Here is a 57,671-nt window from a genome sequence, read left to right as displayed (position 1 = left end):
CCCCGCTCTTTTCACGTGTCCCTGCTTTTGAGAACGCGCTCGTCCAATCCATAGCCGGCGGCAACACGATGACAATGAATCGCGCTGCATTCGATATCTTGAAGCGTTCGCTTTCGCGGGCCGCTCCGGTAAGCCACGATTGGTGGGCCTACATCATGGTCAGCGGGAGTGGTGGCGTCGTCAAGTATGACCAGGAACCGTTGACCCTGTACCGGCAGCACGGCGGGAACCTGATAGGCGAGAACCGCTCCTACTTGGCACGTGCAGCACGGCTGCGCATGGTGGTGGATGGCACGTGGCGACGCTGGCAGGATAGGCACATCGAATTGCTCGATGACAATATCGAGCAGCTCACCTCCGAGGCGCGAGCCACATTGCAGTCTTTCAAGCATGCAAGGCTAAGGTCACCTTTAGGCCGCTTGAACTGGCTAAGGCAATCTGGTGTATGGAGGCAAACAAGGGCAGGCACAGTATCGCTGTATGTTGCGTCACTGATGGGGCGCCTCTAAATCACTTCCAAAGTCATCGAAAATTGATAGGTAGGCAGTCGTGAAGGGTATCATACTAGCAGGCGGGTCGGGCTCACGGCTTTTCCCCTGTACCATAGCTGTGTCGAAGCAACTGCTGCCCGTCTACGACAAACCGATGATCTATTATCCTCTGTCCGTTCTGATGCTTGCCGGCATCCGCGACATTCTGGTGATCACTACTCCACAAGATGCTTCGCAATTTACTGCGCTTTTGGGCGATGGATCGAATTTTGGCGTCAGTATTACCTATGCAACCCAGGCGGCGCCCAACGGGCTCGCGGAAGCCTTTATTATCGGCAAGGAATTCATTGGAAATGAAAGTGTCGCGCTGATCCTGGGCGACAACATTTTCCACGGCGCGGGCCTATCACAAATTTGCCAGCAGGCAATTGGGAACGAAGACGGCGCAACGGTATTTGCCTATCAGGTAATTGATCCGGAGCGCTATGGTGTCGTGGAGTTTGATCAAAATGACCGTGCCATTTCGGTTGAAGAAAAGCCGGCAAAGCCAAAGTCGAACTGGGCTGTGACAGGCCTCTATTTCTACGACAATGACGTTGTCAACATTGCATCGAGCATCCAACCTTCCGCGCGCGGGGAGCTGGAAATCACCGATGTGAACAGGATCTACCTCGAGCGCGGCCAGTTAAAGGTTGCCAAATTCGGTAGAGGCTATGCCTGGCTCGATACTGGCACACATGACAGCCTGCATGAGGCGAGCGCCTTCGTGCGTACAATTGAACACAGGCAAGGTATCAAGATCGCCTGCCCCGAAGAAATTGCATTCTCGCACGGATGGATCGACGCGGGCATGGTTGAACGTCGCGCCCAGACCCTTGGGAAGACACAATATGCGTCATATCTACGAAGCCTGATTTAGGCGGTCTAATTTATGATAACGGTCAATAAGACATCAATCGCCGGCGTCCTGGAAATCATACCAGATCGGTTTCCTGATCCCCGCGGACATTTTTCTGAGACTTATAGCGATCGTCGTCTTGCCGAGCATGGTGTCCATGAAATCTTCGTACAGGACAATCATTCGCATTCGCGATGCCGAGGCGTGCTGCGCGGGCTCCACTTTCAGAGGGAGCCTTATGGCCAAGCCAAGCTGATTTGGGTCGCGTCCGGGTCGATCTTCGATGTGTCGGTTGACATCAGAAAGGGATCACCAACCTACGGCAAGTGGGTCGGGCTTGAGATCTCAGCCGATAAGGGCAATCAGGTATTCGTACCCAAAGGTTTTGCGCACGGCTTTGTCACGCTGGAGCCTAACACTGACATTTATTACAAGGTGTCGAGCCACTATGCGCGGGAAGAGGAGCGGGCGATCCGCTTTGATGACCCCGCAATAGGGATCGACTGGCCCATGGACCTCGAAGCATTGGTTGTCTCGGAAAAGGACAGGAATGCGTTTCTCCTTGCCGATGTGGACAACAACTACGAATACACTGGGGGTAAATGAATTGCGCATACTGGTTACTGGAGGCGCCGGTTTCATCGGCTCCGCCGTGTGTCGGCATCTCGTGAAAGAAAATCACGAGGTCATCAATGTCGATAAACTTACCTATTCCGGAAACCTGACGTCGCTGAAGGAGGTCGAGGGGCGGGATAACTATGCCTTCGTGAACGCCGATATCCGCGATACGGATAAAATCTTCGAAGTGATGCAGGCCCATAACGTCGATGGTGTTATGCATCTGGCGGCAGAAAGCCACGTCGACCGATCCATTGATGGTCCGGGCGTATTCGTCGATACCAATGTGGTCGGCACTGTTTCAATGTTGTCCGCAGCGACCAGGCATCGGGACACGCTCAGTGGGGGGCGGCGCGACAGTTTCCGGTTCCACCACGTTTCCACGGACGAAGTTTATGGGGATTTGCCCTTTGATGGCGGTTTGTTTACCGAGACGACCCCCTATGCACCGTCTTCCCCATATTCCGCCTCCAAGGCCGCCTCGGACCATTTCGTACGGGCTTGGTATCATACGTATGGATTGCCGATCCTAATTACCAACTGCTCCAACAATTACGGTCCCTACCACTTCCCGGAAAAGCTCATTCCGCTCGTCACGCTAAGCGCGCTTGATGGCCGTGAACTGCCGATCTACGGCCGTGGCGAAAATGTCCGTGACTGGCTCTATGTCGATGATCACGCACGGGCGCTGGCGCTGGTCATCACGGCCGGAAAGATGGGGGAGACTTACAATATCGGTGGGAACAACGAGCGCACAAATTTGAGCGTCGTCGAGACCATTTGTGACATCCTGGACCAGCAGAAGCCGCGCGCTGACGGTAAGTCATACCGTGAGCAGATCGCGTTTGTAACCGACCGGCCTGGCCACGATCGGCGCTATGCGATCGATGCGACGAAGATCCGAACTGAGTTGGGCTGGCAGCCTGAAGAAACGTTCGAAACCGGTATCGCCAAGACCGTATCCTGGTTCATCGACAACCCTTGGTGGTGGTCGCCTCTGCTCGATGCCCAGCAGTCCCTCAAGCGGCGGGGCGGGGCGCGGTAAGCGCCCCGGCGGCAGATCGTGAAAATACTTGTCACTGGTACGGAAGGGCAGGTCGTCACCGCCCTTAGGCATCGTTGCGCCGAGTGTGGCGACCTCGACCTGGTCACGGTTGGCCGCCCGGAACTGGACCTGAGTAAGCCAGAAGACATAGCCGAGACAATCGTCTCCCATCGACCGGATATTGTCGTCTCCGCTGCTGCGTGGACCGCGGTCGATCTGGCCGAAGATGAACCCGACCTCGCCATGCGCATAAATGGGGAAGGCGCGGGGCAGGTTGCCCGCGGGGCAGCGTTGGTCGGCGCGCCGGTGATCCACCTTTCCACGGACTATGTCTATGACGGCTTAAAACCCGCTGCCTGGACCGAAGATGATGCGGTCAACCCATTGTCTGTCTATGGGCGCAGCAAACTGGCGGGCGAACGTCGTGTTATCGAAGAAAACCCGAGGCACGTGATCCTGCGAACTGCGTGGGTGTACTCGCCCTTCGGCAAGAACTTCGTCAGGACAATGTTGCAGCTCGCGCAAACGCGCGAGGAACTGACCATCGTCGATGATCAATATGGATGTCCGACATCCGCCTTTGATCTGGCTGACGGCGTCCTGGCTGTGGTTCAAAAGTTGTCGGCCCCCAGCGCTGCTGATGACAATGTGTGGGGCGTCTATCACCTCACAGGAACTGGAACTGCGACGTGGTGCGATCTGGCAAGAGAGGTTTATCGCCAAAGCAGGGGGCTGAACCTCCCATCGGCTCGCGTCAAGCCGGTCGGGACGGATGCCTTCCCCACAAAGGCCGTTCGGCCCAGAAACTCCCGGTTGGACTGCTCCAAGCTGGAAAGTGTTTTCGGATTTCGGTGCCCACCGTGGTCTGTGTCGCTGGAAGAGTGCCTGAAAGAGATCGCGCGGGAAAACGGCGGCCCATGAGATCGCGACCAAATGTGATCAGTAGTGCCTGGTGCTTGCCGGGGAGGTACGTTACTTGACCGGGAAATCTCCAGAAGTTGAGGCTGGCATTGCAGCTGAAGCCGAAGCTGCCGTTCCGCTCGAAGCGGACGCAGCAATCGATGTTGCAAAACCGTCCGTTCGGCAGAAGAAGCCTAAATACTTCCACTTCGCTCCAATCGATCGCTTGGAGCGCGAGCGCGTGCTCCATGATGAAAAATATACCGACGGGTCGCGGGACGAACTGACCTTCGTGCATATCGGCAAGTGTGGAGGATATTCGGTTGCTGATGCACTAGCCATCAGCCCGGCGATCCAGAGCAGATTTACGCGCATTAGCCGGGTTCATCTTCGCCCGCCGTATTACCAGAGTAATGCAAGCTACCTTTTTGTTCTCAGAAACCCCATTGATAGGCTCATCTCAGCCTTCGCCTGGCGATATCAGAAAGTCGTTCAGGAGAGAAAGCAGGAATTCCAGTATCCCGGCGAGTTTGAAGCGTTAGTCAAGTACGAGAGGTTGAATGATCTCGCAGAGGCTCTTGTTAAGGACGGTCATCTTTCAAACGAGGCTATGAGATCCATGCTTAGCATCACGCATTTCAGGCATGATATTGCATACTATTTGGAGGGGCTCCTTACCAATATCTCACCGGAACAGGTGTATTGTGTTTTTACGCAAGACCAGCTGGCCGAAGATATGGAAAGAGTCCTCGGGGTAGATGGCATTAGCCGCCAGAACAAGAGTGACGACACGTTGTTCGAGAAGAACATGGCGCTGAGCACAGTGGCGCGGGAAAACCTTAAACTGGTCTTTTCCCGGGATTACGACTGCATCAGGTCACTAAATGCGATTTACCCGCTTGGCGCTAAGAAGCTGGAGGCGCTTCTTCAGTAAGTTCAGTCACTGCAACCTTGCGCCGGCGCAGCCCGGCCTCTCAGTTGTAGAGGCTCAGTGCCCTGTTCCGCATTTCGGCAAGGGTCGGATTGTTCTGCATCGACTGGATGAGGCGGTTGAGGCGATCGGCGCCAAGCATGTCGCGGAGTTGGGCGCTGCCAGCGGTCATGAGGGCCTTGCGCCTCTCGTCATTCGAATAGCTCTTGGATTTCGCGTGAAAGACGAACGCGTCAATGGCGATGTTCAGTCGGAAGCCGTTTTCCGCAGCGCGGGTGCAGAAATCATTCTCCTCCCCATAGCCGGAGGGAAAGGCATCGTCGTCGAAACGACCGATCGTTTCGAAGACCTCGCGCTTAATGCACATGCAAAAGCCGTGCACCAAAGGCACGCCGGGTGACGGCAGACCCTGAGCATTCTGCGCGCACCACGCATCCATGTCATCGACCGAATGGCCGGACGGAAGCGCATTGACGGCGGTTTGCCCGGCCGCACTCAGGTGGTGCGGAATGGACTGGTAGCTTGCCGCATTGGAGAGGGGACCAACGATGCCACAACCTTCCAGACCGTCCATACAGGCCAGCATTTTCTGAATGGCCTGCGATCCGACGATGGCATCACTGTTCAGGAGGACGACGTGGTCAGCAGTGGAGAGCGAAATCGCCTTATTTGCTGCTTTGGTATAGCCAATGGCCTTGTCGTTGCGGTGAAGCATGGCGTTGGCATGCGAGGAGGCGAAGTTCTCCAGCCAATGCTGCGTTTCTTGGGCTGAGCCATCATCGACGATGATGATGTTTTGGACCGATTCCTGTCCATTCCGGACGACGTTATCCAGGCAGTCCTTCACATCATCCAGGGCGTTGTGAACACAGACCAGCACATCCGCTTTCACAGCTCTATTGGCAGGGGCGGCGATGGGGTTGATGTCGAATGCTGGTTTGACGATCGTTTCGGAACTGAACTCGCGACCCTCGTCACCATGGCTGGAAAAAAACGCGAAAGCCGGGTGGCTGCGAACGCAGATCGGGCGCTCGGCCAAAGGCAGGAACGCTGTCTTTGCGCTGTCCACGGCGTAGTTGAACGATAGTTGATCGCGATAAGAACAACGGTCGAGCTCGGCCCACCAACGGGTCAGGACGGCCTTCAGGTCCGGGTGCCTGAGATTGTAGACGACGAAATTGCTCTCAACCAACTGGTCCGTAACTAAGCCTTCCTCGCTGTAGCGTTCCATCTGCTTGAGGATCGTCTCTGCGTTGTCCTTGTTCTGCTCGATGCAGGCCTTGGCCTCGTCGTAGACATCGCTGCGGGTTGGATGCAGGAACGTGCCGATCGGCAGGCCGGAGGATAGAACGGCGTTGATCAGAGGCGTAATGTCGTCACGGATCATGACATTGCCATCATGCCAGACGGCCACATTGTGGTCGGGAAACAGCATGTGTGGATGCAGTTTCACGAAGCGCGCACGGCGCGTCGACGACGCATCGAAATAGGGGACAGGTAGATTGAGGCCGTGGACCGCTACCGGTTCGTCGGTGAATGTAAAATAGTCGGCGTCATTGAGGTAATGCTCATAGGGCAGCACCTCATCATAGCCACCCGTGACGGCGCGAAATATCGCGATGTTCCTGTGGTTGGCCCGGTTGTCCAGATAGGTCTGGTACAGCGTCTCGTAATCCCCGTTGGGCCTGAACTGAAACGGCGAGGTCTTGTCGTAGAGACTCGCACGAGCGGGATCGTCCGGAATTGGCTCGAACTCGGTGTGTTCGCCCAGGCGACGATACGTTTTTGCTACAAGGCCTTTCGGGCCGCTACGGCGAAGCTCGTTGACCGCCTGCTGCAGGGTCTTGCCCAGCCCACCCTGCATTCGGACTGCGCTCTCCACGTTGGATCCCAATCGGCGAACAAGGGCCCCCGACAGGGCGATCAGACGGCCCTCGCGCAACATTTGTCGAAACGCGTTCTTGCGGAGCTTTACCTGATCGGCGGCTCTTTTCAGTTCAGAAAACTTCTGCCGACTGATACCCAAATTGGGGGCGCTGCGATCGAGTGGCATGATATCTGGTCTTCCTCATCGCCGAAAACGGCAGGTGCATGAAGGCGAAAACGCATTTGGCCACCGGAATAGCATAGGACTTCTCGGAAGCCGTACACTTAACCGGTGGCCAACATGTCTGCCAGTTTGACTTAAACCTAAGCGGGGCGGGCGGCGCCCAGCGTTTTCGGGTTGAGTTCATCCACAATCCCGCAGGCCATGACGCGCAGCTGGATCGATATGATGTTGGAAGCAAGGAACAACTGCTTGATCTGACCAGGCGTCACCCAGAACTCATTGGGGGCCGCCACATAGCTATCGTCCACATTGCGAATCTCGAAGGTGCTTTCGTGATTGATGAAGCGGCCACCTTCTTCGGAGTGTTCGAACGTGCGGTAGAGCTTGCCCACGCGGTCAACGACGGACGTATCGCCGCCCGGATGCACAACGCGGCTTGGGCCGATAGTCGTCTGATTATCAATGCCGTATTCTTCGCGAACGCTAAGCAGGTATTGCGGGCCGGCCGCGGTTCCCTTGCGATACAGAACCGCCAGGCCCGGTGATTCAACACCAATCAGTGGCTGCACCCAGGTGGACACTTCGCGTGTGAGCGCCTTGCACTCAAACAAATTGAGGTTGCGCTTGTGCGGACCAGTTGCCTCAAGCCCTGACGGAACCACACGCCAGTTTTTCAGGTCGTGAATGGAGGTTAGCAGGTACTGCTCTTTCGCCTGGGACTTGCTCTTGAAATAGTATTCCAACAGGGCGGTCGGCGGCGCATCGCTGGAGCGTTCGCCTGTGACATAATAGTCCCAGTCAAACATGGCCGTGAGCGACCGCAGGTCCGTATTGAGGAAGAACGGCTCGAGCGACATTTCAGCCAGAACAGAAACCGGCACCCATGTCGTGTTGAGCGTGGTGGGCAGGAATGTGTCCGTCTCGATGTAATTGTGGGTCTTGCTCTTCTGGTAGTAGAGCTCACCGAGGTCGGTTTGCATGGTGAAGCTAATGAGACGCGAGCCAGACGGATAGGACTGGAAGTGGTTCAGGAAGTCGGTGTCGCGGCCACCGTGCAACTTCATATAGTTGGCTGCCGTTGATTGAATTGTGGGGCCATACTGCACGACGCCGGTGTTCCCAGGCTCAGCGCGCGCCTGAACGCAGGTGTAGACCACGCCTTCATGCTGGGTGATGAGCAGCCCGGTCAGGGCACTCTGCGGCTGATAGAGGACTATCGATTCAAAATCGGAATTGGCCTGGGTCAGCCCGAGGACATGGAAAAAGCCACCGCTCCGGTGTGAAACAGCTCCGTCCTTAACGAACCAGTCGTTGCTGGTGTCGAAGGGTATGACCTTTAGCGAGAAGTTGCTCTTCGCCAAATTGTCGTCGCGATGCTGCCGAAGCGCGTCAGCTGTTTCGCAAGTATGGTTCATATTCTACCACCAAATTCTTCTAAGAGACAGTGAGCCAAGGCTTTTCCGACATCCGTGGGTCGTCTCGTGTCTCCGCGGGTTTAGTGTGATTTGTGAGCACACATCAAGGCTACAGCTGGTCGTCGATCTCGCGCCGGAGGCGATACAAGCTAGGGTTTTGCCCGTCTGCGCCAAAAACCGTAATTGAGGAAATGCCCAGGAAACGGGAAAAGCGCTGATAGACCGGCGTAGAACGCATGGTGCTTGGCGTGACAACAAACATCTTGGATCCCGGCTTCATCCAGAACACGTTCGAAAGTTCGGCGCCCTTAATGCCAATGACAGCGTCGCTTGCATAGAACCTTTTGATCTGGCCAAATATGTTTTCCGAACCAGGTTCATACTTCTCGATATTGTGCCCTTTGGACTTAAAGTACTCGAACGATTCGTCTATCTCGACCAGCGAGCGCCTTGAGGCTCCATATTTCTTCGCCTCGGCTTGGCCATTTTCGCTATAGTATTCCGGCTCGGGGGACCGGCACAGCAATAGGCAATTGGGGCCGCGCGCACCGCCGTTGCGCCTCCTCTTTCTAGAGGCAGCGACCGGCGTCTTCTGGGAGGCTGCAACCTGTCTCTTCGGAGAGATGGCGATAGGCGTTTTTCCTACGACCATTCGAACGACGTTTATGCTTCTCTGAAGCACTTTTTGGCTCAGCTGAACGTGCCATGGGCCTTGGCGCTCAAGGAATTTGATGATGGCTTTTTTTACGCCATGTGTGGCAGGTGGACCGCTTAATTTCAGCTCCCCCACGCTCGGGATGATCAGGCTGGACGCGGCCGCCTCGGAATCGATAACACGCCCAAGGACCCAGCTACGAACCTCGCGCAGTTCGTTTTGGAAATTCTGCAGAAAGCCTGGCTGGTTCAATACGCTCTTCAGGAACTCATTCTCCCGATAATTCTTGGTGGAGCCGCGGAAACTATGCTCATCTTCAAACAGAACGCTGTCGAAGTTGATCATGATGTCCCAGCGCGGCACCTGTGCGCAATCTGCGCTAAATTCATCGGACTTCTTGAATTTTATGTCAGCGGTGATCAGGCTAAATAGATCCTGGGATACCTTGTTCATGACCGGGCCGCAGTCCTCGAGAGTAAGGCTATAGGTGCCCGGCTCACGCCGCGTGGTTGTAATGGCTACGTGCATGCCAGGGAGCACATAGCCCCAAAAAAAGTGGAAAAAATGTTCCTTTGAACCGTATTCGCCATACTCGTCGCTGTACTTGAGTTCCAGGACTTTATTGCCGTTCATGGAGTACCACTACAATTCAGAGTCTTACATTGCGACGTGTCGGGATTCGCCAAGCAGGCCGATAATTGCGCAGACCTTGCCGTCCCCTACTGCTCGCCCCTATTGCCACTTGGGAGCCATCTCTGCAAGTATGTATGCACGCCTAGCCTGATGTCGCGAGCGTGGCACCCAGTCCCGATCGGTGTGAACCGGGGGGATTACCAAGTCGGCTGAGTTCTGAATCATAAGTGCGAACGAGGCAGGTTCGCCATGCCGGTTTCGTTGCGAGGTGATTTTCTGGCTTCGCAGTTAAGGGCGTTTGCCCATGAGACAAAACACGCGCGCAGGCGCGGCGGCTTCTGGCGCTGGCTGCGATCTGTGACGCTGCATCGACCGGAAATACGCGAAATTCAACGTCTGCACCAAAACGTCGAGCGGATCGCCCTGCTGGCTCAGGGCTTCGAGATGGTCGTTCAGGCTGGAAAGCGAATGCGGGTCAATGATGGCGCTCTATGATCCGGCGACATCAGTGAATCATGACCACATCAAAGCGAGAGGGGTTTTGCGGGTCTCCAGCTTGGCCACGCACCGGGGGCAATCCGATTGCCACCCCGCGCTTGTACGATTAAACGACCTTGAAGCAGAGGCACCGAAGAACGAATCCATGGCGATCAACGCTCCTCTACGATCAGCTTACTTATCGGAAACGCGCCAACAGCTGGAGTCTTGGGAATTATCTCGCAGCGCATGCGAATTTCCAGGCGTAAATCGAGACGTGGTCTTGCACGTCAAGGCTACCCAATGACCTATCGGGCGGAAATCGATGGCCTGCGTGCGCTCGCAATACTTGCAGTTTTAGCCTACCACTTCTTCCCGGAAAGCCTGCCGAATGGTGGGCTTGGCGTAGATATATTCTTCGTCATTTCGGGCTTTGTGATCACCGCCTCCATAAATCGCAGGCCACACGGCTCTCTAAAGCAATTTCTCATAGATTTTTTCACAAGACGAATAAAGCGCATCATGCCGGCACTTGCGTGCATGATCGCAATTACCTCTGTCGTAATATCCCTGATTGATCCGTTTCCGGAACAAAGCATCAATACTGGAATCGCGGCAGTCATAGGTTTTGCAAATAACTTCTTATATATTTCCGAGCAGGATTATTTCGGCCTTAATTCGAAATTGAACCCTTTTACCCATACCTGGTCACTCGGTGTGGAGGAGCAGTTCTACTTCGTTTTTCCGCTAATATTTTGGCTCGGCTGGCGGCTTGGCGGCTGGAAGGGCGTCACCTTTTTGCTGGCGGGATTGCTACTGCTGTCCTTGGTAGCTTGGGGCGTCGTATTCAACAGCGATCCGTTGGCGGCCTTTTACATAGTCGTGTTTCGGTTCTGGCAAATTGCCGCGGGAGCGCTCGCCTTCTTGCTTCAAAATCGCTTCCCGCCAAAACCAGCCAAAGGCATTGTCGAACTCAAAACGATTGTTGTCGCTTCGATTGCCATATTGGTATTTTTTCCGATTGCTATCGACCGCCAGATTGCATCGGTGTTTTGCGCCGTCGCTACGTGCGCCGCACTGTATTGGATACATGAAGACGTTGATCCGGTTTGGGCGCTTAGAAGTCGGGTATCTATTTATTTTGGAAGAATCTCATATTCGCTTTACCTATGGCATTGGCCAATTGTCGTATTTTTATCGTGGACAATAGGTGTTCATACAGGCACGGCCTGGCTTGGAATCCTGGGCTCACTCCTGATCGCGCATCTCTCCTGGGCTTACCTTGAACAACCACTACGCCATGCAAAATGGTCAGCGACACCGAAGCGCGAGCTAGGTGTCGGACTTGTTGCTATTGCGGTAGCAGCGGGTGGGCTGCACCTTTACAATGTTGTGGGGAGGCAGGCGCTGCTCGGCGAGCAACTGGATATGGACGCTTCGCTAGGACGGTCTTCGCTTTTTCTGCCATATATTTCCGAGAACGGAACTGTTTGGGCCGGCCGCGACTGTGCGCTCGTTGACAACGCGGATATCGGCAAGGAAATTGACTTTGAGCGATGTACAGTTGGAGAGACCTTGGACAATGCCCGGTCTCGGGTTCTGATCATCGGCAATAGTTACGCACCGGCATTTGCCGCTGCGTTTGACGTCAGCGACATATACCATGGCATCAAAACGAGCTTCATTTTGAGTGCGAAGTTCGGCGGTTCACCCGTGCCCGATATTGAGTGGCGCTCTCATAGTCCGGAAGCAAATGTCGACTACTGGAAGCGGGTTATTCCTGGCGTGCTGCAGCGCTTGGAGCCGGGTGATCAAGTGTTGATTATCAGCGACCTCGAAAAGCTGGCGCCGAAAGACGAGTCCGATTGGGTTGTTGAGGCGCGGGAAGACCTTCGCAATGGTCTGATAGCTTTGAGCGATCAACTGGCAAAACGTGATATCGGCCTGTCAATTTTAGGGCCGCTGCCATTCCTTCGAGACGCGCAATGCACGCCTCAAATGGCGCTTCGTCAGTGGCGCTCGGCTGAACTTTCACTTTGTCGATACTACAGCCGCGTAGATACAATTGAGCGTTTTCGGCCGGTGACAGCGCTGCTCCAATCGCTGGTCGATGCGAGAAAGATACGCGTGCTAGACCTGTTCGAGGTGTTTTGCCCCGATGAAATTTGCGAATACACAGACCGTGATGGCGTCTTGCTATACCGTGACGTATATTCTCACGCCAGTTTGGAAGCCGCACGCCGGGCTAGACCATTGGTGGCAGATTGGCTCGAACAGGTTCACGACGGTCCGAACTGAATCTTGTCCATCAGTGCCTTGGCCAGTTTGGCCAGTTCGTGATCCGGGTGTCTGGCTATGAACAAGCGATAGGCCTCCACCGTTCCCTGTTGTGCTGCAATCTCAAATTCCTCACACACGGCAATTTCTGGATCGCGGGCGGTGTTCGCAATTGGAGAAGGTGTGCTCGGCGGTAACAAAGACGTCTCGCTCTCTTGCAAATGTGCGCACTCATTTGGCTTTGGCAGCATTCCGGCAAAACTTGCCGGAGTTGACGCGGTGCTCGCCAAACTACCAATCACCATCGCCAGACAGATTTTTTGCCATCGCCACATTGTAGAACTCCGCTCGACCGCCCGCAAAGTTAAGGACCGATCTGGTCCGCCATTGGGCGACATCCGTTTGATAGCTGATTATTGCTCCCTGAACGCAAGAGCGATTTGATCAGTCAGTGGCTTCATGAGGTACGATAGCACAGACCGTTCACCGGTTTGAAAAAAAGCCTCCACTGGCATGCCGGGCACAAGTTGCCGATCACCGAGCTTTTCGACCTCGTCGACGTCCAGCGTTAGGCGGGCGACGTAATAGGTAACCCCGGTGCGGGGATCTTCTACCAGATCGGGCGAAAGTGTGGTCAGCCGTGCCATCAGCTCCGGTGTGCTTCTTTGCTCGAAAGCGGGGAATCGAATTGCTGCCTGCTGGTTTGGAAACAATTGGTCCACATCGATCGAATGAACGCGGGTTTCAAGCACCAGTGCGTCGTCGTTTGGCACGATCAGCATCATCACCTCGCCTGGAGCGACAACACCCCCAATAGTGTGCACAGCAAGTTCCAGCACAACACCCGCCCGCGGGGAGCGGACCTCCATGCGATGAAGTTTGTCCTGTGCGGCCACTTTCTGTTCGACTAAGCGGGTAATTTCAGCGCGGACTGTCTGAAGACGTTGCAACACCTCTTCCCGAAACTCATCCCCCAGTTGCAGGACCAGCAAGTGACGTTCACTGATGGCCTCGCGCACCTGCGCCATCCGCGATACAAGCTCCCCCAGTTCGCCAGTCAATGCCGCGCGCTCTCGTTCATATTCAAGTATTTCTCGACGTGTGCTCAAATTTTTCTCAAAGAGGGCCCTAAGGGTTGCAAGTTGCTCGTCAATCAGCTCGATTGTCGTGGCCCGTGCATCACGTTGGACTGAAATTCCGACGACTTGCTGTTCCAATTGTTTGATCTGCTCGAGGACCTGAGCTTTTCGTCCCGCATTGCTGGTTTCTCGCGCCTCCATAAGGTTGGACTGCCCCGTAATCAGGGCATTCACGCGTGGATCGCTCGCTGCGCGCAGAACCAAATCCTCCGGAAATGAGACGTCGGTGCCGTCGCGTTCTGATTCCAGGCGCGCCTCTTCAGCCATGAGTTCATCAAGTTGTTTGGTCAACTCGGCAACTTTGGCAGAATCTAGCGTTGGATCCAGAGTTACCAGGAGATCACCTGCAGCTACGAGGTCGCCATCATTGACATAAATTTGTTGAACGATCCCACCTTCTCGGTGCTGGACTTTCTGAGACTTTGTTTCGACCACCACGATACCTGGGGTGATCACGGCGCCATTTAATTTTGCCCACGAGGCCCAACCACCAAGGCCGAAAATCAGCAAGATGATTAACACAAAGCCCAATATCATTGTGCGCCGCAAACTGGCCGAGATGGCTTTTTCAGACAGCTGATCACCCATCTATATTCGCCTCGCTGGCGCCAATGCCGACCGGCTTTGGCGGAAGAGAATTTAGGCTCGGGCCCCTGGCGGTGCCGCTCGTCGCCCCAAGCGCCTTCAGAACCTGCTGCCGCGGCCCAAAACGCACCTGACGTCCGTCCTGCAACAGAAGTAGCAGGTCGATCGATGAAATGGCGCTGGCGCGATGAGCAACGATAATGACAATGCTTCCCTTCGCGCGAATAGCGGCGATGGCAGCATGAAGTGCCGCTTCTCCATCGCCATCGAGATTGGAATTTGGTTCGTCAAGCACGATGAGGAAAGGGCTGCGGTAGAGCGCGCGCGCCAGCCCGATGCGTTGACGCTGTCCCGCAGACAATTCGATGCCGCCACTACCGACACGTGTGTCAAAACCATCGGTAAACTTGGTGACAAGTTTGTGGACCCCGGCCAACTGGGCAGCTTCGAGGACATCGCGTGAATCCGCGTTAGGATCGAAGCGTGCAATGTTCTCAGCGATAGTGCCGTCAAACAGATCGACTGTTTGAGGCAGGTAGCCGATCGCGGTGCCCAGGCGGGCAGCGCTCCATTGCCCATATGTCGATCCGTCCAGCCGAACTTCGCCGCGAATGTGAGACCAGACGCCCGTCAAAACCCGGACCAGGCTGGTCTTGCCGCTGCCCGACAACCCAATAATGCCAAGTCCATCACCGGCCTTCAGGGCGAAATTGATATCCTGCAGCAATGGTGATGTTGTGCCCGGTGCCGCAGCGTGAACATGAATAACCTGGAGTGTGTTCTTGGGCAGCGGCAGGTCAGTTCCTGGGGCCTCGTCCTGCATATGTTCAAGCACGCGCGAAAGGCGTCCCACGGACTGTCGGGCTGCCACGAAGTTGCGCCACTGTCCGATGGCCTGCTCGATGGGCGCGAGCGCGCGGCTCACAAGAATAGACGCGGCGATCATCACGCCCGGGGTTACTTCTTGCGAAATGACCAGCCAGGCGCCCAGCGCAAGAACGGCCGATTGCAACAAGAGCCGCCATGCACGCGTAGCGGACGACAGCATGGCCATACGATCCGCCGTTTGCGCCTGCGCGTCTAAATATTCACTTCCTATGGCCGTCCAGCGGTCGCCCAATCGATCAAGCATCCCCATGGCCATGACGGTCTCGGCGTTCTGTCGGGTATGAGTAGCGACAAGTGCGCGTCTCGCGCCAACCCGAGCCGTGTCTCGTGAGGGGCCACGCGACAAAATTTCCTGCAATGCCAGCAGTAGGATGGTTACCAAGGCGCCCAATATGGCCAGCCAACCCAGCAAGGGGTGCAGCAGAAACACCAGCGCAAGAAAGGCGGGCATCCACGGCATATCCAGGATTGCGAGCGGACCAGGTCCTGAGAGGAAAGACCGAATGCGTTCAAGATCGTCAATCGGAGCGTCATTGTCCGATTTTGACCCTATGGCAAGAGGGCGGCGCACCGAGGCGTCAAATGCAGCCCGAGACCACTGTATGCCAAAACGCTGACTTACGCGGATCAAAGCGCGTGCGCGCAGCCAGTCCAAAATTGAATAGTAAGCATATAGCGCAACAACTAGACAGACCAAGGTTACAAGTGTTGGCATGCTGCGGCTAGGTAACACGCGGTCGTATATTTGCAGCATGAACATAGGGCCAACGAGCATCAAGAGATTTGTGCCTAGTCCGAACACCAGCAAGCCAAGAAATGAGCTTTGCCAAAGCTTGAGCGATCCCCGCATAATTCTACCCGTCTATTGCGTCGCTCCATAATGGCCAGGAACAACAGAGGCCCTCGGGCACGACCCGAATGGGTTCTCCAAATCCAATGTCCATTACAGATTTATGCAGGTACAGCAACCAGCGCGTTTTCAGTTTCGCGCCGCTCGATATTTCCTGCGCTCACGGTTTCCGCAAGTAAATGCGATCGAGGAGGTTAATCGCAACGCCCTGCCTGCCAATGGGGGAAGAAATCACCGGGACGCAGGCTCTGCTTGATATCGCCCCCAACAGATCTGGCTGACAAAGCCGGTATTGCTCGCGGTTCAAGTATATCGTAACTCTCTTGCGCGTTTGGCATTTTGTGAATTTGCATTTTTGGGGGGTATTTCATGAGTGGCACCGGTCGGACGACGAGCATAGTCAACAAGATTAATAATCAATATGTTGATGGCCTGCTGACCAATGAAAAGTGGGCGGATTCAACGATCTACTATTCGTTCTCCGTTACCGCAGCCGCCTATGCCAATTATACCCAACTCACAGACTTACCGGGCAATTTTCGGCAAATTAGCGACGAGCAGCGTGATGCCATCGATTTTGCCTTAAGCGCGAGTGATGGGCCTGTTGCGTCACGCGGATTTTCTATCGAAGGGTTCACCAACGCTAATATCCAGTCGCTCGGTGATACGGACGCGGGCAATGCGCATATACGCTTTGGTGGCACGAGCTCGGTCAACCTGGGGACCGCACGAGTCGCAGATTTTCCAGCCAATTACGCCACAGGCCAGATCGATGACAACGGCGATGTGTGGTTCGGAAACGCCTATGATTACACGGATGGGGATTATCGCTTCCCGGTCGCCGGCAACTATGCCTGGCACACGCATCTGCATGAAATCGGCCACGCCATGGGTCTCAAGCATGGCCAGGAAAACAGTGTTTTCGGGCCGCTACCCAGCGATGCTGATTCCATGGAATTTACCGTGATGACCTATCGTTCCTATGTGAACGATCCGCTTATCGGGGGGTATTCCAACGAAGAGTTTGGCTATGCCCAGACTTATATGATGCTCGATATTGTGGCCTTGCAGTACATGTACGGTGCAGATTACAGCACCAATTCGAGCGATACCGTATATTCCTGGGATCCAAGCTCGGGCGACACGCGGGTCAATGGGGCGGTTGGCATTGACGCTGGCGGTAACCGGATTTTTGCCACCCTGTGGGATGGCGGCGGTGTCGATACATATAACCTGAGTGCGTATGGCACCGATTTGAGCCTGGATCTACGGCCAGGTTTCTGGTCGGTTTTTGATGCAAGCCAATTGGCCTATCTTGGTGACGCTAATTATGCGCGCGCCAATATCTTTAACGCTTTGATGGTGAACGACGATACGCGCTCTCTGATCGAAAACGCCATTGGCGGCTCGGGTAACGACACAATTCGCGGCAACCAGATTGCCAACCGCCTTGAAGGTGGCGCTGGCGATGACATTCTGATCGGCGGTGAGGGCGGCGACAGACTCGTTGGCGGTAGCGGAAGTGATCGGGCCGACTACTCCACTGCTGCCGATGGGGTTGTGACCGATCTCCAGAACGCGTCAGCCAATACGGGCGACGCTGCAGGCGACACCTACAGTTCGATCGAGAATCTTTATGGTTCCAACCAACGGGACATTTTACGCGGAAACAGTGGCGCCAACTCCCTATGGGGCGGCGGCGGCAATGATAGCATTTACGGACGTGACGGCAATGATCGGCTCTATGGTGGTGCGGGCGACGATAATCTGCTCGGCGGAACTGGTAATGATGCTATCCAAGGCGGGTCTGGTAACGACATGCTTGAAGGCGGCGCCGGCGCAGACACTCTCGACGGTGGCACCGGACTTGATGTGGTCCGCTACAGCAGCGCCCTGACAGGATTGTTGGTAGATCTGCTGGTTTCCCGCAATAATACTGGGGAAGCAGCGGGCGACACATTCGTTTCCATTGAGGGAATTTGGGGTAGTGACTTCTCCGATAGTCTGCGCGGAGATGATCTGGATAACGCTATCAATGGCGCCGCCGGTATCGACTCTCTTTACGGCAGGGGTGGTGACGACATTCTTATGGGTGGGGCGGGCGCCGATATCCTGAATGGCGGGTCTGGTAGCGACACGGCCCAGTACAACAATACCAGTGGCCTGCTTGTTGTCGATCTGGCCAATGCCGCTGTCAACACCAGGGAAGCCGCTGGCGATAGCTATGTCTCCATCGAAAACCTTTGGGGGAGCGCTGGCGCTGATAGTCTGCGCGGAAATAGCGGTAGCAACATTCTTGATGGGAATAGCGGCGACGACGTCCTCTATGGCCGCGATGGCAATGATATTCTCGTCGGTGGCGCTGGGGCGGACATCTTGAATGGCGGAAACGGAACAGACCGTGCATCTTACTCCGGATTCCACTCAGAATTATTTGTCACTGGCGGTGTCGTCGCCGATCTTCAAGTAGAGAGCAACAATACTGGCGACGCAGCCGGCGACCGTTACATCTCGATTGAAAACCTCTATGGCACCCAGTTCAACGACAGTCTGCGCGGCGATGCAGGCGCGAACACCATTTGGGGCTCCGGGGGCAGGGACACTTTGTATGGCCGTGACGGAAATGACCGGCTCTACGGCGGTAGCGGCAACGATATTCTCGTCGGTGGTCGCGGCAACGATGTCCTGGATGGTGGCTCGGGTGCAGACCGGTTCAGGTTTGCGCTCAATGACGGCAATGACACGATCCGGAATTTTGAAGACAACGTCGACAAGATCGAAGTGCCTGCTGGCACTGCCGTTATTATTGCGGATGCGGGCAATGACACTCTGGTGTCATTCCTCAACGTGACCGTGCTGCTTGAAGGTGTGGATCACAATACCATCTCTAGCGTTGACGACTTCATCTATAGCTAAGGTTGATGGCGCCGCCGCAACCGGTGGCGCCATCTTTGCCTGCGACGGCGATCTAGGTCACATCCAGAGCGTCGGGGCAGGCGGCTTTTGTGCCGTTTGCCGGTCCGATGCCGTCTGAAGTGAAGCGGCTGCGGCAGCTCGAGGAGGGAACGCCAGGCTCAAGCGCGCCGTCGCGGACCTGTCGCTGGACAACGCCATGTTGCAGGATGTGCTGTCGCAAAAGCTCTGAGGCCCGCGCGCAAGCTGTCCCTTGTCGATGAGGTGCGCTAGGCTTGAAATGTCTCGATCCGCAAGGCATGGCGCTGATGGCTTTCAATTTCTGCGGTGAGGCGATAATGAAGTCCAGCTTGTGGTTGACCGCCAGCATAGGACTGTGTCGGGCCGGGTCTTAAGTATCGATGTATGAACCGATGAGAAGCTGGCTAGGGGAATTGCCGCGCCCGGCCAAACGGGTAGTACTGATAACTTTCGATGCCCTCGTGCTAGCGGGCGCCGTATGGATTAGCTATTCGCTGCGATATAGTTCCTTCTTTCAGCCGGGGCCCCGGCAATGGATTGTCATTGCTGTTGCTCCCGTTGTCGCTATCCCAATTTTCATTCGGATGGGGCTCTATCGTGCGGTGATCCGCTATCTTCCTGAGCGCGCGATCTGGACGATGCTGCAAGCGATGACCTTTGCCGCCCTTGGGTGGGTTCTGGTCGTATTTCTCACCGAGATGGCCGGGAACGGCATTATTCCTCGCTCGGTGCCGTTGATTTACTGGATCGTCGGAGGAACTCTGATCATCAGCAGTCGCTTTGCCGCCAAGCGCTTCATCTGGGCTCCACCTGAAGAGCAGTTGAAAGGCGGACAAATCCTGATCTACGGCGCAGGAGAAGCCGGGTCACAACTAGCCGTTGCTTTGCGTTCGCAGGGGCGAAGCCTGATCGTCGGATTCATTGATGACGACAAGTCGTTGCATGGTCGCGACATTGCCGGACAGCGCGTTTACGCGCCCGCGTATTTGCCGGAGCTGATCGCCAATTATGGCGTGCAGGAAGTGATCCTTTCCATGCCGTCCATAACCTCGGAAAAGCGGCAGCAGATCGTCACCAACCTGACCCGCCATCCCATCAAGATCAGGACGCTTCCACATATCGCGGACCTGCTAGCCGGCAAGTATCTGGTCAATCAGATCCGTGAGATCGACATCGACGAATTGCTGGGCCGCTCGTCTGTGCCGGCACAAGCTGAGTTGCTTGGAGAAATGATCCGCGATCGCGCAATTCTGGTCACGGGGGCAGGTGGGTCGATAGGTTCGGAACTCTGCCGCCTGATCGCACGCTGGTCGCCGACCGTCTTGGTGTTGTTCGAACAGAACGAGTTCGCGCTGTACAACGTGCATCGCGAGTTGGTCGACACCTTGGGTATCAAAGCCGTACCTGTACTCGGCTCGATCGGCGATGCGGGGGCTCTGGCCCGCGCGATAGCCGAGCAGGGTATAGAAGTCGTGTTCCATGCGGCTGCGCATAAGCATGTGCCACTGGTCGAGGCCAATGCGCTGGAAGGCATGCGGAACAATGTGTTTGGATCGCTGGCGGTCACGCGGACAGCATTCGAGACCGGTGTGCGCGATTTCGTGCTGATCTCGTCGGATAAGGCCGTGCGCCCAACCAACGTTATGGGCGCGACCAAGCGTTGGGCCGAACTGATCATGCGCCACTATGCTCAGCGCGCAGTGGAGGCGGGGACGGGCCAAAAATTCAGCGCGGTGCGGTTTGGCAATGTTCTGGGGTCCAACGGCTCAGTTGTGCCGCTGTTTGAGGAGCAGATCGCCCGCGGCGGCCCCGTGACCCTTACCCACCCAGCAATGACGCGCTATTTCATGTCGATCCATGAGGCGGCGGAGCTCATCGTGCAGGCCGGTGCGCTAGCCGAAGGTGGAGACATCTTTCTGCTCGAGATGGGCGCCCCGGTCAAAATTTCCGACCTCGCACGCAACATGATCCAACTGGCCGGGCAAACAGTGCGTGACGCGGCCAACCCTGGTGGCAGTATCGAGATCGTCACGGTGGGTAGCCGACCGGGTGAGAAGATGTTCGAGGAGCTCTTCTACGATGCCGCCAGTGCGCGGACGACGCGGCATCCCAAGATCATGACTGCTATAGGTCGTGGCGAGGTTCGAGAACTGCCTGCAGCGCTTGCTAAGCTTGAGCAATCCATCGCTGCGCAGGACGAAGCGGCGGCACGGGAGCAGCTTTTCGCCCTGATAGCAGACTCCGCACCCAAGCCTGTTGAGCCCGCACCAGTCGGCTAAGCCCCCATCTCGTTGGCGCCACCTGCGTCGGCGCGCAGGGAAAGGGCAACCAGCGGCATGTAAGTCAGCAGAACCAGCCACCAGCTCCAGGTAGGCAGTTGCTGGGCCGCCCATGCGAGGGGAAAGGTCCAGGCCAATGTAAGCCCGCTATAGGCCAGGGTAACGCGGCGGTGCCCCCATACCCGCGATAGCTGCTGATAGGCATGCCGGCGATGGGCGTACCAGGGACGTTCACCACGAAGCAGGCGACGCATAAGCGTGACCGTAGCGTCCGTTACGAATACTGCCGGCAGGATCAGCCAGGGTTGGTAGGCCACTTGCCCTTCTGCAATCGCTCTGATTGCAACCCAGAAGATGAGCAGGGCTATTGCATTAGAACCTGCGTCGCCCATGAAAATCTTGGCGGGTGGCCAGTTGCGCAGCAGGAAGCCACCGGTGGCAGCGGCGCCGGCCAGCGCGAGCCAGAAGGACGAAAAGTCTGCGGCGGCGGGGTTGCCGAGCCACCATATGGCGCTGCCACCTAACAGCAGCAAGATCGCCTGGCTGCCAGCGATGCCATCAATGCCATCCATGAAGTTAAAGAGGTTGAGCCACCAAAGGCCCACCAGCAGCAAGATGACGAAGAGCAGTGGACCCGCGAGTGCAAGATTGAGTGGCAGTGGGATGCTGGGTAGCGGGCCGCTTGTCCAAAGCAGGGCGAAGAAAATCAGGGCCTGAATCGGAAAGCGAAGGGCCGGGGACAGATCGTACAAATCGTCAGCAAATCCGAGCAATGCGATGCACATCGCCAATACGGCGAAGGTCCATAGTTCGCCATGACCAGTCTGAGCCAAGGCCGTCGCCGCAAGCACCGAGGCAAGCGCAATGGCGAGGCCGCCGCCGCTTGGCGTTGGCCGAGTATGCGAGGAGCGCGCGTTGGACGCCTGGACCAGCCCTAGGCGATCAGCCTGGTGCTCGATGAGGAGGGTGCCAAGCCAGCTGATGAGCAAGGCAGCAATGATCACTATAGTTTGCACGACGGCTCGGGGTTCTGTGTCTGCTTCTGCGTAGCGTCAAATTGGGCTGGCAGGAAGTGTCACGTCACCGGATGCCAGAGAGAGCGCAACCGTTCTCGCTGTCATGTGAAACGGAGATGCCCGCAAGTCGCCACAGTTGTTGCCGCTATAATTGCTTATGAAAGGTGCGGAAATGAACCTTGATTGGCATCACCTTACGCGACCACAGCGTGTCGCACTTCTCGCCTTGCGGCGATGTGGCCCACGCGATCTCAACAGCAAACTCGGCGAACAACTCCGAAAATTAGGCTCACCATCGGAGGCGCGGACGTCAGCGGCATTTTGATCAGCGTAATGCTCGGCCGGAACAGATGAATGCGCAGATTTTTGCTGCATCGCGGCGTAAAGACATCCTTGGCGAAGATTGCGGTCGATTCTTCGTTGTACGCGTAGAGGTCCTGTACCGTGGCAAGCTTATAGCGCAGTTTGCTTCGGCTTGTGCAGGGCGGAGCAGCGCTACTACCAGAGTTCAAGCAACAGTTCGAGCAATTTGCCAGGATTGCTGAGGAGCGCGGTATCAAATTGGTTGCCGTGACGCCTCCATTTGATCCGGTCGTTCTCGCCGCTCTTTGAGATTCACCCAAGCACGGTGCTTTCAGGACGTTTCATTCTCCCGAAACAGCCGCGTGGCTGCGATTGCTGGGTATCACATACTTTGACTTTTCCAAACTGGAGAGCATCAAAGGCGAGGGCAATGAGTTCATCGATCCATATCACCCCAGCGAGACCAGCCTTTGTAAGAAGGCTCACTGAGATGGCCAAAAGCCCAGAGATTCAGGCCATACTTCCGGGCCTGGATTCTGAATATCTGGCCAAGAGACTCGCGGGCGCCTCTAGGTTGGAGGGTTTTAAAAATTAGTTTTAAGGGCGTGTGGTTCGCGCAATCTACAATATGAACGCAAAAGTCACCGCCCCCGCTCCCTCACATCCCTTACAAAGACCAGCACCAGCTCCAGTATCACCCCGCCCGAAACGCTCAGCCACTTTCCGATCAGTTCGATTTCGCGGACGTCGCGGAAGGGGACGAGGGATTGCAGGATTTCGAAGGTGAGGGCGGCGGCGACGGCGATGGTTACACCTAGCCAGACCTGGCCTGGAAAGGCGGCGGCGCAGACGAAGCCGAGGAGGAAATAGGAGGCGAGCACGAATAGGGGGGAGGGGCCGGCGCCGGGGTCCAGCGCATCCCAGGCGAGGGTGACGATCAGCACGACGGCAACTATGCGCAGCGAAAAGACGGTCGAAGACTGGCTCAAGACGTGCCTCGCTCGGGTCCCTAAAGGACGCCATGCCATGCCTGGCTGGCCGGATAGAAGTGGCAGGTCCTACCGCTTCTCGTGCCTTGGCCCAGGGCCGCAGTCATTTAACTGATGCTGGCCGGCAAAAGCCAGTTTTCTGCGCATGTGGTGCTTGCCGCAGGCGTCGGGGAGGGGCTTTCTGCTTGGAAAAGGCCCCCTCACCCGACCCAAACGTCGACCTCTCCCCCAAGGGAGAGGTGACGCGGCGCCAGGCCGCTGTTTTGGCGAAAATGGCCTAGCGCAGGTTGAGCTTGAGCTTACCGGCCTCATAGGCGGTCCGGCAATCGGTCGCGTCATGCATGATATCGTCCTGGATCAGGGCGGTGGCGGTCATGCCCGAGCCGATGAAACGCAGGTCGTCGCATTCCCCGTCATTGGCATATTCGCCCTCGTCATCGCCGAAATCGATCGTGCCATCGTCGGCCACGCCGCGCAGCGTCAGCTGGCCCGCATTGAAGGCCGCCTCGCAATCGCTGGCGTCATGCAGCACATCGTCGCTCAGCAGGTCCGTGGCTGTCATGCCGGGCCCGTCAAAGCGCGGATCGTCGCACTCGCCATCATTGGCATATTCGCCATTATCGTCGCCGAAGGAATAGGCCGGCGCGGCATGGCTCGGCCCGGCCATCAGCACCATGAGCGCGGCAATACCCCAAATAGCCAGTCTCGTCATATTTCAAGCTCCTCAAAATCCCAAAAGGCGCCGCAGCGCCGCCGGCACGACCCATGTGCCCGGCCTCAAAGAGCCAGTATTCATGTCGGCATTATGTCGCAAGGGGCGGCGCCAGCCGATAGCCCACACCCGCTTCATTGAGGATCAGTCGCGGATTTTTGGGGTCTTCTTCGAGCTTGGCGCGCAATTGCCCGATGACAACGCGCAGATATTGCACATCCTCGCCATGCGCCGGCCCCCAGATGCGGATCAGCGCCTGGCGATGGGTGATGACCTTGTCCGGATTGGCGGCCAAAAGGTCGAACAGTTCGAACTCCTTGGGCGTCAGATGCACCGGCTCGTCCCCCACCAGCACCCGCCGGTGCGCCAGGTCCAGCAGCACCCGGCCAAACCGGCGCTCCGTGGGCTGGCTCTGCTGCGGGCCGGCATGGCGCAAGGCGGCGCGGATGCGGGCCAGCAGCTCGCCAATGCCGAATGGCTTTTCCACGTAATCGTCGGCACCCATGTCGAAGGCGGCGATCTTCTCGGTCTCCTGGTCGCGGGCCGAAAGCACGATAATGGGCATGGCCGAAAAGGCGCGGATGGTCTCGATCACGCCCTTGCCGTCGCCGTCCGGCAGGCCCAGGTCGAGCACCAGCAGGTCAGGGGCGCGCGTCGCCGCCAGGCGCTTGGCCTCGGCGGCGCTGCCCGCCGTTTCGACATCAAAACCCGCCGCCAGCAGGGCCGGCTTGAGGAAACGCTGGATTTGCGGCTCGTCATCGACCACGAGGATTCTTTGTTGCATCAGCCTGCCTTTCCGCCCGCCAGGGGCAGGCGCAGTGTCATGCGGGTACCGCGCTTGCGGATGGCGGGGCTGGTCGCGGTGATCGTGCCGCCCATGGCGGTCATCAGTCCCCGCGCGATGGAAAGGCCCAGCCCCGTGCCGGCGGGCCGCCCGTCGCCCTTGATGCGGCGATAGAATTTGTCGAAGATTTTTTCCAGCTCCGCCTCGGGAATCCCCTTGCCCTGGTCGGTCACTGCAATGCTCGCCATCCCGTCCTCGGCCCGGGCATAGACGGTCACGGGCAGCTCGCCGCCATATTTGCGGGCATTGTCGAGCAGGTTGAACAGCACCTGTTCCAGCAGCACGGCATCGCCTGCCGCTGTGGGCAGGCCGGGGGCGATGCTGGTTTCGATGACGAGGTCGGGGTGCAGCTTGCGCGCCCGTGCCGCGCTTTTCGCGATGATTTCGGCCAGTTCGATCGGCTCGCGCCGCGCACTCATCATGCCCGCCTCGATCCGCGTCATGTCGAAGAGATTGGTGACGAAGCGGGTGAGCCGGGCGGTCTCTTCCTCGATGGAAACCAGCAGATCTTGTCGGCTTTCCGGCGGCACTTTCTCGCCCAGCTGCAACAGCGTCGTCACCGCCCCGGTGATCGAGGCCAGCGGCGTGCGCAAATCATGCGACAGCGAGGAGAGCAGGGCCGATTGCACCTTTTCGCCCTCGCGTGCCACCGAGGCCCGGGCGCTTTCCCGCGTGAGCCGGGCGCGGTCGAGCGCAATCGCCGATTGATCGAGCAGCGCCACCCAGGTCCGTTCTTCATCGGGGCCCAGCGCCGTGTCGCGCGGCCCCATCACCAGCCCCGCCACGCCAAGAATGCGCTGTGCCGAGATGATGGGCCGGAAGAGATAGTGGATTTGCGGCAGCGTGCCGGTCAGGAACCCGGCCGGCTCCTTCTTGTCGAAGGCCCAGCGGGCCGCGGTCAGTTCGGCCGCGCCCAGCGCCTGGTCGGGCGGCCATGCGGCGGCGGGCAAGAGGTCGCCCCCCTCATCGGGCACCAGCACCACGGCGGGCCGCCCCAGGCTCGTATGGAGATGGCTGGCAATGGCGTCGAGCACGCTTTCCTGCCCATGCGCCGCCGAAAGCTTGCGGGAAAAATCGAGCAGCGCCTGGCTCTGCCGCGCCTGCTGGCGGGACAGATCAGCGCTTTCGCGCAGGCGCGCGGCCAATTGGCCCGCCGCCAGGGCCACCGCGATGAAGATCACCAGCGACAGCACTTCCTGCGGCTGGGCCACGGTCAATTCTCCCGTGGGTTCGATGAAGAAGAAATTATAGGCGAAGAAGGAAAGCGCCGCCGCCAGAAGCGCCGAGCCGCGCCCCGCGATGACAGCCGAAACCAGCACGGCGGCCAGATAGAGCATGGAGAGGTTTTGTAGCGCCACCAGCGCTGTCAGCCCCAGGCCGAACAGCGTCGTGGCCCCCACCGAAGCGATAGGCAGGCCCAGCGTCAGCGCCCATTGCGGCAGGGTCAGCCGCTTGCGCGGGCGCCAAGGGGCAAGCGTTGAACCCTCGCCCGGCACGATATGGATGCCGATTTCGCCCGAACCGGCCAGCAGGGCATCGGGCAGCGAGCGGCGGAACCAGCGATTGGTGGCGGAGCGGCCGATGACGATCTGGGTAATGTGCTCCCGCCGCGCCAGCCGCAGGATGGCATCGACGAAATCGCCCGCCGTTTCGCGCCGTGTCTCGGCGCCCAATCGTTCGGCAAGCCGCAGGGTCTCTTCCAGCCGTTCGGCCGCAACCGGATCGGGCAGCGGGGCGCCGGGCCGGCTCAGCGATACCACGAGCCAGCGCGCATTGAGGCCCGAAGCCAGCCGGCTCGCGACCCGCACCACACTTTCCGACATGGCGTCCGCTCCCACGCAGACCAGCAGCCGCTCGCCCGTCGCCCAGGGGCCTTCGACCGCGCTTTGCCGCAGGAAATCGACCATCTGGTCGTCCACCCGGTCGGCGGCGCGGCGCAGGGCCAGCTCGCGCAGGGCGGTGAGTGTGGAGGGTTTGAAAAAGCCGTCCAGCGCCCGCTTGGCATTGTCGGGCAGATAGACCTTGCCGTCATTGAGCCGGGCAATCAGCTCGGCCGGTGGCAGATCGACCAGGATCACCTCATCGGCGCGCTTGAGCACGATATCGGGCACCGTCTCGCGCACCGGCACCCCGGCAATGCGGGCCACCAGGTCCGACAGGCTTTCCAGATGCTGGATATTGAGCGCGGTCCACACATCGATCCCCGCCCCGATCAGCTCGGCAATATCCTGATAGCGCTTGGGGTGGCGCGAGCCCGGCGCATTGCTATGGGCCAGCTCGTCCACGATCAGCAGGGCCGGGCGGCGGATCAGCGCCGCGTCGAGGTCGAATTCGCCATAGGGCCCGCCATTGTTCTGCCGGGGCAGCACTTCGATGCCTTCGGCCAGCTTGGCCGTATCGCCGCGGCCATGGGTTTCCACCAGCCCGATCACCACATCGGTCCCGGCCGCCTTGAGCCCCCGCGCCCGCTCCAGCATGGCATAGGTCTTGCCCACGCCGGGCGCCGCACCCAGAAACACGGTCAGCTTGCCGCGGGTTTCACGCGCGGCAAGCTGTAGCAGGACGGCGGGGTCCGGTCGCTTGTCGGCGTCATTGCGCATCTGCACGCGTTCCCAAAACCCACGGCGTCATTCCCGCGCAGGCGGGAATCCACTCTTTCACCCATACCCTATCCAGGAATGGATTCCCGCCTGCGCGGGAATGACGCTGTGATTGGATTGGGTGCATGGGTTGCTATCGACCTTCCGCTGGACCCGCAGCCTCGTCCAGCGCCAGGTTAAGACGCAGCACGTTGACGCGTGGTTCCCCGAATATACCCAAGGCCGGGCCTTCCGTCACACGGGCAACGATCTCGGCGATTTCAGCCGGTTCGACCCCGCGTGCCTGGGCCACCCGCTCGATCTGCCAGGCCGCATACTGCGGGGTGATATGGGGATCGAGCCCCGAGCCGGACGTGGTGACGGCGTCGGCAGGCACCGGGCCGCCGCCCATGGTCTGGACCGAGCCGGCCACGCGGTCGACCAGCGCCTTGCCGGTCGGTCCGATATTGGAACCGGTCGAAGCACCAGCGTTATAGGCGTCGGGGCCGGTGGCCGAAGGCCGGGGCCAGAAATAACCCGGCTGGGTAAAATTCTGGCCGATCAGCTCGGAGCCGATAACGGCGCCTTCCCGTTCGATGCGGCTGCCATTGGCCTGGCCAGGCAACACAGCCTGGGCGGCAGCCGTAATGGCCAGGGGATAGGCCAGGCCTGTAACCGCCGAGAGCAATACGGTCAGCACGATGGCGGGGCGGATTTGGTCAAACATTTTCTTTGCCTCCTTTGAAGGCGGGGCACGATGGCCGATTGTTCGTTCCCTCCCCCTTGAGGGGAGGGCTAGGGTGGGGGTCTTTGCGGCTTCTGCACAATGCTCGCCGACCCCCACCCTCGTTCCCTCCCCTCAAGGGGGAGGGAGGCGGTGCGATGATATCGGGGCACACATCAGATGATCCCCAGGGCGGTGACGACCATGTCCACCAGCTTGATGCCGATGAAGGGGGCGATAATGCCACCCAGGCCGTAGACGAGCAGGTTACGCGAGAGCAGGGCGGCGGCGCCGACCGGGCGGTATTTGACGCCGCGCAAGGCCAGCGGGATCAGCGCCACGATAACAAGCGCGTTGAAGATCACCGCCGACAGGATCGCCGATTGCGGCGAGCTGAGCCCCATGATGTTGAGCGCGCCCAATTGCGGATAGGTGGCCAGGAACAGCGCGGGGATGATGGCGAAATACTTGGCGACGTCATTGGCGATCGAGAAGGTGGTGAGCGAGCCGCGCGTCATCAGGATCTGCTTGCCGATCTCGACGATTTCGATGAGCTTGGTGGGGCTGGAATCGAGGTCCACCATATTGCCCGCCTCGCGCGCCGCCTGGGTGCCCGATTGCATGGCGACGCCCACATCCGCCTGGGCCAGAGCCGGGGCATCATTGGTGCCGTCCCCGGCCATGGCGATCAGCCGCCCGCCGGTCTGTTCCTTGCGGATAAAGTCCAGCTTCTGCTCGGGCGTGGCTTCGGCGAGGAAATCGTCGACGCCGGCTTCCGAGGCAATGGCCGCGGCGGTGACGGGATTGTCGCCCGTCACCATGACGGTGCGGATGCCCATGGCGCGCAGGGCGGCAAAGCGCTCCTTGATGCCGGGCTTGACCACGTCCTTGAGATGGACGACGCCGAGCAGGCGATCGGCTTCGGCCACGGCCAGCGGGGTGCCGCCGGTGCGGGCAATGGCATCGACCGCCTTGTTGAACTCGGCCGAGGCCTGCGCCTTGTCGAGCCCCACGAACCGCAGCACCGCATCGACCGCGCCCTTGCGGATGCGGCGGCCATCGATATCGATGCCCGAAATGCGGGTCTGGGCGGAGAACGGGATGGTCGTCGTGCCATTGCCCAGGATACGCGGTTCGGTAAGCCCGAAATCGGCCTTGGCCAAAGCCACGATGGAGCGGCCTTCGGCGGTTTCATCGGCCAGCGACGCCAGCAGCACGGCTTCCGCCAGCTCCTTTTCGCTCACCCCCGACACCGGCAAAAATTCGGACGCCATGCGATTGCCGAAGGTAATGGTGCCGGTCTTGTCCAGCAGCAGCGTATCGACATCGCCCGCCGCTTCCACGGCACGGCCCGAGGTCGCGATGACATTGAAGCGGATCAGCCGGTCCATGCCGGCAATGCCGATAGCCGAAAGCAGGCCGCCAATCGTGGTGGGGATCAGCGTGACCAGGAGAGCGGCCAGCACCGCCACCGACAGCTCGGTGCCCGAATAGAGCGCCAGGCCATATAGCGTCACCACGGCAATCAGGAACACCAGTGTCAGCCCGGAGAGCAAAATCGACAGCGCGATTTCGTTCGGCGTCTTCTGCCGCTTGGCCCCTTCGATGAGCGCGATCATGCGGTCGACAAAGGTCTCGCCGGGCCGCGTGGTAATGCGCACCTTGAGCCAGTCCGAAATCACCTGCGTGCCGCCGGTCACTGCCGAACGGTCCCCGCCGGCCTCGCGGATCACCGGCGCGGATTCCCCGGTAATGGCGCTTTCATTGACCGAGGCAATGCCCTCGATCACTTCGCCATCGCCGGGCACGAGATCATTGACCTCGACCAGGACGATATCGCCGATCTTGAGCGAGGTGGCCGGGATCGCCTCGACGGCGCGGCTTTTCGCGTCGGTCGGCGCCAGCAGCCGCTTGGCGACGAGATCGGTCTTGCTGCGTTTCAGACTCTCCGCCTGCGCCTTGCCGCGCCCTTCGGCAACGGCTTCGGCAAAGGTGGCGAACAGCACGGTGAACCACAGCCAGAGCGCGATCTGGCCGGAGAAGGCGGCGCCCACCCCCCCGAACAGGTCCTGGATGAAGATGGCGGTGACGACAACGGCTACCACCTCGGTGACGAAGATCACCGGGTTGCGCACCAATTGGCGCGGATCGAGCTTGATCACCGCGTCGCGCAGCGCCGGCACCAGAATGGCCGGCGAGAACATGGAAATGGGTTTAGCGGAACTGGACATGATGATTTCCTAGAAGCTCTGCCCGGCCAGCATGACGAAATGCTCGACAATGGGTCCAAGAGCCAGGGCCGGGAAGAATTGCAGCCCGCCCATGATGAGGATGATGCCGATCAATAGGCCTACAAAGAGCGGCCTGTCGGTCGGGAAAGTGCCCGAAGAGGCTGGCACGCGCGGCTTGGTGACCAGCGCACCGGCAATGGCCAGCACCGGCACGAGATAGGCGAAGCGCCCCAGCATCATGGCGATGCCAAGCGTGGTATTGTACCAGGGGGTATTGGCCGTGAGCCCGCCAAAGGCCGAGCCGTTATTCGCCGCTGCCGACGTATAGGCGTAGAGAATTTCACTCAAGCCATGCGGGCCGGGGGTGAGGATCGAGCTGGTGCCGAATTCGGCCACGGCCGAAATGGCGGTAAAGCCCAGAATGGTCAGCGGCAGGATGAGAATGGCCAGCATGGCATATTTCATCTCGCGCGCTTCGATCTTCTTGCCCAGCAGCTCCGGCGTCCGCCCGACCATCAGCCCGGCCACAAAGACCGCGAGGATGGAAAAGACCAGGAGGCCATAGAGCCCCGAACCCACCCCGCCGGGCAGCACTTCGCCCAGCTGCATCAGGAACATGGGGACCAGGCCCCCCAAGGGGGTCAGCGAACCGTGCATGCCATTGACGCCGCCATCCGACAGGCCGGTGGTAACGGCCGCATAAAGCGCGGTCATGGCCTGGCCGAAGCGGACTTCCTTGCCTTCCATATTGCCCAAAGCGGGATCGACACCCACCGCGGTCAGCAGCGGATTGCCGAAGGTCTCGGCCCAATAGATCGCCCCGGTGCCGATGACCAGGAGGATCACGGTGACCGAGATCAGCGCCCAGCCCTGGCGGCGATTGCCCACCATCTGCCCGAACGTATAGACCAGCGCAGCCGACACGCCGAGCATGGCGATGATGTTGAGATAGTTCGAGAAGGCATTGGGATTTTCGAACGGATGGGCGGCATTGACGTTGAAGAACCCGCCGCCATTGGTGCCCAGCTGCTTGATGGCTTCCTGGCTGGCAACCGGCCCGGTGGCAATGGTCTGCTGCACGCCTTCCAGCGTCGTTGCGGCAAAGCTGGCGTCAAGGTTCTGCGGCAGGCCCAGCGCCACAAAGGCCAGCGCCACGATAATGGCGAGCGGCAGCAGCACATAAAGCGTAGCCCGGGTCAGATCGACCCAGAAATTGCCCAGCTCGCTCACGCCCGAGCGGATAAAGGCCCGGGTCAGCGCCATGGCCACGGCAATGCCGGTGGCGGCCGAAACGAAATTCTGCACGGTGAGGCCCAGCATCTGGCTGAGATGGCTCATCGTGGTTTCCCCGCCATAGCTCTGCCAATTGGTATTGGTCACAAAGCTGGCCGCGGTGTTGAAGGCCAGGTCCGGGGGCACGGCTGGAAAGCCTTGCGGATTGAGCGGCAGCACATTCTGCAGGCGCAGAATGGCATAGAGCAGCACGAAGCCGGTAATGCTGAAGGCCAGGACGCCGAACGTATAGCCGATCCAGCCCTGTTCCTTTTCGGGCCGCACGCCGGCCACGGCATAAAAGCCGCGCTCGACCGGCGAGAGGATGGGGGAGAGGAAGGTGCGCTCGCCGGAAAACACCTTGGCCATGTAGAGGCCGAGTGGCTTGGCGAGCAAAAGGACTGCAATCAGCACCAGGGCGATCTGCAGCCAGCCAATGAGAGACATATCTGGCTCCGGAAAATCAGAAGCGCTCGGGCGCCAGCAACGTCACCACCAGGTAAACGGCCAGCGCCAGCGCGATGAGGAAAGCAATGATGAGCATGGCGGCGCTCACAACCGGCCGAGCGCCACGGCATAGGCCGCCAGCGCGGCCAATATGCCGGCGCCGAGCCCTATAAAGGCAAGATCGAGCATCTGGGTCTCCTATGAGAAGGCCCGCACCATCGCGCTTTGCCCCATCAGCTTTCCATTCGGAAGGCTGCCCGGCGGCATAAGGATTTCATAAGGAATGTGTAAGGGCGGGGCGGCAAAAGGCCCGCAGCCATCGGCTCTATCGCCTCCCTCCCCCTTGAGGGGAGGGATCGAGGGTGGGGGTGTCGAGCTATCCAGCGGCAGGGAGTTCGTGGAAGCCGCGATACCCCTCCCCAACCTCCCCGCAAGGAGGAGGGCACAAACCGGGTTTTCGCAGTCCGGATGACAGCTCCTGCCCACCATCCATCCTCCACACAATCGCCTTCCTCGGGCTCGACCCGAGGACCACTCGCCGCGCGCATCGTGTTGAGAGCGGCCCTCGGGTCAAGCCCGAGGGAAGCGCGGTGAGGAGGGGAGAGGAGAGAGGAGAGAGGAGGGGAGAGGAGGGGAGAGGAGGGGAGAGGAGAGGAGAGGAGGGGAGAGGAGGGGAGAGGAGGGGAGAGGAGAGGAGGGGAGAGGAGGGGAGAGGAGAGGAGAGGAGAGGAGAGGAGAGGAGAGGAGAGGAGAGGAGAGGAGTAAGGCGTTGGATCACTCCCCACCCACGGCGTCATTCCCGCGCAGGCGGGAATCCACTCTTCCACCACGCTCAGCCAAGAATGGATTCCCGCTTGCGCGGGAATGACGTGGTGGCAACGGGGTGGCGAAGGCCAAGTTTCTCGTTCTCGTGGTGGGCATATGGAGTATCGGCTCCATCGCCTCCCTCCCCCTTGAGGGGAGGGATTGAGGGTGGGGGTCGGCGGGCTCTTGCACAAATCAAACGATGCCCACCCCGCTTTCGCTAGTTCTGCCCCGCCAGCTGCCGGTTCAACCCCAGCGCAATCAACGTACACACCGCCCCCGACAGCAGATACGCCCCCGAGGAGATCAGCCCGAACTGGCTCGACAGCACCAGCGCCACCAGCGGCGCGAAACCGGCGCCGAACAGCCAGGCAAGATCCGAGGTCAGGGCCGAGCTGGTATAGCGGTAGAGCTTGGTGAAATTGGCGGCGACCACGCCCGAGGATTGCCCGAACGACAATCCAAGCAGGATAAAGCCCACCACCATATAGACGATTTCGCCCGTGTCCCCGGCGCCCAGCAGGAGCGGGGCAAAGACGCTGTAAATGGCAATGCCCACCGCCGAGGCGCCGAGCAGCCAGCGCCGTCCCACCCGGTCGGCCAGGGCGCCCGACAGCACCACCGCGGCAATGCCCACCACGGCCGAGGCCGCTTCGATAACCAGGAACCGCGCCGGCATTTCATCGGTATAGAGAAACACCCAGGAGAGCGGAAACACCGTCACCATATGGAACAGGGCAAAGCTCGCCAGCGGCGCGAAAGCCCCGATGACGATATTGCGGCCCTCGCTGCGCACCGTGTCGCGAATGCGGGTCGGCTCCAATTCGCCGCTTTCAAACAGCCCGGTATATTCCGGCGTCACCACGATGCGCAGCCGCGCGAACAGCGCCACCACATTGATGGCAAAGGCCACGAAGAACGGATAGCGCCAGCCCCAGGCCAGAAAGTCCTCGGCCGAAATCGAGCTGACCAGAAAGGCAAACAGCGAACTGGCGACGATCAGCCCGATCGGCGCCCCCAATTGCGGCACCATGGCATACCAGCCGCGCTTGTTCTGCGGCGCATTGAGCGCCAGGAGTGAAGCCAGCCCATCCCAGGTGCCGGCCAGCGCAATGCCCTGCCCGAACCGGAACAGCATCAGGATCGCCACCGAAAAGGCCCCGACCTGGCCATCGCTGGGCAGGAACGCCACCGCCACGGTCGAAATTCCCAGCAGGAACAGGGCGATGGTCAGCTTGACCCCGCGTCCGTAATTGCGGTCCACCGCCGAAAAGATCACCGTGCCGATCGGCCGGGCGATAAAGGCCAAAGCGAAGACCGCGAAGGACAGGATCGTGCCGGTCAGCGGGTCCACATAGGGAAAGACCACGGCCGGAAACACCAGCACTGAAGCAATGGCATAGACGAAGAAATCGAAGAATTCGGAGGTGCGACCGATGATCACACCGACAGCGATTTCGCCCGGATTGACCGCGCGGTGATGGGCGTTGACCACCCGCGCATCATGCTCGGCGCTCGTTTCCGGAATGGTTGAGGACGAAGCTGTCATCGGAGCTAATGCCTTGTTTTGCTTGTGGTTGTGCCGATCGATCCAGGCGCGTCGCACGGGCTCTTTGCGGCGCAATGCAATACGGTTAAGCTCTCCCTTGCCCTATTCTACTCCGGAACGGGAGTGGACAAAATGCCCGATGGCATTTGCCACTGGACAGGCATAGGCCGACGACAAATGCGAAACCTCATCGAGGAACGCCCAAGTGTCCCGCAACGTGTCCCGTCTGATCAAACTTTTCCTGGCTATCCCCCTCGCCGCCCTCCTCGCCGGCTGCAATGCGGTGGTTCTGGCCCCGGCCGGCGATATCGCCGCTCAGCAGCGCGATCTCATCCTCATCGCCACCGTGCTGATGCTACTCATCATCATTCCCGTGCTGGCGCTGGTGATCATTTTTGCCCGCAAATACCGCCAGGGTAACACCGGGGCCGACTATCAGCCCGATTGGGATCACTCGACCCATCTCGAACTGGTCATCTGGGCGGCGCCGCTCGCCATCATCATCTGCCTGGGCGCCGTCACCTGGGTGGGCACCCATCTGCTCGATCCCTATCGCCAGCTCGCCCGCATCGCGCCCGACCGGCCGGTCAGCGCCGATATGACCCCGCTTGAAGTGGAAGTGGTGGCGCTCGATTGGAAATGGCTCTTCATCTACCCGCAATACAATATCGCCAGCCTCAATGAACTGGTGGCCCCGGTCGACCGGCCGATCAGCTTCACGCTGACCTCCTCGTCGGTGATGAATTCCTTCTACATTCCCGCCCTGGCCGGCCAGATCTATGCCATGCCCGGCATGCAGACGCGCCTTCATGCCGTGGTCAACCACCCCGGCAGCTACAAGGGCTTTTCCGCCAATTACAGTGGCCACGGCTTTTCCGGCATGCATTTCGAATTCCGCGGCGTCGATGATGCCGGGTTCGACCAATGGATCGCCGATGTGCGCGGCGCCGATGCCCAGCTCGACCGCAAAGTCTATCTCGAGCTCGAAAAGCCCACCGAGCGCGTGCCGGTCGCCCATTTTGCCGGCGTCGAAAACGGGCTCTATACGGCCATCGTCAATATGTGCGTCGAACTCGACAAGATGTGCATGAGCGAGATGATGTCGATCGATGCCCGCGGGGGCCTGGGCCTGGCCGGTGTCGACAATATCGCCCCCGCGCTTTACGGCGGCGGCGAGCGCAACCGCTCCGCCCTTGGCCCGCAAAAGACCTATGTCGCCGCGCTCTGCTCGGTCGATGAAGCCATCGCCATGACGGCAAAGCTCCCCGCGCTCTCCGCGCCCCGGCCGGGCCTTGTCACCGGCGCCGGTCTCACGCCGCCCTCGGCGCTGCAGGCGCCGGCCGCCGCGGCCATGTCCTGGCTGGCCGGTCAGACCGCTTCCCTAGAAAACTCCAGCGCGGCGACTGCCCTATGACCAGCGATTTTTGGACCTTCATCTTCGGCCGGCTCACCTGGGATGTCATTCCCCTGCACGAGCCTATCCTGGTCGCCACCTTCATCGTGGTGGCCCTGGGCGGCATCGCCCTGCTCGGCGCGCTGACCTATTTCAAGCTCTGGGGTTATCTCTGGAAAGAGTGGTTCACCAGCGTCGACCACAAGAAGATCGGCATCATGTATATGGTGCTGGGGATTGTCATGCTGCTGCGCGGCTTTGCCGATGCGGTCATGATGCGGCTACAGCAAGCCATGGCCTTTGGCGGCTCGGAAGGCTATCTCAACGCCCACCACTACGATCAGGTCTTCACCGCCCACGGCGTGATCATGATCTTCTTCGTGGCCATGCCGCTCATCACCGGCTTCATGAACTATATCGTCCCGCTCCAGATCGGCGCGCGCGATGTCAGCTTCCCCTTCCTTAACAATTTCAGCTTCTGGATGACCGCCGGCGGCGCCGTGCTGGTCATGATGAGCCTTTTCATCGGCGAATTCGCCCAGACCGGATGGCTCGCCTATCCGCCCCTTTCGGGCATCGAATATAGTCCGGCCTCGGGGGTGGATTATTATATCTGGGGCCTGCAAGTGGCGGGCGTCGGTACCACCCTGTCCGGCGTCAACCTCATCGCCACCATCGTCAAGATGCGCGCGCCCGGCATGGGCCTGATGAAAATGCCCGTCTTCACCTGGACCTCGCTCTGCACCAATGTGCTGATCGTTGCCTCCTTCCCGGTGCTGACGGCGGTGCTGACCTTGCTCGCGCTCGACCGCTATGTCGGCACCAATTTCTTCACCAACGACTTCGGCGGCAATCCGATGATGTATGTGAACCTCATCTGGATCTGGGGTCACCCCGAGGTTTACATCCTCATCCTGCCCTGCTTCGGCATCTTCTCCGAAGTCGCCTCGACCTTCTCGGGCAAGCGCCTCTTCGGCTACACCTCCATGGTCTATGCCACGGTCGTCATCACCATCCTCTCCTACCTGGTCTGGCTGCACCACTTCTTCACCATGGGGTCGGGGGCGAGCGTCAATTCCTTCTTCGGCATCACCACCATGATCATCTCCATCCCCACGGGGGCGAAGATCTTCAATTGGCTCTTCACCATGTATAAGGGCCGCATAAGGTTCGAGCTGCCCATGATGTGGCTCATCGCCTTCATGCTGACCTTCACCATTGGCGGCATGACCGGGGTGCTCTTGGCCGTGCCGCCCGCCGATTTCGTGCTGCACAATTCGCTGTTCCTGGTCGCGCACTTCCACAATGTGATCATCGGTGGCGTGCTGTTCGGCATCTTTGCCGGCATCAATTTCTGGTGGCCCAAGGCCTTCGGCTACAAGCTCAACCAGTTCTGGGGCAAGCTCAGCTTCTGGTTCTGGGTCGTGGGCTTCTGGCTGGCCTTCGCTCCGCTCTATGTGCTGGGCCTGATGGGCGTCACCCGTCGCCTGCGCACGTTCGACGATCCCTCCCTGCAGATCTGGTTCATCATCGCCGGCATTGGCGTCGGCGTCATCGCCCTGGGCATCGCCTCTATGCTCATGCAATTCGCCGTCTCGATCCTGGGCAAGAACAAGGATTGGGATACGACCGGCGATCCCTGGGATGCGCGGACGCTCGAATGGGCGACCTCCTCGCCACCCCCGGCCTACAATTTCGCCTTCACCCCGGTGATCCACGACAATGACGCCTGGGCCGATATGAAAAAGCGCAATGCCCAGCGCCCGGTGGAGGGCTTCCGCCCCATCCACATGCCGCGCAATACCTGGGCCGGCATCGTGCTGGCCGGGCTGAGCGTCGTGCTGGGCTTCGCGCTCATCTGGTACATGTGGTGGCTGGCCGTGCTGAGTTTCCTCGCCATTCTGGCGGTCGCGATCTTCCACACCTTCAATTATGACCGCGATTTCTACATCCCGGTCGAGGAGGTCACCGCCACCGAAGGCGCGCGGTCCCAATTGCTCGGCGGGGTGAAGTAACATGAGCACCAAGGTTCAAACCGCCGAAGGCGAGGCCGTCGCCTTCTACGATATCGATCCGCATGAGCACCCCGCCCATGGCTCGACCATGCTGGGTTTCTGGCTCTACCTGATGAGCGATTGCCTGATCTTTGCCACCCTCTTCGCCATTTATGGCGTGCTGGGCGGCAATTTCGCCGCGGGCCCATCCCCGGCCGATCTCTTCAACCTGCCGCTCGTCGCCGTCAGCACCACCGCGCTCCTCCTCTCCTCCATCACCTATGGCTTTGCCATGCTGGAAATGGAGCAGAACAAGCAGGGCACCACCCAGCTCTGGCTGGCCATAACCGGTGTGTTGGGCGCCGTCTTCCTGGGCCTCACGCTCTACGAATTCTACCACATGATCCATGAGGGCGCCGTGCCCCAGCGCAGCGGCTTCCTCTCGGCCTTTTTCGTGCTGGTGGGCACCCACGCCCTCCACGTCACCTTCGGCATTATCTGGCTGGTGACGCTCATGGTGCAGGTCGCCCGCCGCGGCCTCATCCCCGCCAACCAGATCCGCGTGCAGTGCCTCTCCATGTTCTGGCACTTCCTCGACGTCATCTGGATCGGCGTCTTCACTGTCGTCTATCTCATGGGAATGCTGCGATGAGCACGACCGACCACGCCCCCACCCACAGCGCCCCCCAAAACGCCCATGCCCATCCCCATCCGGGCGTGGTGGGCGATGGCCATAGCCACGGCACCCGCAAAAGCTACCTGACCGGCTTCGCCCTTTCGGTGATCCTGACCGCCATTCCCTTCTGGCTGGTCATGGGCAATGTCATTGCCGACACGATGATCACGACGCTCGTCATCATGGCCTTCGGCGTGGCGCAGATCCTGGTGCACATGATCTATTTCCTGCACATGAACACCAAGTCCGAAGGCGGCTGGACCATGATGGCGGCGATCTTCACCATCATCGTGGTTGTCATCGCGCTCTCGGGCTCCCTTTGGGTCATGTATCACCTCAACACCAATATGATGCCCGGCCACACCATGGACCCGGCGAACTTGATGTAGCTGTGGTGGAATTTTGCCCCCATGACCTTCCCACTCACGGCGTCATTCCCGCGAAAGCGGGAACCTCCGTTTCGGGATGTCTGCCAGGCAAACAGAGGTTCCCGCTTGCGCGGGAATGACCCGGTGGTTTTATGACAAGTCAGGGGCAGTTCCGCTCACGTCGTACACTCGCGGTCATAGGCACCATAGCCCTGCTGGGCGCGCTCGGATTTGCAGCTCTGGGCGTCTGGCAATTGGAAAGATTGAGCTGGAAAACGGCACTGATTGCGGCGGTGGATACCCGCATCCACGCCGACCCCGTCGATGCCGGCGCCCCCGCCTTCTGGGCCAGCTTCGACCCCGACACCGCCGAATACCAGCATGCCAGCGTCACCGGCCATTTCGACACCACGCACGAAACCCTGGTGCAAGCCGTCACCGCTTATGGCGCCGGCTTCTGGGTGCTGACGCCATTGGTCAGCGGTGCCGGAACCGTGCTGGTCAATCGCGGCTTCGTCCCGCCCGAGCGCCGCGATCCCGCCACTCACCCCGCGCCCGAGGGCGAGGTGACGATCACCGGCCTTTTGCGCCTCACCGAACCGGATGGCGCGTTCCTGCGCGGCAACGATCCCGCCGATGAGCGCTGGTATTCCCGCGATGTGACGGCGATTGCCGCAGCGAAAAACCTCGGCCCCACCGCCCCCTTCTTCCTCGACGCCGAACGCGGTCCCGATCCCACGGCCTATCCCATCGGCGGGCTGACGGTGCTCAGCTTTTCCAACAATCACCTGGTCTACGCCCTGACCTGGTTCGCCCTGAGCGCCATGCTGATCTCAGCGTTTGGCTATGTGCTGTGGGATCGGCGGGGGCGACGAGACCGGAGTACCCCCACCTAGCCTCCCCCTGATAGGGGGAGGGATCTCTCCACTCTTGGAGCTCGATCAAGCCCCAACCACAAGGCGGTCCCTCCCCCTATCAGGGGGAGGCTAGGAGGGGGTAACGAGAGCCCGGTCCCCTAATCCACCCAAGCCATGCTCGGGTCCACAGTCGCACAAAACAGCGCCGCACTCAGCCGCGCTTGCTCCACCACCCGCCGGATCAAATCGGTCTCGCTCGTCGCCTGATAGGTGCCGATGATCGGCATGGGCGGAAAGCGCTTCGTCACCCGGATCGGATGCAGCAACCCCATCTTGAGCTCCCGCTTGATGGTGACCGTGGGAATGGCTCCCACGCCGAACCCGTCGATCAGCAGGTTGATGATCGAGTACAGCGAATTGGAGCTGGTCAATTTCCCCGCCAGCACCTGCTCGTCCTGGAAATAGGGCGCGATCATGCGATAGGGCGGGGTGTCCTTGGGGAAGGTGATGATCGGCATATCGGCCAGATCGTCCACGCTATAGATGCGGTCCGGATCGATGATCTTGGGCGAGCCGGCCCAGGTCATCTGCAGCACGCAGGAGGTAAAGCTGCGGAAATTGTCGCCAATGGCCGGGTCGACGGCAAAGATCACGTCGAACTCGCCTTTGTTGAGGCCTTCGACCAGGCTCTTGGTGCCTTCCACCGTCAATTCGATCTTGAGCGTCGGGAAGGTCTCATGCAGTGCCTCGACAAAGGGCGTCATCCAGGTGGAGGACACCGAGTCGATCGCCCCGATCCGCACCACCTTGGCGGCATGCATGGTCTGGCCGGCCAGCTCGTGCTTGAGATTGTCATAGGAAGCAAGGATCGCCCGGAAGGTGTCGAGCACCCGCTCGCCCTCCGGTGTCAGCGCAAAATCGCGCCCGGTGCGGTGCATCAGCTTGCAGCCGAATTCCTGCTCCATCGCCGCCAGCCGGATCGAAATGGCCGGTTGCGTCGTATGCAATTCCTGGGCAGCCCGGCCAAAATGGCGGTGCCGCGCCAAGGCGACAAAGGTCGTCATGTCGAGAATGCGCATGGCGCTTCCTCTATCAGACTTGGCGCCCATGGTGCGGCTTTTCTTTAGGTCGGTAACGTTCGGCATGACCACACATCCACGGGTGCGATAGTTCGCTTGACCTTCCCCACCCACCGCCGCTTCCCTCGGGCCCGACCCGAGGGCCTCTTTCAACACGGCACCAGCCCCGACAGGTCCTCGGGTCAAGCCCGAGGAAGGCGATCGTGGCGTGGCACCATTTCAGTCAACCCACCCCTCAGCCCAAAATCTACGACGCCACCATAATGTGCCGCACCTGGGTATAATCGATCAGCGACTGCATGGAGAGATCGGACCCATAGCCCGAATTCTTCATGCCGCCATGCGGCATCTCGGTGGCGAAAACCCCATGGGTATTGACCCAGGTCACCCCATATTCGAGCCGGTTGGCAAGGTTCATCGCCAGCGTGCTGTCAGCCGACCAGACCGAGGAAGCCAGCCCATATTCCGATGCATTGGCCCAGCCCAGCGCCGTCTCGGGCTCGTCAAAGGCCGTAATGGTCAGCACCGGCCCAAACACTTCCTTCTGCACGATCTCGGCGTCAATCGGCGCGGCCACCAGCGTCGGCTGATAATAATAGCCCTCGCCCTCCGGCGCCCGCCCCCCCGCCACGATATCGGCGCCGGCCTGCCGCGCCCGGTCGACGAAACCGGCCACGCGCTCGCGCTGGGCGGCGGTGATCAGCGGCCCGAATTCCACATCGTCCCGCTCGGGCGCGCCATAGACCAGGCTTCCGATCATGCCGGAAAGCTTGTCGGTAACCTCTTGCGCAATCGACTTGTCGACGAAAATCCGGCAGGCGGCCGTGCAATCCTGCCCGGCATTGTAAAAGCTCGCCTCGCGCAGCGTTTCGACCAGGCTGTCCACATCGGCATCGGCGCAGACAATGACCGGCGCCTTGCCGCCCAGTTCCAGATGCGTCCGCTTGATGCTGTCGCCCGCCGCAGCTTTGAGCACGGCGCGTCCGGTCCGCACGTCCCCGGTCAGCGAAATCATCCGCACCAGAGGATGGGTGATCAGCCCCTGGCCCACATTGGGACCGTCGCCGGTCACCACATTGACCACGCCGGGGGGCAGGAATTCGCCCAGGATGGAGGCCAGGAGCAAAAGGCTCAGCGGCGTATTTTCCGATGGCTTGATCACGACGGTATTGCCCGCCGCCACGGCCGGGGCGATCTTCCAGGCTGCCATCAGCAGCGGATAGTTCCAGGGCGCGATCGAAGCGATCACCCCCAGCGGGTCACGCCGCAAAATGGACGTGTGCCGGCTCGAGCGAAAACCATTGGCAGCCGTCCCCGGCACATTGCGCGCCGCCGTGCCGAAAAAGCGGAACACATCGGCCACATTGGCCAATTCGCCCGCCTTTACATAGCGCCAGGGCTTGCCGGCATTGACCGCCTCAACATCCGCCAACGCCGCGGCCTGCGCCTCGATGGCATCGGCAATGCGCAGCAGTGCCCGGCTGCGCTCCTTGGGCGTCGCCTTGCTCCAGCCGGCAAAGGCAGCATGGGCCGATGTCACCGCCAGGTCGATCTGCCCGGTATCGGCCGAAGCGACCTCGGCCAGCAGCTTCCCCGTCGCGGGCTCATGGCTGGGCAGCGCCGCGCCATTGCCGGCCACATAGGCGCCATTGATGAAAAGGCGGGTTTCATAAGTCATCTCGGAAATCCGGAAAGTGAAGCATTGATGCGGTCTTCACCTCTCCCTTGGGGGAGAGGTCGGCGCGCAGCGCCGGGTGAGGGGGCCTTCCTATGCCCTAATCGCGGATCACACGGATGCGGGCGGGATCGATGGATAGGCTGACGTCTTGGCCATCGGCGAAGCTGAGATCGTTGGGGGTCAGCGCCCGCAGGGTCTGCCCGGCCAGGGTCATCACATAGCGGTTGCGGGCCCCCAGAAAGACACGGGTGCGCACCTTGGCCCTGGGCCCGTCGCCATCGGCGGAAAGCGTCAGGTCTTCCTGGCGCAGCGCCACCGTGGCGGCGCCCCGCGCCGTCTCGCTCTTGGCCAAGGCCAATTGCTGGCCATCGGCAAAGCGCGCCACCGGACCATCCGCCGCCTCGACGATTTCGGCGGGCAGCAGATTGGCCGAGCCGATGAAATTGGAGGCAAAGCTGGTGGCCGGCTGGCCATAAATCTCGGCCGGATTGCCCACCTGTTCGATCCGCCCGCCATTGAGCAACACGACCCGATCGGACAGGCTCAGTGCCTCTTCCTGGTCATGCGTCACGAAAATCGTGGTCAGTCCCAGCCGCTGGTGGATTTCGATCAGTTCCACCTGCATGTCCTCGCGCAGCCGCGCATCGAGATTGCTCAGCGGCTCGTCGAGCAACAGAACCTTGGGCCTGGATACGATCGCCCGCGCCAAAGCCACGCGCTGTTGCTGCCCGCCCGACAATTGCCGCGGCTTGCGCTCGGCCAGATGCCCCAGCTGCACGGTTTCGAGCGCCGCCTTGACCTGTTCGGCCTGCTGCTCGCGATTGCCGATGCCGCGCATGCGCAGGGGAAAGCGCACATTTTCGGCCACGCTCAGATGCGGCAGCAGCGCATAGGATTGAAACATCATGGCGATGTCGCGCTTTTCCGGCGGCAGCCCGGTCACGTCGCGCCCATCGATTTCGACGGCCCCGGCGGTGACGCTTTCAAGCCCCGCCACGATGCGCAGCAGCGTGGTCTTGCCGCAGCCCGAGGCGCCGAGCAGGCTGATGAACTCGCCCGAAGCGATATCGAGCGATATGCCATGCAGCACCGCCGTCTTGGCGAAGGATTTCTGGATCGAAGTCAGGCGCACATTGGCCATGGGTCAGGCACTCGCGAATTTGGTCAGCCCCAGCATGCGGTCGATCACGAAGATCAGCACAATGGTCAGGGCAATCATGATGGTGGAGACGGCGGCCACTGAAGGATCGGGGGAGAATTCGAGCTGGCCGTAAATCTGCACGGGCAGGGTGGTCAGCGTCGGCCCGCGCAGGAACAGCGACAGCACCGCCTCGTCGAACGAAATATTGAAGGCAAAGAACGCCCCCGCCGCCAGCCCCGGAATGCATTGCGGCACGACGACGAACCACAGCCTTTGCAGCCGGTTCGCCCCCATGGTCCGCGCCGCTTCCTCCAGATACGGGTTGGATTCGGCCAATACGGCCAAAGTGGTCCGCACCACATAGGGCAGGGCGATAATGGTATGGCTCAGCGCCAGCGTCAGCGGCGAAACCGGCCCGAACGCCGCGCTCCAGAACATCAGCATGCCGATGGCATAGATGATGGTGGGCAGCACCAGCGGCGACAGGAATACCGTCGCCAGGACATCGGAAAACGGCAGCTGCCGCCGGTGAATGGCAATCGCCGCCGCGCCCCCGATCAGCGTCGCCAGCACCGTCACCATCACCGCGATCTGCAGACTGATCCACCCTGCATTGAGATAGGCATTGGACGACAGCACCTGGTTGTACCAGCGTAGGCTCAGCCCATTGGGCGGAAAGGCGATGAACTGGCTTTCCGACACCGAAACGCCCACCACCACGATCAGCGGCGCCAGCAGGATCAGCGCGGTCAGCAGCACGAACACCACGCCCGCAATCCGCAGCCAGGTGGGAACCGACTTAACCATTCTTGCCCCCTGTCATCTTGATATAGGGCACCAGCACCAGCGCGATCCCGGCAAACAGGATCACCGCCTGCGCCGCCGCGAAGGGCCAGTCCGGCGTCGCCGTCACCGATTTATAGATCGAGGCCGCCAGCACCTGGATGCGCGTGCCACCCAAGAGGTTCGGCGTCACGAACGAACTGGCCGACAGCGTGAAGCACAATAGCGACCCCGCCACGATCCCTGGCAGCGCCAGCGGCAATACCACCATGCGGATGGTCTGCAGGAACGAGCAGCCCATGGTCCGCGCCGCCTCTTCCAGCCGCCCGTCGATCCGCGTCAGCACGCCCAGGATGGAGAGCGTCATGAACGGCAGCAGCACCTGCACCATGCCGATGACAATGGCGCTTTCGGTCTGCATCAACGCGAAATTGCGGCCCACCAGCCCCATGTCGCGCAGCATTTCGGGAATGAGCCCGCTGCGGCTCAGCAGCACCATCCAGCCGAACGTGCGCACCACCACGCTCGTCATCAGCGGCAGGATGACCATGACCACCAGCCACAGCCGGGTCTTGGGTCCCACCTTGGTCATGATATAGGCCAGCGGAAATCCGATCGCGCCACAGATCAGCGTGATCAGCAGCGACAGCCGCACCGTGCGCCACAGAATACCCAGATAGAACGGATCGCCCAGAAACCGCGCAAAGGGCGCCAGCGGGCCATCGGGCCCGGTGACCGAAAGCACCAGCATCTGCCCGATGGGCAGGAAGAAGGCCAGTACCAGCAGCAGAAGTCCCGGAAGGGCCAGCAGCAGATTTTCTGTGCGGTCATTCATTGCGGTGCGGTTTTCCTTGGGTCGAAAATCGAGCGTAGTCTAGAGGCTGTTGGGAATCCGGCAAACTGTGCTCTGGCACCGCCGCCGACGTCATCTCCTATGCCCCAACCAACCACGGTGTCATTCCCGCGAAAGCGGGAACCTCCGTTTTCTTCTGTCCCATCGCCAACAGAGGTCCCCATTTTCGCGGGGATGACACTGTGGGGGAGAAGAAAGTTCGCGAAGCCCCAGGGCAAATGAGAAAAGGGGCGGGCCTCTTCATATTGGGGGCGAAGAGGCCCGCAATCCGGGCAAGCGAGGGAGAACCTCACCCGGATCGTCTCGCCAGCATGGCAGTGCCGGTGAGAAGCAGTGTGGCAATATCCCGCCGCATCCACCGGATTCACCCTCCCCTTGACGGGGAGGGTCGGGGAGGGGTGTTGGAAGCCCCGGATCTCGGGGCAAACCCTACTGCGCGATAGCCTTGTTCCACTCTTCCACCCAGGCGGTGCGGAAGGCTTCGATGGTTGCCGGGTCGAACCGGATCAGGCCCGCCACGCCGGCTTCGCCATAGGCCACGTCCGCGGCCACGTCGTCGCTGAGTTCGGTCTTGGAATTGGTGGGCGAATAGCGCAGCGCTTCGGCAAAGCACTTCTGCGCCTCGGCCGAGATTTCGAGGTCGATGAACTTCAGCGCCAATTCGCTATTGGGCCGCCCGGCGACCAGGTTTGCCGTGATATAGCTGGCAGGCGTGCCTTCCTCGCCCTGGACGAACCCCGAGGGCAGCCCGGCTGCACGCAGCGTAAAGGCATAGTCCGAGGCGTAAGGCGCGATCCAGGCGTCGTTCTGGGCGAATTCCTGCTGGATTTCCGGCGACGTCGACACCACGATTGCCCCGGCCGCCAGCAATTCCTTGACTGCATCGAGCCCCGGCTGGACATTGCTGAGATCGCCGCCGCGCACCTGGTTGAGCATCAAAAAGCTCAGCATGCCATAGCCGTTGGAAATATCGGTCAGCACCAGGTGCTCGCCATATTCGGGGTTGAACAGGTCGGCCCACTTGGTCGGCGCGCTGGGCACCGCTTCGGTATTGTAGACCAGCCCGATAGCCGCGATCGAATAGGCCGGGCCCTGGCCATTGGCGAGGTCCTTCTTGGCGAAGTCGTAGAGGTCGGGTTCGTTGGTGAGGCTCGCCTTGTCGATCGGCGCCAGCAGCCCCTCAGCCGCTGCGACGATTTCCTGGCCGCCCGAAAAATGGATCACGTCGAATTGCGGCGCTGCCTTTTGGGCGCGCAGCTGGGCGAAGGCGTCGGCCGAATAGGCGGTGACGACATTGACCTTGGCGCCGGTTTCCGCTTCGAACGGGGCGATGACGCAGGCGCGATGCGCCTCTTCATAAGCGCCGCCGAAGGAATTGATGGTGAGCGTATTGTCCTGCGCGAAGGCAGTGCTGCCGAGCAGGGCCGAGATGCCCAGAACGGCTGTGCCGAGTGTTGTCTTCATTTGCGTTCCCCTTGCTGAATGCGTTTGGGCCGGGCGTTCTGCCCGGCCTGAAGCGTTAGAGCCGGCCGATTTCGACCGTCTTGGCGCCTTCGATGCGGATCAGGCGGCATTGTTCGGCCACCGCGTCCAGATTCTCGGTCATCTTGCCGAAATAGGTGCATGGAATCCAACCGGTGGGGCCGAACGTGCGGCCGCCCACGCCATAGAACATGCCGATTTCCCAGAACTCGCTCGGATCGATCTTGAAGAAGTTCTTGGGCTGATAATACCAGAGCAGCTCGCCCACTTCGGGGATGATGGTCTGGTTTTCCGGCGGCAGCGCGGTCGGGTCGAAATTGCGATGCGTCTCGGGCAGGCCCATCATGATCTCGGGGCCCGAGAACATGGCGTGAGTGGCCTTCCACTGGATCGGCGTTTCGAGCGCATTCCACAGCGCCTCGCAGGTCTTGGGGGCGTGGTCCCAATAAAGCGTAATGATGCCCTGCACATTGGCATCGACGAATTTGAGATAGAATTTCTTGTCGGACATAGTGGCCATAACTTGGTTGGACGCCACAATCAAAGGCCTTCCCGCGCCCCTGTCCAATTCCGATTCAAAATTCAATCGATAATGGATTTTTATCGGAGGACGGTAGTGACGGGGAAGATGGGAGGGGGCGTTGCGGGTCTGGAGCTTCGCCCCAACCTCACCCCAACCCCGATGTCATCCCGGCGCAGGCCGGGATCCATGTCCGTGGTACCCCGCTTGCATCCAGCGTGGGGATAACCTTCAGCATGGATTCCGGCCTGCGCCGGAATGACATCGTGGCGGATTGTGAGACCGGTCCTTCGCCCTAAGCGCGCAGCCCCGCATATTGCCGCGAAATCTCCCCCACATTCCGCCAGAACGCCAGATCATGCGCTCGTCCCTCGGGCCGCCATTCGGGGTGCCATTGCACCGCCAGCACCGGCGCCGCCGTGCCGGTTGATGACACGGCCTCCACCACGCCATCGCTGGCTCGCGCATTGACCACCAGTCCCGCGCCGAGCTTGCCAATGGTCTGGAAATGCACGCTGTTGACCGCCAGTTTCTTCTCCCCGGCAATCGCCGCCAAAGGCGTGCCGGGCACCACCTCCACCTCATGGCCATAGGCGAACATGGCGTCGAGCTCCGCCCCCTCGGGCGCATGGTGAAGCACCTGCTGGTTCGAGCCGTCGCGCTGGTCCACCAGCGTGCCGCCCAGCGCCACATTGATTTCCTGCAGGCCCCGGCAAATCCCGAACACCGGCTTGCCCGCCGCAATCGCCGCCGCGATCAGTGCGGCCGCCATCCCATCCCGCGCCGGATCGAATGGCGCGCGCCCCGCCGCCGCCCCATAGCGCGCCGGCTCGATATTGGAGGTAGCCCCCGTCAGCAGCAGCGCATCGAGCCGCCCCACCATCGCCGCCGCATCGCGAATATCCTCCAGCGCCGGACAGATTAGCGGCACCGCATCGGCATGACGCGCCACGGCATCAACATAGCGCGCCTTGACGATATAGGCGCCCTCGTCCTCGACAATATGGTTGGAAATAACCCCGATAACGGGTTTGGCGGAACTGGTCATGATGGCTGCGAATGGTTGAAGAGCACTGTCCTAAACGTCGGTTTGCCAACCCGTCCCGTCAAGCCGCACAATTCGCCAAACCGGACTGGACAGCGCCAGCGCAGCCCCCAAAATCACGCGCTCGCGCAAGCGCGCGAAAACCGCTACTTGCCCCGAAACCCTCCTCCCCACAGTTCTCCCTCGGGCTCGACCCGAGGGCCCAACACGGCACAAGTGGCGAGTGATCCTCGGGTCAAGCCCGAGGAAAGCGATTGATGATGGTGGCTGCATCGCGCCCTCAATCCAGCGGCAAATTCTCCTCCAGCCAGCGCTCGAACCGCGCCAGCACGGGATCATCTACCCGCTGCGGGGCCTTGACCAGATAATAGCCCCCCAGCCGCACCGTGCTGGTCAAAATCTCCACCAGCCGTCCATCGTCGATCTCCGCCCCCGCGGTGAGCCGCGTCACCAGCGCAATGCCTTGCCCCGCCAGCGCCGCGTCGAACCCCAGATTGGCGTCCCAGAGCCTTGGGCCCCGCAATTCCCCGCGCAGGGCAAACCCCATGGCCTCGAACCAGTCGGTCCATTGCTGCCGGCTCTCCTCGTGGATCAGCGGCGCCCGCGCCAGTTCGCTGAGGTCCTTGGGCGCGCCATGCCGTGCGATCCAGTCCGGGCTTGCCGCCGGAAACATGCGCGGCATCAGCAATCGTTCGGCCCCCGGCGGCAAGCGGTCGAAACTGCCAAAGCCGATCATCAGGTCGGCTTCGCCCGCGGCAAAGTCCGGCAGCCGGTCGATGGCCCGCAGGCTGAAATCGACATTGCCCATGGCCGCCTCGATCGCCGAGAGGCGCGGCGTCAGCCAGCGCGTCGCCAGCCCCGGCATGCACCAGATGCGCAAGGACGTTCGGCGCGAGGCCGGGCGCAACTCGGCCGCCGCATTGGCGATGATGCGAAAGGCCCGGCTGGTCGCGGCGAACAGCGCCTCGCCCTGTGCCGTCAGCACCACCCCCCGCGGCGTCGCTGTCACCAGGGCCTGTCCCAGCCAATGTTCGAGATTGCGCACATGCCGGCTCACCACGGTGTGGCTCACCCCGATATCGTCGGCCGCCTTGCGCATGCTGCCCATGCGGGCCACCGCCTCGAAGGCGCGCAGCATGATCAGGGGTGGCAGGTTCGGTCCATCGGCACTCATGAGTGGAAGCTTTAATGCACCACTCTGCCCAAATCAATCTGCTACTCCGATGCTACGCTGGAGGCTAACAGTCTGCTAACCAATTGCCCCTGTGAGTGACACAAATGCAGTCCAATGCTGCCCTGCAGAACCGCCGCATGGCCGCCATCCCGCGCGGTCTTGCCAATGCCTTTCCCGTTTATCCCCAGCGCGCCGAAAACGCCGAAATCTGGGATATCGAGGGCAAGCGCTATATCGATTTTGCCGGCGGCATTGCCGTGCTCAATACCGGTCACCGCCACCCCAAGGTGATGGCCGCCGTGGCCGCGCAGCTCGAGCGGTTCACCCACACCGCCTTCCAGATCCTGCCCTATGAGCCCTATGTGGAGCTCTGCGAAAAGCTCAATGCGCTGGCCCCGTTCAAAGCCCCGGCCAAGTCGCTGCTGCTTTCGACCGGCGCGGAAGCCGTTGAAAACGCAGTCAAAATCGCCCGCGCCGCTACCGGCCGTCCCGGCGTCATCGCCTTTAGCGGCGGCTTTCACGGCCGCACCACGCTGACCATGGCGCTCACCGGCAAGGTCGCGCCCTATAAGGTCAAGTTCGGTGTCGCCCCGCCCGCCATCTACCATCTGCCCTTCCCGGCGTCGAGCCATGGCGTCAGCGTTTCCGATACGCTCAAGGCGCTCGAAACCCTGTTCCGCGCCGACATATCCCCCAGTGACGTCGCCGCCATCATCATCGAGCCGGTGCAGGGCGAAGGCGGCTTTCTCCCCGCCCCCACCGAATTGCTGCAGACTCTGCGCAAAACCTGCGACACCCACGGCATCGTCCTGATCGCCGATGAAGTGCAGACCGGCTTTGCCCGCACCGGAAAAATGTTCGGCATCGAGCATTCCGGCGTCGAGCCTGACCTGGTGACCGTAGCCAAGTCGCTGGCCGGCGGCTTCCCGCTGTCGGGTGTCATCGGCCGGGCCTCCATCATGGATGCGGCCGAGCCGGGCGGGCTGGGCGGCACCTATGCCGGCAGCCCCGTCGCCTGCGCCGCGGCCCTCGCTGTCCTCGACGTCATCGCCGGGGAAGGCCTGCTGCAGCGCGCCGATATCATCGGCGATGAAATTCGTAAGTCATTGCAAAATATAGCGAATAATAAAAACGCCGTACCAATCGCGGCCATTCGCGGCCCCGGCGCCATGATCGCTTTCGACATTCTCGACCGCCAGGGCGCACCCGATGCCGCCGCGACCAAACGGGTCATTGCATCAGCGCTCGACGAGGGCCTCGTATTGTTGTCCTGCGGCATCCATGGCAACACCATCCGCGTTCTCAATCCGCTGACCATTTCCGACGCCGTGCTGGCCGAAGGCCTGGCCAAGCTCGAAAAAGCCCTTGTCGCGGCTCATATCGAATAGGAGGTCCCATGCGCGCCCTGACCGATCCGACCCTGTTGCGGTCGCAGAGTTTCATCAACGGCCAGTTCACCGGCGCGGCGAGCCTTCCGGTGACCAACCCGGCCAATGGCGAAGTTCTCGGCCATGTCCCCAATCACGGCGCCACCGAAGCCACGCTTGCCGTTGAAGCCGCCGCCGCTGCCTTCCACCCCTGGGCCGCCCGCACCGCCAAGGACCGCAGTGCCGTGCTGCGCAAATGGTTCGAGCTGATCATGGCCGCCCGCGCCGATCTCGCCACCATCCTCACCAGCGAACAGGGCAAGCCCTATGCCGAGGCCCTGGGCGAGATCGATTACGCCGCCTCCTATATCGAATTCTACGCCGAGGAAGCCAAGCGCGTGGCGGGCGAATTGCTGCCGTCGCACCGCGCCGATGCCCGCATCATGGTGCTGCGCCAGCCCATTGGCGTGGTCGCGGCGATCACCCCGTGGAATTTCCCCGCCGCCATGATCACCCGCAAGATCGCCCCGGCTTTGGCGGCCGGTTGCACAGTGGTGCTCAAACCCGCGCCCGAAACCCCGCTGACCGCCCTGGCACTGGCCGAACTGGCCCAGCGCGCCGGCTTTCCGGCTGGTGCGGTCAATGTGCTGACCGGCGATGCCATCGCCATTGGCGGGGTGCTGACCAGCCATCCCAAGGTGCGGTTGGTGGGCTTTACCGGCTCCACCGAAGTGGGCAAGATCCTGATGCGCCAGGCCGCCAGCACGGTCAAGAAAGTGGCGCTCGAACTGGGTGGCAACGCCCCCTTCATCGTCTTCGACGATGCCGATATCGATGCGGCGGTCGAGGGCGCCATCCTCTCCAAATTCCGCAATATGGGCCAGACCTGCGTCTGCACCAACCGCATCTACGTGCAGGACAAGGTGCATGACGCCTTTGTCGAAAAGCTCATCGCCAAAGTCCGCGCACTCAAGGTCGGCGACGGCTTTGCCGAGGGTGTGGTGCAGGGTCCGCTGATCACCGAGGATGCCGTGGAGAAGGTGGAAACCCACATTGCCGACGCCCTCGCCAAGGGCGCTTCGCTCGAGCTGGGTGGCAAGCGGCATGAACTGGGCCAGACTTTCTTCGAACCCACCGTGCTCACCGGGGTTACCGGCGACATGGTGCTGGCGCAGGAAGAAACCTTCGGCCCCCTGGCCCCGGTCTTCCGCTTCACCACCGAAGACGAGGTGATCGAAGCCGCCAATGCCACTGAAACCGGGCTTGCCGCATATTTCTATTCCCAGAACGCCGCAAGGCTGTTCCGCGTCATGGAAAGGCTGGAATATGGCATGGTCGGCATCAATACCGGCCTCATCTCCACCGAACTGGCGCCCTTCGGCGGCGTCAAGGAAAGCGGCAATTCCCGCGAGGGGTCCGCCCATGGCCTATTGGAGTTCACCGAGCTGAAATATGCATGTGTGGGAGGGCTTTAGGGCCGTCCTACCTGCACTGCTCCATCAACACCCACGATGTCATCCCGGCGCAGGCCGGGATCCATTCTGAAGGCTCTCCACGTCACCGAATGTGGGGATAGGGCACAGCATGGATTCCGGCCTGCGCCGGAATGACCCGGTGGTGGGGTGGGACTGTGCCACGACCTCGTGGTTCGACGGGCTCACCATGAGGTCTATTTTGGGATGGGGCTTTCAGTAGACCTCATCCTGAGCCTGTCGAAGGACGAGGTCGTGCCCCGAACTCCCCCTACGGCACCCCATCCGCAGCCAGCGTACAACCCGGCTTGCCATCCTCCCAGACGATCTCGATCGTCGAGTGGGCAATGCCATAATCCTTTAGCAGCGCCTGCTTGGTGGCGCGCGTGGTCGCCGCCGCATCAGCGCCCTGCGCCAGCGTGATTTCCAGCGTCGCGACCGGCTTGCCCGACGTGATCGACCAGACATGGATATGGCGCACGGCCTTGAGTCCCGGCACGGCGGCGAGGAGGCTCTTTTCCATATCCGCGATGGCCACATTGCCCGGCGTGCCTTCCATCAGGATATGCAGCGAGCCGCGGAACAGTTTCCACGCGCTGCGCAGGACCAATAGACACACAAAGACCGACAGGATCGGATCGATCGGCATCCAGCCGGTCAGCCAGATGACGATAGCGGCGACGATCGCGGCGACCGAGCCGAGCAGATCGCCCAGCACATGCAGCATGGCGCCGCGAATATTGACGTGCTCCTTGTCGCCCCGCGACAGCACGAAAAACACCGCGATATTGATGAAGAGGCCCAGCACCGCCACGATGAACATCGGTCCGGCCAGCACTTCATGCGGCGTCATGAAGCGCTGCACGGCCTCGTAGATGATCCAGGCAGTCAGCGCGAACAGTGCCAGCGCATTGACCAGCCCGGCAACCACTTCGAGCCGCATATAGCCGAAACTGCGCTTGCTGTCGGAAGCCCGGCGCCCGAAGCGAAAGGCCGACCAGGCGAGGAGCAGTGCGGCCGCATCGGTCAACATGTGCCCGGCATCGGCAATCAGCGCCAAGGAGCCCGAGAGCAACCCGGCCACCACTTCGGCAACCATGAAGCTCGCCGTCAGCACAAAGCCGATCAGCACGACCTTTTCATTGCCCGCGCTCACCGTGGGCGCATGGCTGTGATCGTGCCCTTCATGGTCATGATCGCCATGACTGGCGTGGTCATGACCAGCCGCACCATGGTTATCCCCGGCATGATCGTGGCCTGTATGATCATGGTCATGCTCGGGATGATCATGCGTACCCGGATTATGGGCCGGCCCTGTCCCTGCCATCGGCAATACTCCTCATTTCGTTCTCATATGAATACATGTTCATATGTAGAAATCAAGCGCGATGCCGGGTCAGGGCCGCGGTCAGGTGTCGCGCTCGTCCTCGGCCTCGCTGGCCACATGCTCTTCCATGGCGTGCTCGATCATATCGGCCAACATGCGCGCAATATGTTCGTCGGCCGCCTCATAGAAAACCTGCTTGTTGCGCCGCGTCCCCCGCACCAGGCGCGCCCCGCGCAGCAGCCGCAAATGGTGGCTGACCAGCGAAGGGGAGGCGGCGACCGCCTTGGCGATATCGCCGACGGCTATGGGTTGCGCGAGGCAGGCGAGCAGGACACGCAGCCGGGTCGGGTCACCCAGCAGGCGGTAGGTCTCGGCGATCACGGCGATCTGGCTGTCTGTGGGCGTGGCGGTCACGGAAACACTCAACGGAACATCCTGGGGCTTGCTGAAACAAAGAGATAAGGCGCTTTGCGGCATAGCACCAGCTTGTGGGCCTCCCGCCGAACGTGGCAGGGTGCGCCCAATCAATAATGCCGGGGGAGGCAGTCGATGAGCTTTCGTGCTCTGGTGACTGAAAAGGCCGAAGATGGGGCAATCACCTCATCGGTGCAGCAGGTGGATGAGGCGCGCTTGCCGGACGGCAATGTGACCGTCGACGTGCAATGGGCCGGACTCAATTACAAGGACGGTCTCTGCCTTACCGGCGCCGGTGGCCTGGTGCGGACCTATCCGCATGTGGCCGGCATCGATTTTGCCGGCATTGTGCGCGAAAGCGTCGACGAGCGCTATGCGCCGGGCCAGGCGGTGGTCTTGACCGGCTGGCGTGTGGGCGAGGTGCAATGGGGTGGCTATGCCCAATGCGCCAGGGTCAGCGCCGATTGGCTGGTGCCATTGCCCGAGGGATTGACCACGCGCCAGGCCATGGTCGTCGGCACGGCGGGCCTCACCGCCATGCTGGCCATCGACCGGCTGGAAGCTACGGGGCTGCGGCCCGATGCCGGCGAAGTGCTGGTGACCGGCGCGGCCGGGGGCGTCGGGTCCATCGCCACCTCGCTGCTGGGGCGGCTGGGCTATCAGGTGGCGGCGCTGTCGGGTCGTCCCGAACTTTCTGGCGCCCTGCGCCTGCTGGGCGCCAGCAGCGTCATCGACCGCAACGCCTTTCTCGGCGGTGCCGACAAGCCGCTCGAAAGTGCACGCTGGGCGGCCGCCATCGATAGCGTGGGCGGCAAGGTGCTGGGCAAGCTGCTGCGGCAGATCAATTATGGCGGGGCAGCCGCCAGTATCGGCAATGCCGGTGGCATCGAACTCGAAACCAATGTCCTGCCCTTCATCTTGCGCGGTGTCACGCTGATCGGCATCGATAGCGTCATGCAGCCCTATGCGACCCGCGTTGCGGCGTGGCAGCGGCTGGCCGAGCTGTTCGACTTCGCCGGCTATGACGAACTGGTCGAGGAAATCGGGCTCGAAGGATTGCCTGCCGCGGCGCAGCGGATTCTGGCCGGGGAGATCAAGGGCCGGGTGCTGGTGAAGGTGGGGTAGGGCGGGATACCCCTACCGATACCCCGCCGCCTGCAACTCGAACAGCTCCGCATAGCGCCCGCGCAAAGCCAGCAATTGCTCGTGCGATCCCGATTCCAGGATCGCGCCATTTTCTAGCACCAGTATCCGGTCGGCCATGCGCACGGTCGAGAAGCGGTGCGAGATGATCACCGCGGTCTTGCCGCTCGCCAGGCTCTTGAAGCGCGAAAACACCTCCGCCTCGGCCTTGGCGTCGAGTGCGGCGGTGGGTTCATCGAGAATGATGAGATCGGCATCGCGCATATAGGCGCGGGCAATGGCCACTTTCTGCCACTCCCCGCCGGAGAGATCGCGCCCCTTGTTGAACAGGCGACCCAATTGGGTGTCATAGCCGCCCGGCAATTTGCCGATGACCTGATCGGCAAGGCTCCGTTCTGCGGCGCTTTCGATGCGCTCCATATCGTGCTGGTCATCGATCCGCCCCACCCCGATATTCTCGCGCGCCGAGAGGCTGTAGCGGATGAAATCCTGGAAGATTACCCCGATATGGGCGTGGATATCCTCGATTGTCATATCCCGGAGATCGACGCCATCCACCGTGATGCGCCCCTCATCGGGGTCATAGAGCCGGGTCAGGAGCTTGACGATCGTGGTCTTGCCCGCCCCGTTTTCACCCACCAGGGCAAGCGTTTCCCCCGCATTGAGCGTGAAGGAAAGCCCGCGGATGGCCCAGTTTTCCGTATCGGGATAGCGGAAGCCGACATGCTCGAAAGTGATGCCCTGCCGGATCGGGCTGGGAAACGGCTTGGGATGGGCCGGCGGCAGAATGGTCGGCTCGATCTCGAAGAAGGAGAAGAGATCGTCCAGATACATCGACTGCCCGGCAATCTGGGTGAAGCCGAGCAGGATTTTCTGGAACAGGCCATTGAGCCGCAGGAACGAGCCCGACAGGAAGGCCAGATCACCGATGGAAAAATCCCCGATAATGGTGCGCCAGACGATGAAGGCATAGGCCCCGTAATAGGTCAGCGTCGAAATGGACGAAAAGATTGCGCCCCAGCCGGCTCGTTGGGTCGAGAGCTTGCGGTTTTCGAGAAAAATGGTGTGCGCCAGCCGCTTGAACCGTTCGATGAGAAAGCCGCCCAACCCGAATAGCTTGATCTCCTTGGCCGTATCGGCGCTCGAGCCGATATAGCGGATATATTCGAGCTCCCGCCGCTCCGGCGTGCGCCAGCGGTTCATGAAATAGGCCAGGGTGTTGAAGCGCGTTTCGCCCCAGACCGCTGGCACGAAGCTCAGCGGCAGCAACAGGATCAGCCAGGGCGCGTAGAAGAAGAGGCCCGCCGCCAGCGTCGCCACGGTGATGATATCCTGCGCCTGGCCGAACATCTGGCTCAAAAGCGCATTGCGTCCCGCTGCCTGGCGCCGCGCCCGCTCCAGCCGGTCCTGATATTCGGCCGATTCGAAATGCATGAGGTCGAGCCGGGCCGCATGGGTCATCAGCTCGACGCTGACCTGGTTGGAATGGAGCTCCGACAGCACCGCATCGGCGAGGCCCGTCGCGCGGGCCAGCAGGTCCGAGAGAATGACAAGCGCCAGTTCGAGCAGCAAAAGACCGATAATGGTGGTAAGCGCCCCGCTCGACCACCAATCGGCAAAGCCCGGTCCGGGTGCGGCAAGACCGGTAAGCCGCACCACTTCATCGATGATCAGCTTGCCGACATAGAGCATGGCGATGGGCTGCACCGAGGCGATCAGCCTGAGCCCGATACTGGCCGCGGTCAGTGGCCGGCTGGTGCGCCAGATCTGGGCAACCAGCCGCCCGAGATGGCGCAGATTGTCCAGCCGCTCGCGGAAAGTGGGTGCAGTCTCGGGCGAAAGCGGCCTGCGGCCGGAACGGTCGGTCATGGGCGGATGATAGAACGGGGAGGGGAAGGGGAGAAGGTGCTAGCGACCACGATGTCATTCCCGCGAAAGCGGGAATCCATTCTTCCCGTTCATGTGGAGCCCAGGGTGGATTCCCGCCTTCGCGGGAGGCCTTAATACCGCTGTGGCGCTGCCGGCTTATTCCCCATGATCGCCTCGATCTTCTCGATCACATCCGGGGTCAGCTTGTCCTTGGCATCGAGCGCCGAAAGATTGTCCTCGAGCTGGCTCTTGCGCGAGGCGCCCAGGATGACCGTCGAGACATATGGATTATCGAGGCACCAGAGCAAGGCCAGGTGGTGGATCGGCAGGCCGATATCCTTGGCCAGGGCCGCCAGCTGTTTGACCTTTGCAAGCCGCGCCTTGCCCTCCTCGCTTTCCCAGCTGTGCTTGAGCCATTCATAGCCGGGCAGGTTCATGCGGCTATCGGCGGGAATGCCGTCATTGTATTTGCCGGTGAGCACGCCCGAGGCGAGCGGCGAC

Annotated in this window: 48 protein-coding genes and 1 pseudogene (2 of these 49 running past the window's edge); 19 read left to right on the top strand and 30 right to left on the bottom strand. The window is 60.6% G+C overall.

The window, feature by feature from the left end; all coding sequences use genetic code 11:
• The 6 genes in view from QQL79_RS15960 to QQL79_RS15935 are tightly spaced (at most 55 nt apart) and all read left to right on the top strand, a layout consistent with a single transcriptional unit that may run on beyond the window.
• Positions 1–509, top strand: the 3' portion of a protein-coding gene (locus QQL79_RS15960) for a glycosyltransferase (RefSeq protein WP_284392550.1). 427 nt of this gene lie to the left of the window's left edge; the window shows 509 of its 936 coding nt (coding positions 428–936); the start codon falls outside the window, past its left edge; it ends in the stop codon at positions 507–509.
• 40 nt (positions 510–549) lie between these two features.
• On the top strand, positions 550–1,410 hold the full coding sequence (gene rfbA, locus QQL79_RS15955) for a glucose-1-phosphate thymidylyltransferase RfbA (protein WP_284392549.1): 861 nt from the start codon (positions 550–552) through the stop codon (positions 1,408–1,410).
• A gap of 12 nt (positions 1,411–1,422) precedes the next feature.
• Positions 1,423–1,995, top strand: a complete 573-nt coding sequence (gene rfbC / locus QQL79_RS15950) for a dTDP-4-dehydrorhamnose 3,5-epimerase (protein WP_284392548.1) — start codon at positions 1,423–1,425, stop codon at positions 1,993–1,995.
• Between the two features lies 1 nt (position 1,996).
• Positions 1,997–3,052 carry a dTDP-glucose 4,6-dehydratase gene (rfbB, locus tag QQL79_RS15945; RefSeq protein ID WP_284392547.1) on the top strand — a complete coding sequence of 352 codons (1,056 nt, stop codon included), beginning with the start codon at positions 1,997–1,999 and terminating at the stop codon, positions 3,050–3,052.
• A gap of 18 nt (positions 3,053–3,070) precedes the next feature.
• Positions 3,071–3,973, top strand: coding sequence for a dTDP-4-dehydrorhamnose reductase (gene rfbD / locus QQL79_RS15940; RefSeq protein ID WP_284392546.1), 903 nt, complete (start codon positions 3,071–3,073; stop codon positions 3,971–3,973).
• 55 nt (positions 3,974–4,028) lie between these two features.
• Entirely contained in the window at positions 4,029–4,886 is an 858-nt protein-coding gene (locus tag QQL79_RS15935; protein ID WP_284392545.1) for a sulfotransferase family 2 domain-containing protein, read from the top strand.
• A gap of 40 nt (positions 4,887–4,926) precedes the next feature.
• Here the strand turns inward: QQL79_RS15935 and QQL79_RS15930 are convergent, their stop codons facing one another.
• The 3 genes from QQL79_RS15930 to QQL79_RS15920 all read right to left on the bottom strand — a co-directional run bounded on the left by QQL79_RS15930 (position 4,927) and on the right by QQL79_RS15920 (position 9,636).
• Positions 4,927–6,936: a glycosyltransferase gene (locus QQL79_RS15930; RefSeq protein ID WP_284392544.1), complete on the bottom strand. Its 2,010-nt coding sequence runs from the start codon at positions 6,934–6,936 to the stop codon at positions 4,927–4,929.
• Positions 6,937–7,073: 137 nt separating this feature from the next.
• Positions 7,074–8,348: an NDP-hexose 2,3-dehydratase family protein gene (locus QQL79_RS15925; protein ID WP_284392543.1), complete on the bottom strand. Its 1,275-nt coding sequence runs from the start codon at positions 8,346–8,348 to the stop codon at positions 7,074–7,076.
• A gap of 109 nt (positions 8,349–8,457) precedes the next feature.
• Positions 8,458–9,636 (bottom strand): glycosyltransferase 61 family protein, encoded by a 1,179-nt coding sequence (locus tag QQL79_RS15920; protein ID WP_284392542.1) that lies wholly within the window; start codon positions 9,634–9,636, stop codon positions 8,458–8,460.
• A 249-nt stretch (positions 9,637–9,885) separates the two neighbouring features.
• On the opposite strand from QQL79_RS15920, the gene QQL79_RS15915 reads away from it, so the two are divergent.
• A complete protein-coding gene (locus tag QQL79_RS15915) occupies positions 9,886–10,131 on the top strand; it encodes a hypothetical protein (RefSeq protein WP_284392541.1) in 246 nt (81 codons plus the stop codon).
• 285 nt (positions 10,132–10,416) lie between these two features.
• Positions 10,417–12,411: an acyltransferase family protein gene (locus QQL79_RS15910; RefSeq protein WP_284392540.1), complete on the top strand. Its 1,995-nt coding sequence runs from the start codon at positions 10,417–10,419 to the stop codon at positions 12,409–12,411.
• Here QQL79_RS15910 and QQL79_RS15905 read toward each other — a convergent pair.
• From QQL79_RS15905 to QQL79_RS15895, 3 genes are all read right to left on the bottom strand, one after another.
• Complete coding sequence (locus QQL79_RS15905) at positions 12,393–12,725, bottom strand: hypothetical protein (protein WP_284392538.1); 333 nt, start codon at positions 12,723–12,725, stop codon at positions 12,393–12,395. The two genes, QQL79_RS15910 and QQL79_RS15905, sit on opposite strands and share 19 nt — an antisense overlap.
• A gap of 78 nt (positions 12,726–12,803) precedes the next feature.
• Positions 12,804–14,117, bottom strand: coding sequence for an HlyD family type I secretion periplasmic adaptor subunit (locus QQL79_RS15900; protein ID WP_284392536.1), 1,314 nt, complete (start codon positions 14,115–14,117; stop codon positions 12,804–12,806).
• Positions 14,110–15,852: a type I secretion system permease/ATPase gene (locus tag QQL79_RS15895; RefSeq protein ID WP_284392535.1), complete on the bottom strand. Its 1,743-nt coding sequence runs from the start codon at positions 15,850–15,852 to the stop codon at positions 14,110–14,112. The genes QQL79_RS15900 and QQL79_RS15895 overlap by 8 nt, the downstream gene beginning before the upstream one ends.
• 369 nt (positions 15,853–16,221) lie before the next feature.
• Here QQL79_RS15895 and QQL79_RS15890 point away from each other — a divergent pair, with 369 nt between their 5' ends.
• From QQL79_RS15890 to QQL79_RS15880, 3 genes and pseudogenes are all read left to right on the top strand, one after another.
• Positions 16,222–18,768, top strand: a complete 2,547-nt coding sequence (locus QQL79_RS15890; RefSeq protein WP_284392534.1) for a M10 family metallopeptidase — start codon at positions 16,222–16,224, stop codon at positions 18,766–18,768.
• A gap of 116 nt (positions 18,769–18,884) precedes the next feature.
• A pseudogene (locus QQL79_RS15885) lies at positions 18,885–18,994 on the top strand (IS3 family transposase); the annotation flags it as partial.
• Between the two features lie 172 nt (positions 18,995–19,166).
• A complete protein-coding gene (locus QQL79_RS15880; RefSeq protein ID WP_284392532.1) occupies positions 19,167–21,065 on the top strand; it encodes a polysaccharide biosynthesis protein in 1,899 nt (632 codons plus the stop codon).
• Here QQL79_RS15880 and QQL79_RS15875 read toward each other — a convergent pair.
• From QQL79_RS15875 to QQL79_RS15830, 10 genes are all read right to left on the bottom strand, one after another.
• On the bottom strand, positions 21,062–22,069 hold the full coding sequence (locus tag QQL79_RS15875; protein ID WP_284392530.1) for an MraY family glycosyltransferase: 1,008 nt from the start codon (positions 22,067–22,069) through the stop codon (positions 21,062–21,064). The genes QQL79_RS15880 and QQL79_RS15875 overlap by 4 nt on opposite strands.
• A gap of 956 nt (positions 22,070–23,025) precedes the next feature.
• Positions 23,026–23,373, bottom strand: a complete 348-nt coding sequence (locus tag QQL79_RS15870; RefSeq protein WP_284392529.1) for a hypothetical protein — start codon at positions 23,371–23,373, stop codon at positions 23,026–23,028.
• Positions 23,374–23,650: 277 nt separating this feature from the next.
• Positions 23,651–24,085: a hypothetical protein gene (locus QQL79_RS15865; RefSeq protein WP_284392528.1), complete on the bottom strand. Its 435-nt coding sequence runs from the start codon at positions 24,083–24,085 to the stop codon at positions 23,651–23,653.
• A gap of 91 nt (positions 24,086–24,176) precedes the next feature.
• On the bottom strand, positions 24,177–24,872 hold the full coding sequence (locus QQL79_RS15860) for a response regulator (RefSeq protein ID WP_284392909.1): 696 nt from the start codon (positions 24,870–24,872) through the stop codon (positions 24,177–24,179).
• Entirely contained in the window at positions 24,869–27,529 is a 2,661-nt protein-coding gene (locus tag QQL79_RS15855; protein WP_284392527.1) for a DUF4118 domain-containing protein, read from the bottom strand. The genes QQL79_RS15860 and QQL79_RS15855 overlap by 4 nt, the downstream gene beginning before the upstream one ends.
• A gap of 133 nt (positions 27,530–27,662) precedes the next feature.
• Positions 27,663–28,235, bottom strand: coding sequence for a potassium-transporting ATPase subunit KdpC (gene kdpC, locus QQL79_RS15850; RefSeq protein WP_284392526.1), 573 nt, complete (start codon positions 28,233–28,235; stop codon positions 27,663–27,665).
• 173 nt (positions 28,236–28,408) lie between these two features.
• On the bottom strand, positions 28,409–30,463 hold the full coding sequence (kdpB, locus tag QQL79_RS15845; protein WP_284392525.1) for a potassium-transporting ATPase subunit KdpB: 2,055 nt from the start codon (positions 30,461–30,463) through the stop codon (positions 28,409–28,411).
• Between the two features lie 9 nt (positions 30,464–30,472).
• Positions 30,473–32,182: a potassium-transporting ATPase subunit KdpA gene (kdpA, locus tag QQL79_RS15840; protein WP_284392524.1), complete on the bottom strand. Its 1,710-nt coding sequence runs from the start codon at positions 32,180–32,182 to the stop codon at positions 30,473–30,475.
• A 16-nt stretch (positions 32,183–32,198) separates the two neighbouring features.
• Positions 32,199–32,291 carry a K(+)-transporting ATPase subunit F gene (gene kdpF / locus QQL79_RS15835; protein ID WP_170848331.1) on the bottom strand — a complete coding sequence of 31 codons (93 nt, stop codon included), beginning with the start codon at positions 32,289–32,291 and terminating at the stop codon, positions 32,199–32,201.
• Positions 32,292–33,206: 915 nt separating this feature from the next.
• Positions 33,207–34,535, bottom strand: a complete 1,329-nt coding sequence (locus QQL79_RS15830) for an MFS transporter (RefSeq protein WP_284392523.1) — start codon at positions 34,533–34,535, stop codon at positions 33,207–33,209.
• Positions 34,536–34,752: 217 nt separating this feature from the next.
• Between QQL79_RS15830 and cyoA the strand changes: the two genes are divergently transcribed.
• The 5 genes from cyoA (at position 34,753) to QQL79_RS15805 (ending at position 39,862) form a co-directional block, all read left to right on the top strand.
• On the top strand, positions 34,753–35,949 hold the full coding sequence (gene cyoA / locus QQL79_RS15825) for a ubiquinol oxidase subunit II (RefSeq protein ID WP_284392908.1): 1,197 nt from the start codon (positions 34,753–34,755) through the stop codon (positions 35,947–35,949).
• Positions 35,946–37,943 carry a cytochrome o ubiquinol oxidase subunit I gene (gene cyoB / locus QQL79_RS15820; protein ID WP_284392522.1) on the top strand — a complete coding sequence of 666 codons (1,998 nt, stop codon included), beginning with the start codon at positions 35,946–35,948 and terminating at the stop codon, positions 37,941–37,943. The genes cyoA and cyoB overlap by 4 nt, the downstream gene beginning before the upstream one ends.
• A 1-nt stretch (position 37,944) precedes the next feature.
• A complete protein-coding gene (cyoC, locus tag QQL79_RS15815) occupies positions 37,945–38,574 on the top strand; it encodes a cytochrome o ubiquinol oxidase subunit III (protein ID WP_284392521.1) in 630 nt (209 codons plus the stop codon).
• A complete protein-coding gene (gene cyoD / locus QQL79_RS15810) occupies positions 38,571–38,987 on the top strand; it encodes a cytochrome o ubiquinol oxidase subunit IV (protein ID WP_284392520.1) in 417 nt (138 codons plus the stop codon). The genes cyoC and cyoD overlap by 4 nt, the downstream gene beginning before the upstream one ends.
• Before the next feature lie 131 nt (positions 38,988–39,118).
• Positions 39,119–39,862: an SURF1 family protein gene (locus tag QQL79_RS15805; protein WP_284392519.1), complete on the top strand. Its 744-nt coding sequence runs from the start codon at positions 39,119–39,121 to the stop codon at positions 39,860–39,862.
• A gap of 119 nt (positions 39,863–39,981) precedes the next feature.
• Here QQL79_RS15805 and QQL79_RS15800 read toward each other — a convergent pair whose 3' ends face one another.
• From QQL79_RS15800 to QQL79_RS15760, 9 genes are all read right to left on the bottom strand, one after another.
• Positions 39,982–40,968 (bottom strand): LysR family transcriptional regulator, encoded by a 987-nt coding sequence (locus tag QQL79_RS15800; RefSeq protein ID WP_284392518.1) that lies wholly within the window; start codon positions 40,966–40,968, stop codon positions 39,982–39,984.
• Positions 40,969–41,149: 181 nt separating this feature from the next.
• On the bottom strand, positions 41,150–42,580 hold the full coding sequence (locus tag QQL79_RS15795) for an aminobutyraldehyde dehydrogenase (RefSeq protein ID WP_284392517.1): 1,431 nt from the start codon (positions 42,578–42,580) through the stop codon (positions 41,150–41,152).
• Positions 42,581–42,677: 97 nt separating this feature from the next.
• Positions 42,678–43,721: an ABC transporter ATP-binding protein gene (locus tag QQL79_RS15790; protein ID WP_284392516.1), complete on the bottom strand. Its 1,044-nt coding sequence runs from the start codon at positions 43,719–43,721 to the stop codon at positions 42,678–42,680.
• Positions 43,722–43,724: 3 nt separating this feature from the next.
• A complete protein-coding gene (locus QQL79_RS15785; protein ID WP_284392515.1) occupies positions 43,725–44,528 on the bottom strand; it encodes an ABC transporter permease in 804 nt (267 codons plus the stop codon).
• Complete coding sequence (locus QQL79_RS15780; protein WP_284392514.1) at positions 44,521–45,339, bottom strand: ABC transporter permease; 819 nt, start codon at positions 45,337–45,339, stop codon at positions 44,521–44,523. The genes QQL79_RS15785 and QQL79_RS15780 overlap by 8 nt, the downstream gene beginning before the upstream one ends.
• Before the next feature lie 447 nt (positions 45,340–45,786).
• Complete coding sequence (locus tag QQL79_RS15775; protein WP_284392513.1) at positions 45,787–46,821, bottom strand: ABC transporter substrate-binding protein; 1,035 nt, start codon at positions 46,819–46,821, stop codon at positions 45,787–45,789.
• Positions 46,822–46,876: 55 nt separating this feature from the next.
• Positions 46,877–47,350 (bottom strand): DUF3830 family protein, encoded by a 474-nt coding sequence (locus QQL79_RS15770; RefSeq protein ID WP_284392511.1) that lies wholly within the window; start codon positions 47,348–47,350, stop codon positions 46,877–46,879.
• Positions 47,351–47,654: 304 nt separating this feature from the next.
• The gene (locus QQL79_RS15765; protein ID WP_284392509.1) at positions 47,655–48,407 is read right to left on the bottom strand and encodes a gamma-glutamyl-gamma-aminobutyrate hydrolase family protein; all 753 of its coding nucleotides are present in this window, start codon (positions 48,405–48,407) and stop codon (positions 47,655–47,657) included.
• 277 nt (positions 48,408–48,684) lie between these two features.
• Complete coding sequence (locus QQL79_RS15760) at positions 48,685–49,578, bottom strand: LysR substrate-binding domain-containing protein (protein ID WP_284392507.1); 894 nt, start codon at positions 49,576–49,578, stop codon at positions 48,685–48,687.
• 104 nt (positions 49,579–49,682) lie between these two features.
• Between QQL79_RS15760 and gabT the strand changes: the two genes are divergently transcribed.
• Together gabT and QQL79_RS15750 are read left to right on the top strand one after the other, a co-directional pair.
• On the top strand, positions 49,683–50,966 hold the full coding sequence (gene gabT, locus QQL79_RS15755) for a 4-aminobutyrate--2-oxoglutarate transaminase (RefSeq protein WP_284392505.1): 1,284 nt from the start codon (positions 49,683–49,685) through the stop codon (positions 50,964–50,966).
• An 8-nt stretch (positions 50,967–50,974) separates the two neighbouring features.
• Positions 50,975–52,420, top strand: coding sequence for an NAD-dependent succinate-semialdehyde dehydrogenase (locus QQL79_RS15750; protein ID WP_284392502.1), 1,446 nt, complete (start codon positions 50,975–50,977; stop codon positions 52,418–52,420).
• 268 nt (positions 52,421–52,688) lie between these two features.
• Here QQL79_RS15750 and QQL79_RS15745 read toward each other — a convergent pair whose 3' ends face one another.
• From QQL79_RS15745 to QQL79_RS15735, 3 genes are all read right to left on the bottom strand, one after another.
• Positions 52,689–53,573 (bottom strand): cation diffusion facilitator family transporter, encoded by an 885-nt coding sequence (locus QQL79_RS15745; protein WP_284392500.1) that lies wholly within the window; start codon positions 53,571–53,573, stop codon positions 52,689–52,691.
• A complete protein-coding gene (locus tag QQL79_RS15740) occupies positions 53,570–53,692 on the bottom strand; it encodes a hypothetical protein (RefSeq protein ID WP_284392499.1) in 123 nt (40 codons plus the stop codon). The genes QQL79_RS15745 and QQL79_RS15740 overlap by 4 nt, the downstream gene beginning before the upstream one ends.
• Positions 53,693–53,825: 133 nt before the next feature.
• Entirely contained in the window at positions 53,826–54,170 is a 345-nt protein-coding gene (locus QQL79_RS15735) for an ArsR/SmtB family transcription factor (RefSeq protein WP_284392497.1), read from the bottom strand.
• Positions 54,171–54,293: 123 nt separating this feature from the next.
• On the opposite strand from QQL79_RS15735, the gene QQL79_RS15730 reads away from it, so the two are divergent.
• Positions 54,294–55,283: an MDR family oxidoreductase gene (locus QQL79_RS15730; protein ID WP_284392495.1), complete on the top strand. Its 990-nt coding sequence runs from the start codon at positions 54,294–54,296 to the stop codon at positions 55,281–55,283.
• Positions 55,284–55,295: 12 nt separating this feature from the next.
• Here QQL79_RS15730 and QQL79_RS15725 read toward each other — a convergent pair whose 3' ends face one another.
• Together QQL79_RS15725 and QQL79_RS15720 are read right to left on the bottom strand one after the other, a co-directional pair.
• Positions 55,296–57,170, bottom strand: coding sequence for an ABC transporter ATP-binding protein (locus QQL79_RS15725; RefSeq protein WP_284392493.1), 1,875 nt, complete (start codon positions 57,168–57,170; stop codon positions 55,296–55,298).
• Positions 57,171–57,301: 131 nt separating this feature from the next.
• Positions 57,302–57,671, bottom strand: the end of a protein-coding gene (locus QQL79_RS15720) for a potassium channel beta subunit family protein (protein ID WP_284392491.1). 620 nt of this gene lie beyond the right edge of the window; only the last 370 of its 990 coding nucleotides appear in the window; its start codon lies beyond the right edge, outside the window; the stop codon is at positions 57,302–57,304.

The organism is Devosia yakushimensis (assembly GCF_030159855.1).
GTDB classification, from domain to species: Bacteria; Pseudomonadota; Alphaproteobacteria; order Rhizobiales; family Devosiaceae; genus Devosia; species Devosia yakushimensis.
This window is presented reverse-complemented; position numbering and strand designations above follow the sequence as displayed.

What these genes read in the sequence shown, in the direction of transcription:
- QQL79_RS15895 (WP_284392535.1), bottom strand. Translation starts at nt 15,852, where the DNA reads ATGCGGGGATCGCTCAAGCTTTGGCAAAGCTCATTTCTTGGCTTGCTG.
- QQL79_RS15770 (WP_284392511.1), bottom strand. Translation starts at nt 47,350, where the DNA reads ATGTCCGACAAGAAATTCTATCTCAAATTCGTCGATGCCAATGTGCAG.
- QQL79_RS15865 (WP_284392528.1), bottom strand. Translation starts at nt 24,085, where the DNA reads ATGACGAGACTGGCTATTTGGGGTATTGCCGCGCTCATGGTGCTGATG.
- QQL79_RS15725 (WP_284392493.1), bottom strand. Translation starts at nt 57,170, where the DNA reads ATGACCGACCGTTCCGGCCGCAGGCCGCTTTCGCCCGAGACTGCACCC.
- QQL79_RS15920 (WP_284392542.1), bottom strand. Translation starts at nt 9,636, where the DNA reads ATGAACGGCAATAAAGTCCTGGAACTCAAGTACAGCGACGAGTATGGC.
- QQL79_RS15765 (WP_284392509.1), bottom strand. Translation starts at nt 48,407, where the DNA reads ATGACCAGTTCCGCCAAACCCGTTATCGGGGTTATTTCCAACCATATT.
- QQL79_RS15760 (WP_284392507.1), bottom strand. Translation starts at nt 49,578, where the DNA reads ATGAGTGCCGATGGACCGAACCTGCCACCCCTGATCATGCTGCGCGCC.
- cyoC (WP_284392521.1), top strand. Translation starts at nt 37,945, where the DNA reads ATGAGCACCAAGGTTCAAACCGCCGAAGGCGAGGCCGTCGCCTTCTAC.
- cyoD (WP_284392520.1), top strand. Translation starts at nt 38,571, where the DNA reads ATGAGCACGACCGACCACGCCCCCACCCACAGCGCCCCCCAAAACGCC.
- QQL79_RS15890 (WP_284392534.1), top strand. Translation starts at nt 16,222, where the DNA reads ATGAGTGGCACCGGTCGGACGACGAGCATAGTCAACAAGATTAATAAT.
- QQL79_RS15925 (WP_284392543.1), bottom strand. Translation starts at nt 8,348, where the DNA reads ATGAACCATACTTGCGAAACAGCTGACGCGCTTCGGCAGCATCGCGAC.
- rfbC (WP_284392548.1), top strand. Translation starts at nt 1,423, where the DNA reads ATGATAACGGTCAATAAGACATCAATCGCCGGCGTCCTGGAAATCATA.
- QQL79_RS15795 (WP_284392517.1), bottom strand. Translation starts at nt 42,580, where the DNA reads ATGACTTATGAAACCCGCCTTTTCATCAATGGCGCCTATGTGGCCGGC.
- QQL79_RS15750 (WP_284392502.1), top strand. Translation starts at nt 50,975, where the DNA reads ATGCGCGCCCTGACCGATCCGACCCTGTTGCGGTCGCAGAGTTTCATC.
- kdpC (WP_284392526.1), bottom strand. Translation starts at nt 28,235, where the DNA reads ATGTTTGACCAAATCCGCCCCGCCATCGTGCTGACCGTATTGCTCTCG.
- QQL79_RS15740 (WP_284392499.1), bottom strand. Translation starts at nt 53,692, where the DNA reads ATGACCATGATCATACAGGCCACGATCATGCCGGGGATAACCATGGTG.
- QQL79_RS15785 (WP_284392515.1), bottom strand. Translation starts at nt 44,528, where the DNA reads ATGGTTAAGTCGGTTCCCACCTGGCTGCGGATTGCGGGCGTGGTGTTC.
- QQL79_RS15790 (WP_284392516.1), bottom strand. Translation starts at nt 43,721, where the DNA reads ATGGCCAATGTGCGCCTGACTTCGATCCAGAAATCCTTCGCCAAGACG.
- QQL79_RS15830 (WP_284392523.1), bottom strand. Translation starts at nt 34,535, where the DNA reads ATGACAGCTTCGTCCTCAACCATTCCGGAAACGAGCGCCGAGCATGAT.
- QQL79_RS15775 (WP_284392513.1), bottom strand. Translation starts at nt 46,821, where the DNA reads ATGAAGACAACACTCGGCACAGCCGTTCTGGGCATCTCGGCCCTGCTC.
- kdpB (WP_284392525.1), bottom strand. Translation starts at nt 30,463, where the DNA reads ATGTCCAGTTCCGCTAAACCCATTTCCATGTTCTCGCCGGCCATTCTG.
- QQL79_RS15730 (WP_284392495.1), top strand. Translation starts at nt 54,294, where the DNA reads ATGAGCTTTCGTGCTCTGGTGACTGAAAAGGCCGAAGATGGGGCAATC.
- cyoB (WP_284392522.1), top strand. Translation starts at nt 35,946, where the DNA reads ATGACCAGCGATTTTTGGACCTTCATCTTCGGCCGGCTCACCTGGGAT.
- QQL79_RS15905 (WP_284392538.1), bottom strand. Translation starts at nt 12,725, where the DNA reads ATGTGGCGATGGCAAAAAATCTGTCTGGCGATGGTGATTGGTAGTTTG.
- QQL79_RS15805 (WP_284392519.1), top strand. Translation starts at nt 39,119, where the DNA reads ATGACAAGTCAGGGGCAGTTCCGCTCACGTCGTACACTCGCGGTCATA.
- gabT (WP_284392505.1), top strand. Translation starts at nt 49,683, where the DNA reads ATGCAGTCCAATGCTGCCCTGCAGAACCGCCGCATGGCCGCCATCCCG.
- QQL79_RS15930 (WP_284392544.1), bottom strand. Translation starts at nt 6,936, where the DNA reads ATGCCACTCGATCGCAGCGCCCCCAATTTGGGTATCAGTCGGCAGAAG.
- QQL79_RS15900 (WP_284392536.1), bottom strand. Translation starts at nt 14,117, where the DNA reads ATGGGTGATCAGCTGTCTGAAAAAGCCATCTCGGCCAGTTTGCGGCGC.
- QQL79_RS15910 (WP_284392540.1), top strand. Translation starts at nt 10,417, where the DNA reads ATGACCTATCGGGCGGAAATCGATGGCCTGCGTGCGCTCGCAATACTT.
- kdpA (WP_284392524.1), bottom strand. Translation starts at nt 32,182, where the DNA reads ATGTCTCTCATTGGCTGGCTGCAGATCGCCCTGGTGCTGATTGCAGTC.
- QQL79_RS15800 (WP_284392518.1), bottom strand. Translation starts at nt 40,968, where the DNA reads ATGCCGAACGTTACCGACCTAAAGAAAAGCCGCACCATGGGCGCCAAG.
- QQL79_RS15915 (WP_284392541.1), top strand. Translation starts at nt 9,886, where the DNA reads ATGCCGGTTTCGTTGCGAGGTGATTTTCTGGCTTCGCAGTTAAGGGCG.
- QQL79_RS15880 (WP_284392532.1), top strand. Translation starts at nt 19,167, where the DNA reads ATGTATGAACCGATGAGAAGCTGGCTAGGGGAATTGCCGCGCCCGGCC.
- QQL79_RS15780 (WP_284392514.1), bottom strand. Translation starts at nt 45,339, where the DNA reads ATGAATGACCGCACAGAAAATCTGCTGCTGGCCCTTCCGGGACTTCTG.
- QQL79_RS15855 (WP_284392527.1), bottom strand. Translation starts at nt 27,529, where the DNA reads ATGCGCAATGACGCCGACAAGCGACCGGACCCCGCCGTCCTGCTACAG.